Consider the following 57,671-nt stretch of genomic DNA (forward strand, 5'->3'; position numbering starts at 1 on the left):
TTTACAACACTATATGAACTCGAATATAAGTTAAATGATTATGTCCATTGGTTTAATAACTTAAGAATCCATGGATCATTGGAGTATCTAAGCCCTATTCAATATCGATTACAGTACTCCATATAAAAATTGTTTAAAAAAGGGTTGCCATTCCAGAACATTAGTATATTATTTTTTATTCATAAACTCTCTATAGTTAAAAGATCAAATTTGTGTTATAAAACGTTCTAGAAACTTTTGATAATATCCTTTGATATATTTGTAAAGTGTGGTACTATAACAAAGATTTGGAGTGGTAATGTGAGGCAGTTAGTGTTAAAAATAAATCAGCGTTTTTATTATGGTTGGGTGATTGTACTATTGAGTGCTCTGACCTTCTTTTTAAGTGCCCCAGGACAAACCTATTCCATTAGTGTTTTTATTGATGTATATAAAAGTGAATTTGCTTTTTCTTCTACAGTTATTTCAACAGCCTATAGTGTTGCGACGGTGATTAGTGGTTCAATGTTGGTGTTTATGGGACGGGCTATTGATCGATTTGGTATTAGACGAATGTTAATAGTTGTACCAATTATGCTTGGCATAACGACCTTTTTTAATAGTTATGTTTCAGGAATATATATGATATTTGTAGGGTTTATTTTTTTACGATACTTTGGACAAGGATCGATGACACTTATTCCAAGTACAGTAATTCCTCAGTGGTTTGAAAAAAGACGGGCGTTTGCGATTAGTTTAGCTACTATGGGGGGATTACTAGCGATGCTAGCGGTGCCTTCAATCAATTTATGGTTGATTTCTCAAATTGGCTGGCGTAATGCTTGGCGAGTGTGGTCATTAATTCTAACGGTAGGGTTTGTACCTCTTGTGTTTTTGTTCGCATCTAATCGACCAGAAGATATTGGGATGACTATCGAGAATGATGTTTCATTAGATGAAGAAGCGGTAGAAAAAGCGCTCCAAAAAATGAATCAAAAGAGTTTTTCTTTAAAACAAGCATTACGTGTTGAAGAGTTCTGGATTGTAGGGATGATTAGTATGATTCCAGCAATGTTTAGTACCGGTCTTGCCTTTCATTTCTTTTCGGTAATGGCATTACGGGATATTAATAGTGAAGCGGCTGCGGTGATTTTGGGATTACTAGCACTTCCTGCATTTATTATGCCATTTGTATCTCACATAGTTGTCGATCATTATCCTGTTAAATATATTTTATCTACAACATTAACGATGACAATATTGAGTATGCTTTTCTTAATATTTGGCGTAGTAAATGCAACATTTGCGGTTATTTTCATCTTGTTTTATGGTTTAGGGATTGCCATTCAGTCACTTTCAACCAATGTTTTATGGCCAAATTATTTTGGACGAAAACATCTTGGAAGTATACGTGGTGCGGCTACTGTTTTTATGGTTATAGGTAGTGCCTTAGGCCCATTGCCGTTTGGAATATCATATGATATCACTGGTAATTATAATGTAGCCATAGTCGGCATGATGATTTTTACTGCCGTTGCCTTAGTACTTTCTTTTACCATATCAAAGCCGGTTAAAAAACGTGTTTAGATAAAAAAAGGTGCCATTGGCACCTTTTTGCGTTTTATCTAGGGTATAAATCGCCCATTTCATCGGTTTCTAAACTCGCGCGACGATTGCGTTGTGATTTAATTAAACTTTGATAGTAGTCTGTGTTGTCTTTGACGTCTTCAACCATCTTATCAACATAATCAACAAATTCTTGTTCCGAGAGTTTATTATCTAGTTGTCTTGTGTCTAAGGCAAAAAGATTATCCCCTGTCATCGTTATATGATCATTATTAGGGATATAATGGAAGTATAAACTTTCATTCATTGTTGGGATAAAACGAATCGCTAAGTTCTCAGGATCTTTTTTGCGTTCAATTTCTTTGATATTAGTGGTTGCTCTAAAATACGTAATTGGGTACGTTTTAACTTCCCGCGGTACTGGAATGCCTTTATCTAGGTTTTGTAAATCTAATTCAAATACAAGTCTGTAATCAACACTTAAATCTTCATGTGTCTCCTTATGAAGCGCCATTAATTTTTTATGTGCTTTCTCATATTCTTCTTTAGAAAAAGTATCTAACACTTTAATGTGATCAGAAAGTTCTGTGTTAAGACGTTTGTTTTCATCATCAAAATGAACTTCTTGTAATATGATGTTTCCATCAACTTCATATGTATTTGATTCAGTTGTATGAAATGATGAATAGCCATGATCATCATGAACAAATTTCTGATGTGTGACGTTGCCATCTTCATAAAAGCGAACCAGTTCAAATCCATTTGAGTTATACTTAATACGTTCTGTATAAAGTGCTCGTGGTTTCATAATCTCCTCCTATTTATATTTTTCTTAATTAAATTATAGCACATCCTAAAAGCGTTTTCATTAGATATACTATTTTTTCATTAGCAGTCTTTATTCTACTGAACTATGTATAAAAAAAGATCTCAACAAAATGAGATCTTCAATATTATTGGGTATTTGCTTTGTCTTTTAAGGCCTTTATGAGTTTGTCTTTATAATTACCTTTATCTGACTTTCTCGAGTACATGTTTTCATCTGCTTCCGATAGCACTTGATCCATTGTTTTATCTGAGTTTTTATTTGTTCCGAGACCATATGAATATTGAATAATATCTAATATCGGCTTATCTTGATTTTGTTGGTCAAGTAACGTGATTAAATGCTTAACCGTTTTTATGTCACGATTAATTATGATAAGTAAGAACTCATCGCCACCTAATCGAATCGGAATGATGTCATCTTTATTGGATAAGTCAAGGAGTTGATTTGCAAAACGTTGTAATAGTTTATCGCCTGCTTCGTGTCCTAAGTAATCGTTAAACAGTTTTAATCCATCAAGATCAAAGAGAATAATATGGTAATGTTGATTACTGTTATCTAAGTCATCTCTTATCTCTTCTAAGTAATTGCGGTTGAATAATCGTGTCATTAAGTCATGTGTTTTAATATATTGAATGCCATGAATATATTTTTGATTAGCGGTATCATCGTAAAAGAGGTAAAATTTTCCTGAATACTTATAAAATGGTAAATGAATATCTTTTGAATGCATATTAAAGTATAGCTTATCATCGTTAAAATTAAGATCATCCAGTTCATTGGCATCTTCATATATAATCGCATAGTCTTGAATTGTCTTTAGTAAACTATCAAACCTTAACTCTTCATCAACTTTAATATCAAATAAACGTTTAAAGGCTTTTGAGGCATCTACCACAATATTCTTATCATTGACAATAACGTATTTCTCACGTAAATTATCTAGAATAAAGTGATTACGATCAACCCCTAAAATTAATTTTAAGTCACGCATGTAAAAGACATAATAAAGTAAAGAGATGAAGAAGATAAAAACGATATATGTTGGATCAAGTGTAAAGGTATAGACAAAAATATGTATGATATTCAATGAAATGCCAAGAATAATGCCAGTCACAATAAACAGAAACGGTACATAATCTTTATTAGAACGCAAGTTTTTGTATAAACTCTTAACAATAAAATACCCAGTGATTAATATCAATGTATATGACGCAGCAGTGTGGATATGGAAAAAGGCTCCATTAGTTGCCTGTCTGTAATCTATATATCTAAAGTCACTACTTGGCAAACTTTTAAGCATTAATTGATGATATTGATTAGTATAGGCTATGACTAGATCAATACTTAAGAAAGTCCACAATAAGACATGGATAACCATCGGAATCTTCTTTTTCATATATGTCACTATCGAATATAAAAAGATAATACATATTAAATAAACTAAAGGATATATTGATACGGTTAAATAATATAACAAGGTACCATTAACCAAAAAGTTACGTACAGCTAAAATAGCACTCCACAAAAAAAGTAGAAGTGATAAGTACTTAAAATATTTGTAACGAGGATCAACATTAAATAAATCATAATGGGTGAGTGGAACAAGTGCCATAATTGATAAGATGATAAAGATAATCCATATATAAAGAGTCATTTTCGTACCTCCTAAATAGTTGTTTCAAGTCGAATATATCATATCATAAATCGTTTTCAAACGCACGTTAAATGTTGATATTAACTTAAATACTTTAAGTATTACAACATAATATAAGTTAGTAACAATTGGGTATAAAGTAAGAACCTACTAATTGAATTTTATCTTTTCTAAAATAGAGTAATAGTCGCTAGTTTGTGGTAATTTTGTTTTACCGCTTGGCAAGTTTCTGAAAATATGATACACTATTATGGCAAATAGTGCTCCCGTAGCTCAGTTGGATAGAGCGCAACCCTCCGAAGGTTGAAGTCGCATGTTCGAATCATGTCGGGAGCGCCAAATGAAGAGTTTTCAAGGTGCAAATCTTGAACTCTTGACCATTAAAAAGTGCAATGCAAGTTGCCCTTTTTTTATAGACATTTTGACTGAAGATATGATATAATGACTTGTCAAACGGAGTGATATAACATGAAAAAATCAAACTATAAAATGTTATTAATAATCATTGGATATCTCTTTTTTTTACGGGGTATTTTGATGATAACAACGGGGATGAGCATCTTCCATTTGGGGGTTATATTTGATCTGGTCTTAGTGACATTTTGGATTGGGGCAATTGGCTTTTTTATCCGGTCTTTAACGGGACAAAAGATTTTTTACATTACAGTGATTTTAATCGCCACAGTATTTGTTATTAGTGACAGCATTTACTATGATTATTTTGATACGATTAGTGCAGTTAAAAGTTTAGATGGATTAAAGTGGCTAAAAGAAGGAACGACTTTGGAATACAATATTCAAATCCCCTTAGTGACTGTTTACGTGATTCCAGTTTTTATTGGGCTCATTGTGTACATAATCAAGAAAATGCAACAACCAGATCATTATCGATTAAATCACTTGGCCATTATTTCGATTATTTTTGTTATTCAGATTGGATTGTATTTATCATGGACAACAGGAGAATATGAGAATAGATTAGAGTATTATCAAAGTGATGCCTATTTGTTTGCGAGTATGCATGATAGGGTCTTATATAGTGAGAAATATGGGTATTACCATTATCACTTATTAGATATTACTAAGTTGAATCCAGATGTTGATGCGATTGATGTTATGGATGAAGCAGAGGACTATTTTGACAGTAGAGACCATCACCTGAATGAGTATAGTGACCAATACAATGGGTATAATCTTATTACGATTTTAGGCGAGTCACTCGATACACGTTTTATAGATCCTACTCTGACGCCAAATCTTTATAAGATGTATAGTGAAGGTATGCGGTTTGACAATTATTATACGCCTGTTTTCCAACAGGGGGCAACATGTAATAGTGAGTATATGAGTCTTGTTGGATTAAGTGCGATAAATACCAATGACTGGTCTAATAATATTTGTGACACGTATAGTACAAATGCTTTTCCATATAGTTTACCTAACCAGCTACAAACGATAGGATATGATACATATTATTTCCATAGTGGCCATGAATGGTTTTATAATAGAAGTACAATCATTCCTCATTATGGATTTGAAACAGTTAAATTTCAAGAAGATTTATACCGTGATGGTTACAATGATTTTAATGAACACTTCGATTCACAAATGACCTATTTCTTTGATGAATATGTGTCATATGATAATCCCTTTCATATCAACCTGTTAACTTATTCAGGGCATGGCGCATATAATCAAGAGGCGTTTAATATTCATTTAGATCAACTTAATCAGGCGTATCCAAACACAACATTCGATTCACAAGTTGAGAACTATATGTTAAAATTAATTGAGACAGACAAAATGATTGGTGACATCATGAATCTCTTAGAAAGTAAGGGTGAATTAGATAATACATTGTTTGCGGTGTTTCCTGACCATTATCCATACATGATGGAAGAAGAGACCTATCAATCGTTTTTAGACTTAGAAGAAGATAGTAAAGAAATTCATCATCAAACACTTCTGATATATGCGACTGGCATGCAAGGTGAAACCTTTGATGTGACTGGTAGTACAATTGATATTCCTCCTACTTTGCTCAATTTACTTGATAGTTCATTGAACTTTAATTACTTTATGGGACATGATTTGTTATCTGTAAATAACAATTATGTATTATTTAATGATTTAAGTATCACTGATGGTAAGAATGTGTTATATTTAGATGGTACCTATATTGGTGATATATCACAAAAAGATCATTTAGAAACAGTATTGGCTGAGAAAATAAAATTATTTGAAATTCAACAAGGGTTATTGAATATTGATTACTTTAAAACCTTAAATTAAATATTTTTCTCGCTTTTGCTTTACAAAAACAAGGCGTTATATTATAATAAATAACGCTGTAATGTTTCGGTAGCTCAGCTGGATAGAGCAACGGCCTTCTAAGCCGTCGGTCGGGGGTTCGAATCCCTCCCGGAATGCCAAAAAAATGTAATCAAGCGATTTTTCGCTTGATTTTTTTATAGGTATGATTTACTCTATTTTTATAAAGTGGGTAAAAAATGAAATAAATTACCTATTTTATGTTGACGTGAGTAATCATTACCTATATAATTGAAATATGGAAAGGATGATCCTGTATGTTTACATTAAAACAACTACCCCCAAAAGCAAATTTCAATAAGACAGAGATATTATATAAAACAATTGCTGCTCATAAGGCTTTAGCAGAATTGAAAGGATACTCAGATGTATTACCAAATAAGAATATATTAATCAATGCAGTAACAATTAATGAAGCAAAAGATAGTTCAGAAATTGAGAATATTATAACGACACATGATGAGTTGTATAAGGCACTTAGTACATCAAATGCAAGCATTGCTGCAAAAGAAGTGGTTAATTATCGGACTGCTTTATGGAATGGGTATGAGTTAATTAATGAGTATGGATTTTTATCAATCAACATGATTGTGAAAATCCAATCTATCGTGGAGCAAAGTGAAGCAGGAATTAGAAAGGTACCGGGTACTGTATTACGAAATGAGCGAACAAAAGAAACAGTATATACACCACCGGTTGGTTATGACGAAATTATCCGACTAATGACAAATTTGGAGGAGTATATTAATAATGATGAAGATCAAATTGATGATTTGATAAAATTAGCAGTGATTCATTATCAATTTGAGTCTATTCATCCATTTTACGATGGAAATGGAAGAACTGGGCGAATCATCAATGTCATTTATCTTACCTTGAAAGGGTTGCTGGATACACCTATATTGTACCTAAGTTCTTACATCAATAATAATAAAGCTGATTATTATCGTCATCTTCAGGAAGTTCGAGATACAGATTCGTGGGATGGTTGGGTATTATATATGTTAGAAGGTATAGCCGAAACAGCAACTAAAACGTTAAACATTATGAAGCGTATTAATCAACTTATAGAGGAAATGATTGAAGAAATTAAACAAGCTTTACCAAAAATTTACTCAAAAGAGTTAATTGATGTTATTTTTTATGAGTTTTATACGAAGATATCATTTGTGGAAAAAGGTGTGGGTGTCACTCGTAAAACAGCATCAAGTTATCTTTCTCAGTTAGAAGATAAAGGATTTTTGCGATCAGAAAAGATTGGGAGAGAACGAGTTTATGTAAATGAACGTTTATATGAAATGATTAAAAAAGCTAATTTCTAGGAAGAACGATAGCTAAGAAACCTTCTAAGCCGTCTGTTGGGGGTTTGAATCCCTCCCGGAATGCCATTAAAAAGCATAGGTTAGTCTTTAAAGGCTAACCTTTTTTATGTTTTGAGATTATATTAGAGAAAAGTCGTCGGTCGTGACTGTGTTAAGCAATTTAGAAAGAAAAAATGGGCTAAACTACGAACTCATTACTGATTTTATTCTTTTGTTTGATATTTTTCTTTTCTCCTTCAGACATATGCATATCATCGGATAAGGAAACTCTTTTTAATTTCCACCACACGCCAACTCTGTTAAACAGATTAATTGGTACTTGATGAGGGAATAGGTGGAACGAAAGAAGAGGACACATGGTGTACTAAACACAATAAGTAAGCCATAGTTGGTATTTCTTTATTGAAACTGCAGACTAAAAAGTTTGAAAATAAAATTATTATAGGTTATACTAATCTTGAGAGGAGATTATTATGAAAAAAATAATTGTTATGTTAGTGTTTCTATTTATTCTTACATTAGCATCATGTGATTTACCAGACGATAATAATGACTCTGATAATATTTTATTTGAGTTACCACCATTTGCTACATATTTCTTAGGTCTAAATGACGATTTAACTCAAGAGCAATTCAGTTCATTAGATGGTATTGAATCTGTCTATGAATTAGAAGGCGATGTAGTTATTACTATCAGTGAAGATTTCGAACTCAGAGCTTCTGGATCGCGTGGTGGATTTGCCGTTGGTGGGTTTTCTCCAGCAATACTAATTGGTGGCGATTCTGACGATGATAATGATCCGCTTTCAATAGAAGCGTTATTAGATTTTCCACAAATTAAAAACGCTAGAGAAGAAGATGGTAAAATTGTAATTACCATTGATTCGAGTGACGATTTTGAACTCAGAGCTTCTGGATCGCGTGGCGGATTTGCTGTTGGTGGATTTAGCCCAGCTATTGCGTTTACGGATTATACAGATGATGATATGTATGAAGAAGCGATTGCGAACCTTGATAAAGTACATCAAGTTTATACGAATCCTGATGGTCTAACGACATTATTGCTTGATACATCTTTAACTTATAGAACCATGTTAACTGCGTCAGGTAGTAGAGGTGGATTTGCTATGGGTGGATTTACTCCTGCTATCTTATGGACTGACGATGAGGATGATGATACGAGTGTTGATCTAGATTCTATGGTTTCCACAATGGCTATTAAAAGCGCGGAAATTAATGATAATAATCAGCTGAAGATAGTCGTTGAAGAAGGTTTTAACATTAAATTTTCTGCATCAGGTTCTCGTGGTGGATTTGCTGTGGGCGGATTTACTCCTGCTATTTTAATCACTGAAGATACAGATGATGATACATTAGACAGTGCTTTAATGTTTAGAAATCATGCTGCCATTGAGTCATATACAATACATAATGATGGGTCTTCATCTGTTGTATTAAATAAAAATAATCTAGATGCTTTTATAGATATATTCCATAAAGAATTAACATCATTTTTAAAAGAAATGCCCCGTGAATATTATGGCATGAAATATGACGACATCATATATGAACAAGATTTATCTGTAATTGAACTCATTGTTAATGAAGAATTTGTTGCTAAACATGACTTAAATAATGAGTATTACTCAAATATGTATAAGACATTAGAACACTACCAGTACTTATTCCATCTCTTTAGTGAAAATAATATGTCGTATGAATTTATTGTCCGATATGAAGACAAAACTTTTTATAGACATACATTGTATGAGTAAATCAACACCAAGATATCTTAGACATTTAATAAAACATTATGATATAGCAAAAAAAATAGTATGTGTAGTCGTGTAAGGATTTTGACGTAAATAAAATCTATTACATAAGAAACTATACTAACACCAATAGGGTTCTTTATTGTCAATATGAATGCCACCTTAGTGAAATGATAAGATGTTAATAAACACAAAAAACGTGATTATTAACATCTTTTTTGTATACAATATAGTATAAGGATTGATTTTTATTGTTTAATTAGTTTAAATCCTAATACTTAGTGGTTTTAGATTAAGTGAATTTTATATGTTCTTTGGTAAAACTATAACAATTACAGATAAGTATATTCTATAAATATATTAGATAATTTTAAATAAAGATTTGCTAATGTCTTTATTTATAATTCTTATTATTATATAATAATAGTAAGTGTAGAAAGGAATTGAGTTATGAAAAAATTAGTATTTAAGAATCGTATTGTCAACATTGTTGTAGGATCAATCTTTATATTGCTGGCGGCAGTCGGTTATTTTTCGGGATGGATTGAAGAGTTTTTACCAATCTTTATCGCAACAGTCATTTTGTTCATCGCCTTAAAACAATTTATCTTTTCATTTCGTGAGATATCAAATAAGAATGCCATTATCATACTATTGATTGAGATATTATTAGATTTTGGTATTGTAGCTGCGATGATTTATTATGGAACATACCTTAATCTATTGATTGGAGCGTTTATTTACTTAAGAGGGTTAGTATATCTTATTATTAATTTTGTCACAGACCGTGACATTGAATTTGGCGAATATATGTTGCATATCGTCTTTATTACTGTAGGAGCATTTTTCCTCTTTACATCAATAGATACCCAAACCGTCTTAATCTTAACATTAACAGGTATTTTAGCCATTATTGGAATCATTTATTTACAAGATGGCATTCGTAAGGTCTTAAAAAAACAACAAGCACAAAAAAAGACCAAACAAAAAACTGAAAAAGTCAAAGAGAAAAAAGAGAGTACAATAAGCCAAGAATTAAAAGAAACCTATAAGTCATCACCACAAAAAGAAAATAAGGATAAAAAACCTGCAACACCGAGTCAAACCCATAAAACAACAAAACCAGAAACTGAATTACCTGCTGGTAAGAAAGTGAAAGATACAACTGATAAAAAGGTTGACTCACCAGATAAAAAAACGGTGGCTGAAGAAACCATTAAAGTGAACAAAGGCCCAGATAAGTCTGCTTTGTTTGATAAAACAGTTGTTGAACTTAAAGAGATGGCAAGAGATAGAAATTTATCTGGCTATTCTCAATTAAAGAAATCAGAACTTGTTGACTTAATCGTAAAAAACGACAAATAATCGTTAAGGGATGTCCTAATGACATTCCTTTTTTCGTTAATTTGTGTTAATGTGTTTCAATATTAAAAAAATATGTTAAAATAAATTGAATGAAAGGAGAATCTATTATGGAATATGAATTTAGTCAAAAAGTATCACGAGATGATTACATCGCGTTTGTTACTAATCACATCAAGAAAAGCTTTTTAAAATTATCAAATATATTGCTATTTACAATCAGTATTGGGTATTTAGTAATTAGCCCATTCGTTTTAGGGGAACAAGATTTTACCTTTATGTATATAGGGTTAGGAATCGTTGCCTTATTAACTGCGATGGTGTTTTATGTTCGTAAGAACGCAGGGAAAACATATGATCGTAATCCTGATGCTTTTGATATGACGTATCGACTGGATGAAGAAAAACTAACGTATATTGTACCTGAAGGTGAGATTGAAAAGCCTTGGGAAGAATTTCATAGTCTTTATGAAACTGAAGATTATCTATATCTATATGTGAATAAAAACAGTGGACTTGTATTTGTTAAATCACAAGTTACCTCAGAACAATTAGCCTTCATCATCGGACATGGAAAAGTGAATATGAAGCCAAAACATATTAAATTATTGAAAAAATAGCACATTGTGCTATTTTTATTTTAAACAGGGTTAAGCTGTGTTAAAATGGACAGTGAAGTGGTGGTGAAAAAAATGCAAATAGAAATATTTGAAAGCAACGTAACAAAGGAAGATACAAAGGACTTACCACATCGTGTGGCATGTCGAGGTATCATAGAAAAAGAGGGTAAATATTTGGTTGTCGTATTAGAAAAATATGATATAACAACGTTTCCTGGTGGTGGCATTGAAGGTGAAGAGTCTTTAGAAGCGTGTGTCATCCGTGAAGTGATGGAAGAAACTGGGATACTTTGTGCACCGCAAAAAGAGACAATCAGAATTAAAGAGTATTTTGAAAATAGCGTCTGGACAAATATCTATTTTTTATGTGACTATATAAATGAAGAAAGCAAACCCAAATTGACACAGGAAGAACGTGATCTTGAGTTAACTACAAAATGGGTTACGAAAGAATGGCTTTTGGATAATTTTGAACATAATATGACCAAACATAAATTTGGTCCACAGATCCATAATCGTGAGTTTTTAGGATTGATTCATAGTTTATAAAGGGGGAAACCTATGAGTGAAATGACAATTACAAAGAGTAAGTTTATGGAATATATTCGATGTAATCGGTATGCGGCATTAAATAAAGCATATAAACGCAAGGATATGGATGACGCATCGATGGATAGGCTGTATGATTTAGTAGACTCTTTGGATGGAATGGAATTAGAAGATGTCCTTGATGTTAATGATATCGATACTGCTCATCTCGATGTGATGATGCCCTATTTCGATCAAGTCGAGGTCCTCGCAGCGCGAAAGGTTATGGCAGACTTTGGTGGTGAAACACGATATGGAACCACCTATGGAACACAGAAACTATTTTTACGGGAGCACAAAAACTTTAACTTGATGTGCTATACCGATATTTATAATCAGGTTGACGATCACGTTAATATTATTGAGGTTAAGGCAACAACCTCTAATAAGTATTTAAATATGTCCTATAAAGAAAACAAAGTCGAACACCACCTTTTTTATGTGGGTGATAATAATATTTTAAAACTCAGTGAAACTAGGGACAAAAGTTATTTATCAAGCAAAAAATATATGACAAAGCGTAACCGATTAAAAGAACGTTTTCGTGATGAAGGGGTATACACTTATGACCTTGCGTTTCAGCGATTTGTAATTGGTGACAGTATTCAGGAGGCAACATATTATTTGGGTGTTTTAAATCATGAGTATGTTTTTGATGGGACCTATATCGATGGCTCAGCCCACTATACAAATGATAGCATTCGGTTAATTGATGTGACGCCGTTAATTGAAGAAATGCAAGATGAAATTGAAGCTGCAATCGATACTGTAATCGATCGGATTATAGAAGACGATATAAACCGCGTACCACTTGGAAAACACTGCCAATTAAAGAAAATGCGCGAATGTATTTATAAAGACCTGTGTTATGATCAATTTCCTAAAACAAATAGTTTATTGATGTACATCGATAAACATCACGGATTTAAAGACCCCAGTGGAGAAAAACACGAATACTTTGATATGGTGAATGATGGCATGCGCTCAATGACCGATGTACCATCAGATTGGCTACATCGAAAGAATAATATTATCCAACAAAATGTTGCGACAACACACGAACCACATATTGATTATCAAAAAATAAGAGATGGCATTGAAACGATTAACTATCCGATATATCATTTGGACTTTGAAAGTTTTCCATGCCCACTCCCACGTTTTAAAGGGGAAACACCATATACCCAGAGTTTATTTCAGTTTAGTCTTCACATCGAAAAAGAACCAGGTGTTTGTGATAAAGAAGCTGATCACTATGAGTTTTTAGCAAAAGATCATAACGATAATCGTGAAGAGCTTGTCAAACAGTTATGTGCCCATATTAAAGATGATGGGGGTAGTGTGATGGTCTATAACCAAGCATTTGAAAAGACGCGGATTAAAGAATTAGCTGAATGGTTCCCCGAGTATAAAGAGCAATTATTAGGCATCAATGAACGATTGTTTGATTTGATGCATATTATCAAAACGAATAGTAAACTCTATCAATCGCTTGGATATGATGATGAACGGGCGAAGACTGTGAACTATTATCATGAAGACCTTAAAGGTAGCTATAGTATTAAAAAAGTATTACCGATTTTTAGCGAGTTAACGTATGCCGACATGATTGTTGGTAATGGGATGGAAGCGGTATATGCATATGCGAGTTATGATACAATGACAAAGACAGAAAAAGACCGAACAATTAACGCGTTAATCGAGTATTGTAAACAGGATACCTGGGCGATGGTTGAAATCTTAGACAATCTCAGAAAGATTTAGTAATTCGGTTTACAAATATGAGATGTATGTTATAATAAGTCAGTGTTTTTGAAATATTAGGAGGAATAACAAAATGGCCAAAATCGATGAATTAAGCGGAAGTAAAGTTCGCATTGAAATCGAAGTTAGCGCAGAACAATTAGACCACGGACTTGAACACGCATATGCGGAAATCAAGGATGATGTGGAAGTTAAAGGATTTCGTAAAGGCAATGTACCACAAAGTGTGTATGAAAAGAAATATGGTGTCGAATCACTATATGATAAAGCAATCAACCATGTCCTACAAGAAACATATGTTGATGCTGTCACAAGTAATGACATTGAAGTGGTTGCTCAACCGAAAATTGATTTAGACGTTACAACTGTTGAAAAAGGTAAAGGATTTACCTACGTTGCTGAGGTTGCTGTAAAACCTGAGGTAACATTAGGTGACTATAAAGGATTAACTTTTGAAAAACAAGATACAGAAGTAACTGATGAACAAGTTGATGAAGAAATCAACAAGTTATTACAACAAAATGCAGAACTTGTCTTAAAAGAAGATGGCGAAGTTGAAGAAGGCGACACAGCAATCTTTGATTTCGAAGGCTTTGTTGATGGTGAAGCATTTGAAGGTGGAAAAGCTGAAAACTACGAGTTAAAAATTGGTAGTGGACAATTCATTCCTGGTTTTGAAGAAGGAATGAAAGGTATGAAACCTGGTGAAGAACGTGATGTTAATGTCACATTCCCAGAAAACTATCAAGCAGAAAACTTAAAAGGTAAAGATGCTGTCTTTAAAGTTAAATTACATGAAATTAAAGAAACAGAAACACCTGAGTTAACAGAAGATTTCGTCAAAGAACTTGATCGTGAAGGAATTGACTCAGTAGAGGCCTTAAAAGCTGATACACGTCAGAAACTTGAAGATCAATTAGAAGAGAAAAATAAAAATGCACGAATTGATTTTGCGGTTGCAGAAGCAACAAATAATGCGACATTCGATTTACCAAAAGAAATGGTTGAAAATGAAAAGAATCGTTTAGTTGACAACGTGAAACAACAAGCAAAACAATACAACTTAGAATTAGAGCAATACTTACAATTTAGTGGTATTAGCAAAGAAGACTTCGACAAAAACATGATGAAAGATGCAGAAAAATCTGTATCATACAACTTAGTTGTTGAAGCGATTGGTAATGCTGAAGGTATCAAAGCATCTGATGAAGAAGTTGAAACAAAATACGAAGAACTAGCAAATCAATATAATATGGGTGTTGAGCAAATTAAAGCGGCCGTAAATGATGACGCTGTAAAACACGAAGTTGTTTACAGAAAAACAATTGATTTCTTAGTCGAAAACTTAGATATTCAAGAATAACGGTACAAGGCATTACCTCTGGTAGTGCCTTTTCCTTAACGAGGTGTTAAGATGATTAAGATGGTAGTGGCTGATTTAGATGGTACATTGTTAAAGTCCGACCTAAGTATTAGTAACCAAACAATTGAAGCTATCAATCAATTAAGAGACAAGGGGATTATTTTTACCATAGCGACGGGGCGTCCTGAACAATTAGTTAAAGAAGTCGTTGATAATTTAAATATCGACATTCCTGTCATCATGTATAATGGCAGTGTTGTGGGTCATCCGTTTCAAGAAGAAAGATTATTTGAAAAAGGACTCGATCAAAAAACGGTTAAAGAAATTATTACCTATTGTGAACAAGAACAGATTACATATATGCCATATCACCGCGACATGATTTTATCACATCCAAACTCGCGGCTTTCATTTTATCAAAAACGCAATCAAAAATTACCTAAAAAACAACGTGCCGTATTTAAAGATATTACGTCAGTTGAAGCAATTGAAAAATATATATTTCATAAAATATTATTAATCGAATATGATCACAAACGCTATGATGAGATTACTGAAAAAATGCAAACATATGATGGTATTTCAGTAGTCGCAAGCAATGTGGGGTTTATTGATATTAATCCCTTAGGCGTTAGTAAAGGTGATGGACTAAAGCGATTAGCTGATTATTTTAATGTGTCGCTTGACGACATTGTCGTGTTTGGTGACCAAGATAATGATGTGTCAATATTAGCGGCTGCCGGCATTGGTGTGGCAATGGAAAATGCTTCTAAAAAGGCCAAGAAAGCGGCGGACGAGATAACCGATTCAAATGATGAAGACGGTGTTGCACGTTGGATTATTCAGCATATTTTAAAAAAGTAATTGACAACGATATCTTCTTCCTTTACAAATCACCGTTTTGTTTTTATAATTAAGATAACGGTATAAACAATATGAAAGGGCGAGATTATGAAGAAACTAACGGGTATAGGCGCGAGTGATGGGATTGCCATCGAAAAGGTTTTTGTCTTAGAAGATATAGATGTGACCGCAGAAAAGCAATCCATTACAGATCCTGATGCAGAAAAGCAACGATTAAAAGATGCCTTGAGTCTTGCGGAAAGTGAACTAGAAGCGATTCGCGACAAAACCAAAAAGGAACTTGATGATGAACATGCGATGATTTTTGATGCCCATATTCAAATTGTTAATGATCCTGAAATGGCGAATCAAGTTGAATCAAAAATTGATAATGACTTGGTAAATGCAGAATATGCGTATCAAGAAGTAGCAAATGCTTTTGCAGAAATGTTTAAAGCGATGGATAATGATTACATGAAAGAAAGAGCGGCAGATGTCGTTGATGTCAGTCGTCGTGTTATTGCGCATTTAATGGATATCACATTAAATGATCCATCAACAATCGATGAAGAAGTCATAGTTGTTGCCAATGATTTAACACCAAGTGATACAGCTCAATTAAATAAACAATATGTAAAAGGGTTTATCACAAATATTGGTGGTCGCACGTCGCATAGTGCTATCATGGCAAGAAGTTTAGAAATCCCTGCGATTGTAGGGACGAAAAATATCACTGAACAAGTACAGGATGGAGACATGGTTATCTTAGATGGCCTTGATGGCAAAGTGATTATCAGCCCATCTGAAAGTGATATAAAAACGTATCAAGCCAAAGCCAAAGAGTATGCTGAAAAGGTTAAAATTTGGGAACAATATACTGATAAAAAAAGTATCACAGAAGATAAACATCATGTTGAAATCGCAGCTAATATAGGCTCTCCTGATGATATAACGAGTGTGTTAAATAGTGGGGCAGAAGGGATAGGCCTTTATCGTACTGAGTTTTTATATATGAATAGTGATGAATTACCTACTGAAGAAGAACAATTTGTCGCTTATAAAAAAGTCTTAGAAGCTATGGGAGATAAAAAAGTTGTAATTCGCACATTAGATATTGGTGGCGATAAACAACTGGATTATTTAAAATTAGATGATGAGCTAAATCCGTTTTTAGGTCACCGTGCATTGCGCTTGTGTTTAGCTGAAAAAGCATTATTTAAAACGCAATTACGGGCCCTTTTAAGAGCAAGTAAATACGGAAACTTACATATTATGTTCCCGATGGTTGCAACCCTTGATGAGTTGCGACAAGCAAAAGCTGTTTTAGAAGAAGCAAAAACTGAATCCTTAGCTGATAACAATGAAGTTGGAGAACCAAAAGTTGGTATTATGGTTGAAATTCCATCAGTTGCGATTTTGGCTGATAAATTTGCTAAAGAAGTTGATTTCTTTAGCATCGGAACGAATGACTTAATTCAGTATTCATTTGCTGCTGGCAGAATGAATGAAAAAGTAAGTTACTTGTATCAACCGTATAATCCATCACTATTACGTTTAATTAAAATGGTGATTGATGCTTCACATGACGCTGGTATTTGGACAGGTATGTGTGGTGAAATGGCGGGAGACGCTGTGGCGGCACCGATTTTATTAGGTCTAGGATTAGATGAGTTTTCAATGAGTGCATCGAGTGTATTAAGAACTCGTCATTTATTTAGCCAACTGAATTATGAAAAGATGCAACAAGAAGCCACAAAAGTACTCGATTTTGCAACGAATCAGGAAGTAAAAACATATTTTGAAAAAATAATAAAGGAGAACACACAATGAGAAGAGAATACAAAATAGTGGATGAAGCCGGACTACATGCTCGCCCAGCGAGTTTGTTAGTTAAAGAAGCAGCAAAGTTTGAGAATGACATCCTTATTGCGTTTAAAGAAAAGAAATTAACGTTAAAATCCATTATGGCAGTCATGAGTTTAGGGGTTCCTAAAAACTCGGTTATTGCGATTGAAGTTGAGGGTGAAGATGCTGAAGAGGTATTTAATGCCCTTGAAAAAGTATTGGTAGAACAAGCGTTGATTTAACCAGTAGACATACTGGTTTTTTCTTTGCATCTTTTTATATCGTATTACTTTATAAATAAGCAAAGATATACTATAATACATAAGAAATCAAAGATGCGTTAAAATGTTTATTCGTTGAAAAAAAGAGACATTAAACGTATAATTATAATGTAAGTAGTACACAAAAAAGAGGTGAGATTATGTACGAAAGAAATGTTTACACCGAAGGCCAATTGCCAAGTATTGCGATACGGGGAGTCGCACCGTTTCCACATACTGATATGCGTATTGAAGTCGGCCGTGCAGTTAGTAAAAATGCATTAACAGAAGCCGAAAACAATCACGATGGGTATGTTCTTTTACTTGTGCAAGAAGATCCCACTCACGACACACCAACAAAAGACAATGTTTTAGAATATGGTGTCGTTGCTAAAATTGGAATTAAAATCAAATTACCTAATAAAAATTATAAAGTTAAATTCGACCCAATTATTCGTGCGAAAGTTGATGAGATTACACAAGTCAATCCATTCTTCATGTGTACATTCAAAACAATGCCAACAAAACAAGATGATATTGATCATGAGTTAGCGCTTGTTAGAATGTTAACCAAACAAATCCTTGACAATAGTAAACAGGTATTAAATAATCCTAAACAAGCTATTGAAGCTATTCAAAAAGGCGTATCAAGCGATAAATTATGTGATTTGGTCGCAAGTAACTTAAAGGTAAGTGAAAGTCAAAAGTTCAAATATTTGAAGACAGATTCGTTAAATAAACGCTTAACGTATTTATTAGAAGATGTCGAAAAAGAAAAATACATGACAGATATTGAGAATCAAATCAATATGACTGTCAAGAAAAACATTGATGAAAACCAAAAAGAGTATTATCTTCGTGAAAAGATGAAGGCCATCCAAGAAGAACTTGGAGACAAGGTGAAAAAAGAAAGCGACATCGAAGAACTAAAAGAGCAAATTTTAGCCAAAAAAATGCCTGAACATATTGAAGAAAAGGCGCTTTATGAATTACAACGCTATCAAAGCATACCAACATCTAGTGGAGAATCTGGTGTTATAAGAACATATTTAGATTTCTTACTTGATTTACCATGGCATGAAGAAAGTGTTGATGAAACGGATATCCATAAGGCAGAAGATGCCCTCGATAAAACCCACTTTGGTCTTGAAAAAGTCAAAGAACGGATCATTGAGTATTTGGCTGTAAAAATTTTAACAGGAAAAAATCCACAAACGATCCTATGTTTAGTTGGGCCACCAGGTGTTGGGAAAACATCTCTAGCCCAAAGTATTGCCAAAGCCTTAGGGCGTAAGTTTGTTAAACAATCCCTAGGTGGGGTTAAAGATGAATCAGAAATTCGTGGACACCGTAGAACGTACTTAGGGGCATTACCTGGGCGTATCTTACAAGGAATGAAAAAAGCTAAAGTCGTAAACCCTGTCTTCTTATTAGATGAGGTTGACAAATTAGGATCAGACTATAAAGGGGACCCGAGTGCGGCATTATTAGAGGTATTAGATCCTGAACAAAATGCGAATTTTAGTGATCATTACTTAGAAGACGAATACGACTTAAGTCATGTTCTCTTTATTGCAACGGCGAACTACTTAGGTAATATTCCTGCGCCATTACGTGATCGTATGGAAATTATTGAACTCTCTAGTTATACTGAATTAGAAAAAGTCAATATAGCCAAAATTCACTTAGTCGAGAAACAACTGAGTAATCATGGCTTAGATAAAGACAAATTTGAAATCACTGATGATGCGATCTTAGAAATGATTCAAAGTTATACAAGAGAAGCTGGCGTGAGACAACTTGATCGAATATTTGGATCACTTGTCCGTAAAGCTATTAAGATTATCTTAGGCGATAAAAAAGACAAAGTTGTCATTGAAAAAGATGATTTACAAGAGTTCTTAGGAAAACCTAAGTTTAAAAACTCAAAAGCAGAGAAAGATGATCAAGTCGGTGTTGTGACTGGGCTTGCTTATACCCAATTTGGTGGTGACACATTACCAGTTGAGGTAACTTACTACAAAGGTAAAGGCAACTTAGTGTTAACCGGTAAACTGGGTGATGTAATGAAAGAAAGTGCCCAAGCTGCGCTAAGTTATGTAAAATCTAACGCAGAAAGACTTGGCATTGATATGGAACTTTTTAAAGATAATGATATTCATATTCATGTACCTGAAGGAGCCGTACCAAAAGATGGACCAAGTGCGGGGGTAACCATTACTACAGCGATTGTCAGTGTCTTGACAAATAAAAAAGTTGATCACTTCATTGGCATGACCGGTGAAATCACATTACGAGGTCGTGTTTTACCAATTGGTGGTTTAAAAGAAAAATCAATTGCGGCACATCGCAGCGGATTAAAAACAATTATGATTCCATTAGACAATAAAAAAGACTTAGAAGACATTCCAGATGATGTCAGAAAAGACTTAGAAATTGTCCCTGTCGAAATGATTGATGAAATCATTACGCGTGCATTAAAATAATATCTAAACACCCAAGTCATTTGGGTGTTTTTTTATGACATTCTAAGTGGGATTGTGTATTTAGAAAAGGACTAAATTGTGGTAAAATAATATAGAAAGAGGAGGAAGATATATGAAAACATGGAATTTGAATGACTTGTATGAATCATTTGATTCAGAAGCATTCCAACAAGATTTAGCAACCATTGAAGTCGAGATAAAGGCAATGAATGAATTTGCTAAAGCGGCCTTTGATTCGCCAGATGAGGCAAAGGAGAAACTCTTAACTTATATCAAACAACAAGAGAGTTTACAAACATACTTCCGTAAGGCATTTGCGTTTTGTTCACTCTCAATCAGTGTCGATGCGAGTAACACAGAAGCACGTAAGTACATGAATACTTTACAAGAACACTCAAGTAACACGACATACGCATCAACACGCTTCACTAAATGGTTACCAACGGTAAAAGACTTAGATACTATTATTGAGACGACCGATGAGCTAAAAGATGCAAAGTATTATTTAGAACGTATCTTAACCCAAGCAAAACATGTATTAAGCGATAAGGAAGAAGCCATTATTGCAAAGATGCGCAATACAGGATCATCAGCATGGTCACAGTTACAAGGGGAGTTAACATCGACTTTAAAAGTCCCTTATGATGGAAAAGAGATCACGTTAAGTGAAGTGAGAAACTTATCCAGTGACAAAGATCAAACCGTAAGAAAGAATGCTTACCTAGCTGAACAAAAAGCTTATCCTAAAATTGAACGTTCTGTTGCTTATGCGATGAATGGTGTAAAAGGGGAAGTTAATACATTATCAAAATTAAGAGGATATAACAGTCCATTAGCCCAAGCTGTTGAGCAATCACGGATGAAACAAGAAACATTAGATGCGTTGATTGCCGCAATGAAAGAATATTTACCGGTATTCCAGACTTATTTAAAACGCAAAGGGGCGTTACTCGGTCATGATGACAAGATACCATATTATGATTTATTCGCACCTCTAGGTAAAAGTTCACGCACCTTTACCGAAGAAGAAGCAATGACTTATATCTTTAAAAATTTTAAAACATTTAGTGATGACTTAGAAGGATTGGCTAGACGTGCTTGGAATGAGGAATGGATTGATTTCACCCCACGCGATGGAAAACGCGGTGGCGCATTTTGTTCAAACTTACATCCGATCAAACAATCACGTATTCTGACAAACTTCACCGGTAGCTTTAGTAATGTCATAACGTTAGCCCATGAACTTGGACATGCTTACCATGGAGATCAAATCTTTAAAGAACGCCCAATCAACTCAAGTTATACAATGCCTGTCGCAGAAACAGCATCAACATTCTGTGAAACGATTGTTAAGAATGCCGCGTTAGAAGATGCGGAAAAAGAGGAAAAAATCTTCATTTTAGAACAATCAATTATGGGATCAACCCAAGTTATTGTCGATATTTATTCACGGTTTTTATTCGAATCAAAAGTCTTTGAAACACGGCAAGAAACCCCATTAAATAGCGACATGTTAAAAACAATGATGCTAGACGCTCAAAAAGCTGCCTATGGCGATGCTTTGGATGAGGACTTTATGCATCCATATGCTTGGTTAAATAAACCACATTATTATATTGGCGGATTATCATTCTATAACTTCCCTTATGCATTCGGATTATTATTTGCAAAAGGCATTTATGCCGCATATAAAGAACAAGGCGATGCCTTTGTTGATAAAATTAACATGTTATTACAAAAAACAGGACAAAAATCTGTCGAAGATGTCGCACGTTTAGTTGGTCTTGATGTGACAGATAAAGATTTCTGGAAAACCAGTTTAGATGTCATTAAAGATGAAATAGATTTATTTTTAGAATTAACAAAATAAGGCCTTGGCCTTATTTTTTTTTGCTTTTTACACAAAAATATGAAAAAAAATGGAAAAGTAACGAAAAAGTTTGACAAACTTTGGAAAAGTGATAAAATTAAATTAGATATGAAAGCGTTTCAGGAGTGATTATATGCAAAAAAGTAAACGAATGAAAGCTATTAAAAATTATCTTCAACAACATAAAGATGTTCAAATTAGTGAATTGACAGATATTATTGAAGCGAGTGAATCAACGATTAGACGAGATATAAAAGAGTTGGCTAAAGAAGGATTTTTGGTTGAACTTTACGGAAGTATTGTTTTAAATCAACAAAACGATCCTGATACTTTATTAAACCGACGTCTTGGCGAACAGGTAGCTGAGAAGTCAGTTATTGGTGAAAAAGCAGCCCAAAAAATTAAAAATAATGATTTTATCTATATTGATGCTGGATCAACTACCTATTATATGTTGCGGTTTATTCAAGCGCACAATATCACGATTGTTACGAACGGATTAAATATTGCCATTGAAGCGTCACGATTAAATTTCAGTGTTTATATGGTTGGTGGCGAAGTTAAATATATTACAACAGCTATAGTTGGTGAACAAGCAATACAATCAATTCAAAAATACCATTTTGATAAGTGTTTTATGGGTGTTAATGGTTATAATGATGAGAGCTATACGACACCAGAAATTCGAGAAGGTAGTCTCAAACACGAAGTGATAAAGCATAGTAATGTGACATATGTTCTAGCAGATACTTCGAAATATAATAAACAAACAAATTACGCATTTGCATCACGTGATGAAGGACATCTTATTAATGAAGGTTAGGAGTGTTATTAATGATTTATACATGCACACTGAACCCGGCAATTGATTATCGAATTGAATGTGATACGTTTAATCTTGGTACATTAAATAGATCATCATTCAGTAAATTTACTGTTGGGGGTAAGGGCATCAATGTATCAATGGTGTTAAAAGAACTTGATACAAAAAGCGTTGCGATTGGGTACACCGGGGGATTTACAGGTACTTACATCAAAGAATATTTAATCGACGAATTAAATATTGAAAATCATTTTATCGATATTCCTTCGCCAACACGAATTAATGTTAAGTTACTTGTTGATGATGAAGAAACTGAAATCAATCAAAGTGGTCCCATTATCGGTACTGAAGAACTCAAACTTTTAACCGATTTTATTGATACGTTAAACACCGATGATATATTAGTCTGTGGAGGATCGCAAGGACGTTCCAAGCAAAATAGTTACTTAGAGATTGCCAAACAATGTCATCATAAAAACATTGATTTTATCATTGATTCGTCAGGTCAATCAATGTTAGATGTACTCGCTTATCATCCCCTTCTTGTGAAACCAAATATCTATGAATTAGAAGAATATTTTGATGTGACCTTGAATACCGAAGATAAAATAATTAGTTATGGCAAGAAATTAATTGATTTAGGTGCAAAGAATGTTATTGTGTCGCGTGGTGAAAAAGGCTCACTGTTTATTAATGACAACCATATTTATCGCGCCGATTTAATCATTGGTGATGTAAAAAACACTGTTGGTGCAGGTGATAGTATGGTGGCTGGATTTGTCAGTGCTTATACGCAAAGACAAAACGATAAACAAGCCTATCAATTAGCTGTTGCTAGTGCAACAGCAACTGCTTTTAGCTATAGTTTAGCGAAGAGAGAAGATATAGATAAGTATTTAAACCAGGTTGTGGTTAATGAGGTGAAAAGATGAAAATTGTAGATTTAATTACTAAAGACATCATTACACTTGAGTTATCATCTTCAACAAAACAAGATGTGATTCAAGAATTGGCAGAATTGTTAAAAAGCGATGACAGAATCAGTGATTTAGATAAGTTTGTTGAAGAAGTCAACAAACGTGAAGCCTTAGGAAGTACTGGTGTTGGCTATGGTGTCGCCATCCCCCATGCTAAAACCAAATACGTTAAACGTTCTAGTCTAGTGTTTGGTCGGACAAATGAAGGATTTGATTATGATAGCTTAGATGGCAAAGAGACTGATCTTTTCTTCATGATTGCTGTCCCAGAAGGGGGAGAAAATCTTCATTTAAGAACACTCGCAAAATTGTCACGCGGGTTAATGGATGAAACATTTAGAGAAGAATTACGTAACGCGAAAACAAAAGAAGCATTAATTCATACATTAAGTCAAATTGATAAGGAGGAAGCAAAATGAAATTAATTGTCGGTGTAACATCATGTCCAACAGGGATAGCACATACGTATATGGCTGCCGAAAGTATTGAAAAAGCAGCAAAAAAAGCTGGTGCAAAAGCAAAAGTTGAAACCAATGGTTCAATCGGTGTTGAAAACAAATTATCAGACAAAGACATTGAAGAAGCGGTAGCGGTGATTGTTGCCGCAGATGCACGTGTGAAAATGAAACGTTTTGATGGCAAACCGTTAATTGAAGTCAGTGTGTCAGAAGCAATAAAAAATAGTAAAAAACTTGTAGAAGACGCATTGGATGGCAAATTTAAAACTTACGAGCACAAATAAACAAAATATAAAGGAGGAGTTTCATGAAAAGTTCTAATATTTACAAGCACATTATGAGTGGTGTATCACAAATGATCCCATTCGTTGTGGCTGGGGGGATTATGATTGCCCTAGCATTCTTGCTCGATGCAGGAAACATTGGGGCAAGTGATTATGGTTGGGGAAACAGTGTCGCTGCATGGTTTGGTGACACAGGTAAAATTGCATTCGGATTTATGCTACCAATTTTGGCAGGATTTATCGCATATTCGATTGCAGATCGTCCAGGATTTGTTCCCGGTTTTGTTGGTGGAGCATTAGCTAGTAACGGTGGCAGTGGTTTCTTAGGCGCATTACTTATTGGATTTATTGCAGGATATATCGTTCTTGGATTAAAACAGTTATTTAAGGGATTACCAACGTCTTTCCGTGGTATTCAACCAGTATTGTTATTCCCATTATTTGGGACAATACTTGCCGCACTTGCGATGTTACTTGTCAACTTAATTGTCACACCTATCAATGAAGGACTTGTTGATTTCTTAACAGGACTTGAAGGTACGAGTGCTATATTAGTTGGCCTTGTTGCTGGTGGAATGATGGCCGTTGACATGGGTGGACCAATTAACAAAGCAGCATATGTCGTTGGTGTTGGAACACTAGCAGGTGGCGTATCAACCACATTAATGGCTGCTGTTATGGCTGGGGGAATGACCCCACCACTTGGTATCGCTTTAGCAACTGTTTTATTCAAAGGTAAATTTAATGAACAACAAATTGAAGCTGGAAAAACCAACTGGGTAATGGGATTTAGTTTCATTACTGAAGGTGCCATTCCGTTTGCAGCAGCAAATCCGAAAGCTGTATTACCATCAATTATTGCTGGTAGTGCTTTAGCTGGTGCATTAGTTGGATTGTTTGGTGTTGCATCACCAGCACCACATGGTGGATTATTTGTTGTACCTGTCATGAGTGGTTGGGTATGGTTTATTATTGCCCTTGCTGCAGGAACCGTATTAACAGCATTCTTACTCAAACTCTTATTACCTGATGCAGTTGAATTAGAAACAGAAGAAGAATAACAGTAAACGATAACTTCAAGTAAAAAGTGAAGCACCTTGCTTCACTTTTTTTTTGGAAAGTATTTTGTTCATCACAAAGATTTGTTATAATAGAAGATAGTGAACAGGAGTGAGACAATGATTGATTTTAGAAGTGATACCGTCACAAAGCCAACTGTAAAAATGCGACAAGCAATGGCCAACGCCATTGTTGGTGATGATGTCTATCAAGATGATCCAACAATTAACGAATTAGAACGTTTGGCTGCACAAATTACCGGTAAAGAAGCAGCATTATTTGTTACCAGTGGCACAATGGGCAACCAGTTGTCGATTATGACGCACACTAAACGTGGTGATGAAATTATTGTCGGTGCGCATTCACACATTAAAACCTATGAAGTTGGTGCAACTGCTGTGTTATCACAAGTTAGTTTTCAACTAATCGCAGAAGATAGAGGGATGTTACCGCTTGATCAAATCCAAGAGAGCATTCGAACGCAAGATGTCCATTATCCCGATACCTCGCTTATTTGTTTGGAAAATGCACATGGCAGTGGTGTTGTGTTACCGATTAGTTACATGAAAGATGTTTATACGCTTGCCAAAAAAAACAATCTAAAGGTTCATCTAGATGGCGCGCGACTCTTTAATGCAGCGACCGCGTTAGATGTTGATGTTAAACAAATTACACAATATGTTGATAGTGTCACCTTTTGTTTATCAAAAGGATTAGCCGCACCTGTTGGTAGCATCATATGTGGTGATAAAATATTTATCGAAAACGCACGTAAAGGTCGTAAATTATTAGGTGGAGGTATGCGCCAAGTCGGTGTCTTAGGAGCACCGGGTATTATTTCATTAAAAGAGATGCGCCACCGGTTACATATTGATCATGAACATGCCCGATTTTTGGCTAAAACACTAGATGACATGCCTGAATTCAGTGTTGACTATAAACGTTTAGACATTAATATGGTATTTGTGAAGAGCACACTTGATTTTCACAAACTCGCCACTTATTTAAAACAGAAAAACATCATTATTGGGGGTTATAAAGGGGACTATTTACGTATTGCACTGCATAATGATATCACCAAACAGGATGTAAAACTGTTGATTCAAGAAATTAAAAACTTCATAAAGGCGGATGCTAATGCTTAACCAAGCGATTTTTTTAACAGGTAGCTGTCCTATTGGTGTGTTGATACTGCATTCGCTGTATGAAACACCTTCGCAAATGTCTGATTTAGCAAAAAAACTAAACGCTGCCGGATATACCGTTCACGCACCTGTATTAACAGGCCATGATCAGTCCTTTGAAGACATTATTGAAACCGATATCTATCAATGGGATGAAGACGTTAAAAAGGCTTATCAATTTTTAAAAGATAATCACTTGAAGGTTGTTGTGATTGGCATGAGCATCGGTGGTAGTCTTGCCGTTAAATTGGCAGAAAACAGTGATTTGTTTGGACTCATTACAGTCAATGCGGCAATCATTGGTTTTCCAATCGCCTATGACATTCGTGATTTTGCACAAAAAAAGAACGATGTTACAGTTAAAGACTACGAGAAACACCGTCGAAAATATTTTGATTTTGTCATTGAACTTGGACAAACAGCTAACTTAAAGAAAATTACCGCACCACTATTTGTCGTTCAAGGAAAAAAAGATCAAAACCGGTATAAAACATCATCCGATATGTTAATGACACTAACAACAAGTACCATTAAAGAACGTAAAGACTATGAAAATAGCGAACACTTAGCTTTGTTGGGACCTGATAAATCCCAAATTGAAAAAGATATATTAGCCTTTATCAAACGCTTAGAAAGGCGGAACAATAATGCAAATTCATGATGTTGAATTTACGACCAGTGCCGTAACAAGTGAACACTACCCTGAGGACTTTTTACCAGAAATTGTCTTCGTTGGACGTAGTAACGTGGGAAAAAGTAGCTTAATCAATTCAATTTTAGGACGTAAAAACATTGCATATACTTCAAGTAAGCCAGGGAAAACACAAACAATTAATTTTTTTGAAATCAACAAGGCGTTTTATTTTGTTGATGTGCCGGGATATGGGTATGCCAAACGCAGTAAAAAAGATATCGCAGCGTTTACACAGATGATTGATGAATATTTATTAGAACGCGAACAATTACGTCTCGTGTTTCAGTTGGTTGATTTTCGTCATCCACCGACCAAAGCTGATCAAAATATGTTTCATTATTTAGCAACTTATAATATTCCAACAATTGTGATTGGTACTAAAATGGATAAAGTTCCCAAAACAAAACGCTTGAAGCAAGAAGAAGAATTGTTAAAGACACTAGGCATTAAAAAACATCAGTTCATTCCTTTTTCAGCATTAACCAAAGAAAATATCGAATGGATTTATGATGTGATTGAACAAGCAATTCAATAGACAACATAAAAAAACACCTTTAAAGTGCACTCAAAATCACTTTAAAGATGTTTATTTTAATGTAGCAATGATTAAATTTTGCTACGTTGTTTCCATATAAAAGGAAGAGGAGACCTTATTCAGGATTTTATAAATATCCTTTCTTAAATACCGTAACAGATACTTAAGTTGAACAATGCGAATAGTTTAAATTACTAAAATAATTTAGAATCTAAAACACTTTGCCTATTCTTGAGATACTTACTTATAACGCCTCTTCACACTTATATTTAAGCACTTTAAAGAAATAAAGTCAATAGCTTTTGTCATTCTTTTTATCCACATAGTTTTCCACAGTCCTCTGGTCAATTAGGTTGATGATATAGTGATGTCGTTAACTAGTTTGCTTAAAAACTGGTTATGGAAAACTTTTTAAAAAAAAGAAGATAAAAAGTTTTAAAAAAATATTTTTTTGTATTTTTACTGTTACTAAACTAAAATATCAATGGATCAATGATGTGAATAAGTTGTTCTTAAATAATTAACTGAAGCCTATAAAAAAATACCTCTAAAGTGTGCTCATAATCACTTTAGAGGTATTTATCTTATTGCAGCAATGCTTTAATTTTGCTGCACTCTTTCTATTAAAAAGGAAGAGGAGACCTTATTCAGGATTTTATAAATACTTTTGTTGAATACCATAAAGATACTCAATGTGAACAATACTAATTCTTTAAATCTCTAAATAAATTTAGAATCTTAAATACTCTTCTTATTCTCAAATATTTACTTATAACTCCTCTTCACACTTATATTAAAACACTGTAAAGAGATAAAGTCAATGATATTTACCATTCTTTTTATCCACATTGTTTTCCACAATGTATTGGTCAATTGTATGCATTAGATAACTGTGCGACATATGTCTGAAAAAATAAATTAGGTTGTGGAAAACTATTTTAACTTTATGGATAAAACATTTTAATGATATCGACATTGATTAAAATATGGTATAATAATGATAGTTTTAAAAAAGGAGAGAAATAAGAATGAAAGTATTAATGATTGGTGGAACAGGAATTATTTCAACCGCTGTTTGTGATGAAATGGTGAATCGGGGAATCAATCTTACTGTGATGAACCGTGGAACACATAATGATATATTAGATGACCGGATTAAGACCATTGTTTGTGATGTCAATGATGAGGATGCGGTAAATAAGGCGTTACAAGATAAAGATTATGACTCAATAATCGACTGGATCGCTTTTACTGAAGATGATATTGAGCGCGATATTCGCTTATTTAAAGGGAAAACAGATCAATTTATCTTTATTAGTAGTGCCTCAGCTTATCAAAAACCATTACCATATATTCCGATTACTGAAGACGTGCCACTTGATAACCCTTATTGGCAATACAGTAAAAATAAACAATTGTGTGAAGAACGGTTAATGAAAGCACATGATGAGACCTTTAACGTCACGATTATCCGTCCGTCGCATACATATAATGAGAAAATGATGATCATGCAGTTAAAGAGCCATCAAAAACCATTTGGTATCTTTAAACGCATTCAAGAGGATAAACCAATTATCTTACCTGATGAAGGACTTAACTTATGGACAATTACATATAATAAAGATTTTGCGAAAGGCTTTGTCGATGTCGTAGGCAATGAGAAGACATATGGTGAGATTTATCATTTAACTAGCAATACAGCTTATACATGGGAACGTATAATAGAAATGTATTATAAAGCATTTGATAAAACACCTAACTTAGTGTATGTACCAATGGATGCATTACTTAAGGTTTTTCCAGAGTTTGAAGGCGAACTAAAAGGCGATAAAGATAAAAGCACAACTTTTGATAATACGAAGATTCAAAGTGTTGCGCCACATTATAGTTCGGGTACACACTATTGGGAAATTGCCCCAAAAGTTGTTGAATATTACTTAGATCATCCCGAATTACAAACTTATGATGAGGCATTTGAAGAACAGTATGATGCACTTGTTGAGCGATTTCAAAAAAAGGATGAATAACTGAGTTAGACTGTTTACATCTTCTTTAAAGTGTGGTATTATATCGGTAAATACAAGGAATAGGAAGAGTAAAGTTAACTTATGGTGTAGAGAATTAGTGGTTGGTGAAAACTAATGCATAATTAACTTGAAGGTAGCCTTGGAGTAGTGATACTGAAAACCAGTAGGTATCAACGTGTCTCGCGTTAAGAGATTAAGTGCTAGTTATTAGAACTAAGGTGGTACCGCGGACTTTATGGTTCGTCCTTTTACAAGGACGGACTTTTTTTATAGACAAGGAGGTTTCAAAATGAAAGAGTTAGACAAAAAGTACAACCATCTGCAAGTTGAAGATGGAAAATACGATTTTTGGAAAGAAGGTGGGTATTTTAAGAGTGGTGATCTATCTAAAGAACCATTCACTATCGTGATTCCACCACCAAATGTCACTGGGAAATTACATCTTGGTCATGCATGGGATAATACAATGCAAGATTTAATTATCCGACGTAAACGTATGCAAGGCTATGATGCTTTATATTTACCAGGAATGGACCATGCTGGGATTGCGACACAGGCTAAAGTTGATGCGAAACTGAGAGAACAAGGTATCAGCCGTTACGATCTTGGTCGTGAAAAATTTTTAGATGTTGCATGGGAGTGGAAACGCGAATATGCAGATCATATTAGAGAGCAATGGGAAGCACTCGGAATTAGTGTTGATTATGATAAAGAACGGTTTACGCTTGATGAAGGATTAAATGATGCTGTAACTGAAGTATTCGTTACATTATATAATAAAGGCTTAATTTACCGTGGAGAACGGATTATTAACTGGGATGTTCAAGCGAATACAGCACTGTCCAATATTGAAGTGGAACATAAAGAAGTAAAAGGCGCTTTTTACTATTTTAAATATGTCTTAGAAGATGGCGATGACTTTTTAGAAATTGCCACAACACGTCCTGAAACAATGTACGGTGATACAGCTTTAATGGTACATCCAGATGATGATAGATTCAAAGACTATGTGGGTAAAAAAGCGTATATACCAGGGACAGATAGACTCATTCCAATTATCGAAGATGAGTATGTTGATCGTGAGTTTGGTACCGGCTGTGTTAAAGTTACCCCAGCACATGATCCGAATGACTTTGAAGTAGGTGTCCGTCATGACTTAGATAAAATTCTTTGTATGAATGAAGATGGCACCATGAATGCGTACGCAGGAAAATATCAAGGTATGGACCGCTTTGAATGCCGTAAAGCCTGTGTTAAAGACTTACAAGAAACTGGATTGTGCACAAAAATAGAAGAACTTGTTCACAATGTCGGACACTCAGAGCGTACAGGTGTTATTGTAGAACCACGCATGTCAAAACAATGGTTTGTTAAAATGAAGCCATTAAGTGAACAAGCTGTTGATCAATCAGAAGTTGAATTCGTACCTAAACGTTTTGAAAAAACATTCTTGCATTGGATGGATGGTACCCTTGATTGGTGTATATCACGTCAATTATGGTGGGGACACCGGATCCCAGCATGGTACCGCGATGGCGAAGTCTATGTTGGTAAAGATGCGCCTGAAGGTGAGGGATGGGAACAAGATACCGATGTATTAGATACATGGTTTAGTAGTGCATTATGGCCATTCAGTACCTTAGGTTGGCCAGAAAAGACCGATGACTTTAAACGATATTATCCGAATGATGTCATGGTTACAGGCTATGATATTATCTTCTTCTGGGTTGCGCGAATGATATTCCAAGCGTTAGAGTTTACCGGAGAATCCCCGTTTAAATACTGTTTAATTCATGGTTTGATTCGAGATCGGGATGGCCGTAAAATGAGTAAATCACTCGGTAATGGTGTTGATCCAATTGAAATTAAAGAACAATATGGTATGGATACCTTACGCTATTTCTTAACAACCAATTCTGCACCGGGTATGGATTTACGCTTTGAAATTGAAAAGGTTGAATCATCTTGGAATTTCATTAATAAACTCTGGAACATCTCACGATTTGTCTTAATGAATTTAGATGATCTAGCCTTTGATGAGATAGAGATTGATACCGATAAACTGACCATGGCTGACGAGTGGATTTTAACTCGATTAAATGAAACCATTAACAGCATGGATTATAATTATGAAAAATTCGAGTTTGGTGAAGCGGCTAGAGCCATTCATACGTTCAGTTGGGAAGAATTTGCGGCATGGTATGTTGAAATTGCTAAAATCGATCTCTTTGGAGATGATGAAGCACGTAAACAAACAGTCCGCTCAATCTTAGCATATGTTTTACTTGATATCATGAAGTTATTACATCCATTTATGCCGTTTGTGACAGAAGAAATTTATCAAAAGTTACCACACGATACTGACTCTATCATGGTCGCAAAATGGCCTGAAGCAATTGAAGAATTCACCAATAAATCATCGAAAAAGCATATCGAAATGATTCAAGAAATGATCAAACACGCACGTAATATTCGACAAAAATATGATGTTGCGCCATCAAAACCGATAGATGTCTATATTAAAACATCATCTGATATTCAAGCGGTACTTAAACAAAATAGTTCGATAATCAAACGATTTATCAATCCAGAAACGCTTGTCATTGATCAGGATATTACCTTAGATAAAGAGGTTGTTAGTATTGTTTTAACAGATGTTGAGTTGTTGTTACCACTGGGATCACTAGTTGATATTACAAAAGAAATTGAACGATTAGATAATGAGTTGAGCCGTTTAACCGGTGAAATAAAACGCTGTGAAGGGATGCTGTCAAATAAGAACTTTGTTGAAAAAGCACCTGAGTTTAAAGTCAATGAAGAACGTGAAAAACTAGCGGACTATAAAGAGCAATACAATACAGTTAAAGCACGTTTAGAGGAACTTAAAGACTAATGTTTCAAACGATTGATTCAGCAATTGCTTGGATTGAGTCAGTAAAAAAGTTCGGAAGCAAACTAGATTTATCTCGAATGGAACTTGCCTGTGAATTGCTTGGCCATCCTGAGAAAGATCTGAATGTCATTCATATTGCTGGCACTAACGGAAAAGGCTCAACGGTCGCCTTTCTAAATGCCATGTTGCGTGAGGCTGGATATCATGTGGGGACATTTACAAGCCCTTATATTGTGCGATTCAATGAGCGCATTACACTAGATGATACGCCAATACCAGATGATGAATTACTTTTCTACATTAATGAAATGCACGCATTGCATCATAAAGTTTTGAACGAATATAATCAAGTGATCACATTCTTTGAACTTGTCACTTTAATATCATTTTGTTATTTTCATGAGAACAAACCTGACTTTGTGATTTATGAAGTTGGTTTAGGTGGCAGGTTGGATGCGACAAATGTTGTTCAACCACTTGCTACAGCAATCACATCGATCAGCTATGATCATATGGGAGTTTTAGGAGACACCCTTGAATCCATTGCCCTGAACAAGTTGGGTATTGTAAAGGACAGTGTACCTCTCATATCAACCGTTGATCAACCTGAATTAAAACCGTTATTTGAACATGTCACCTCAGAACACAATGCCCCGTATTTTCCAGTTGATATAAAACGTATAGAAAAAGGTTTGTGCACTAACAAAAACTGTTTCCGTTTTGAAGGGATGACATATGAGATTCCTTTATTAGGCAGTCATCAACCTAATAATGCAGTATTAGCAATTGCGTTGATGCAACTGCTTAAAAAAGAAATGTATATTACATTTGATGATGAAATGATTCATAAGGGACTTAAAGCCGCAAAGTGGCCAGGACGTATGGAACAGTTTGGTAATACATTTTTAGATGGTGCCCACAATATAGGGGGAATAAAAGCTTTAAAAGAAACGGTGATGTCTTTATTCCATGATCGGACAATACATGTATTGTACACATCCATGGCCGATAAAGAATATTATGATATTATCCAGGTGATTGAACAATTTGCAGATACAATAACATTTACTCAGTTTGATTACCCGCGGTGTGAAAAAGCAAAAATTCTATTTGATGTTTCGACACACCCTAAACGTGATTATGTTGTTGATGCGCATCAAGCCTATGATGCGTTATTGCAAACCTATCCCGATGATATTATTATAATTACCGGAAGTTTATACTTTATTAGTTACATGCGACATTACTTAACAGACTAAGCATCCACTATGTGGGTGCTTTTTTTTGAGAAAAATAGACCCTATATCGATATGATATAGGTGAATGGAGTGATGAAATGTATATGATTAAAGAAATGCCACATCATGAACGTCCCCGTGAAAAGATGTTACATCAGGGCAAGGAACTCATGTCCAATGTTGAGTTAGTCGCAATTATTTTAAGAACTGGACATCAACACAAAAATGTATTAGAACTTGCTAAAGCTATTGTCTACCAAAAAGATAGTTTACAAGCAGTAGCCAATATGACTGTAGAAGAGTTATGTAATATCAAAGGCATTGGGACATCTAAAGCGATACAACTCAAGGCTGCGTTTGAATTAGGACGTAGAACCGCCCAGGAACAATCTAAACAAAAACTTATCTTAAGTTCTCCCGAATCTATTTTTTCTTATATTAAGCACGATGTAAAATCAAACACAAGAACATTTTATCGCTCTATTTTTTACAACAAAAGGCGCATTGATCAAACATGAGACATTGTTTATTGGCACATTAAACAGTGCAATAGTACACCCGCGAGCCTTATTTAAGAAAGCAGTTATGGCATCAGCCGCATCATTTGTTGTCTGTCATAACCACCCAAGTGGAGACCCAACACCTTCCAATAATGATTTAAAAATCACAAAACGTATTAAAGAAAATGCCAAGATGATGGATATTGTTTTTATGGATCATGTGATTATTGGTGAAGATAAGTATTTTTCTTTTAAAGAAAAAGGGCTTCTTTAGTGAATATGTCTTGCAATTTAAACAAAAGTTAGTATAATGAATATGGTGCGTTAAATGAGCACGATATAATCATTGACAAAAGGGTGATTATTTGGTATCATTTTTACGCTACACATAAGGCATACCGCACAGAAAAGGTATTAAAGCATAGCACCTTAATGGCGCGTCTTAAAAAATAATGAGGAGGTGCTTTTATGTACGCAATTATTGAAACAGGTGGAAAACAAGTGAAGGTATCAGAGGGATCAACAATCTATGTTGAGAAAATTGATGCTGATGTTGAAGAAACCGTAACGTTCGATAAAGTCTTACTTGTAGGTGGCGAAGATCTTAAGATCGGTAACCCTTACGTAGACGGTGTAACCGTTGAAGGTAAAGTCGAAAAACACGGTAAACAACGTAAAATCATTGTTTTCAAGATGAAACCTAAGAAAAAATATCGTCGTAAACAAGGACATAGACAACCATATACAAAACTTACAATTACAAAAATTAACGCGTAGATAGAATTTAAATTATTGGAGGTGACTACGATGTTATTAGAAATGAATATGTTAAAATGTATGGCTTCTAAAAAAGGGGTTGGGTCGACTAAGAATGGTCGTGACAGTGAGTCAAAACGCTTAGGAGCTAAAGTAGCTGATGGTCAATTCTGTAGTGCGGGTTCTATCATTTATCGTCAACGTGGAACAAAAGTTCATCCAGGTAACAATGTAGGGATCGGCGGAGACGATACCCTATATAGTAAAGTAGATGGCGTTGTAAAATACGAGCGAATTGGTAGAAATCGGAAACAAGCTTCCGTATATCCAGAATAAACCACATGGCAAATCACATTGTGATTTGCCATTTTCATTGTTTCTTAGTATACTTAAAGTATCTCATATAGAGGTGGCACTATGATTGAATTAGCCAACGAAAAAGACTTACATATCCTTGATGATATAGCTAAACGGGCTATTGTGGATATGCAAGCAAACAATATTCCACAATGGACTCTAGATTACCCACGGGAAAAAGACTTTAGGCAAGATATAGCGTTAAATCAACTCTATATTGTAAAGCGTAACCGTCAAATTGTGGGTTTTTCTGTGATTCGTAAAGAAAATGATAGGGCATATCAAACGATAGATACCTGGCATAAAGATAATAGTTTAGTCATACACCGTTTGGTGGTTGATCCCGACCATCAACATAAAGGTGTAGGCACTGAATTGTTTACCTATGCAAAGAAACAATGTTTATCAGGAGATTACGAGTCGATTAAAATTGATACCCACCCAGACAACTATAGAATGAAAGCTTTAATCCTTAAACAAGGCTTTGAAGCAAGAGGATATTTAGAAACAATCCACCGCGATGCCTATGAATGGGTAGTTCGTGAACACATTAAAGACAATGTGATGAAGCGTGTTGTGATCTTAGGTGCCAGTGGTACAGGGAAAACAACCCTATGTCGTATGATTGCCAATAAGTATAACCTAGATATGTTGCATCTTGATCAAATGTATTGGTTAAAAGATTGGCAGAATCTCAGTAAAGAAGCATTTAATCGTAAAATGAATCACTATTTAACTACTCATCATCGCTGGGCGATTGATGGAAATTACACGAACAATGCCCACTTTGATAAACGCCTGCAACTCGCATCAACCATCATCTTTTTAGATTATGGTACGCAGGCTGCCTTAAAAGGCATTCATGAACGGGCAGAAAAATATAAATATCGTACACGAAGTGATATGGCAGAAGGCTGTATCGAAGGAATCGATCAAATCTTTTTACAATATGTGGCCTTTTTTGATGACAAGGCCCGTAAAATCAAGGCATATATTAATCAATTTAAAGAAGATAAAAATGTCTTAATCTTTCAATCACGTCAAGAATTAATGACGTGGTTTAACCGTCACTAGGAGGTGACAATATGTTTGTAGATGTAGCAAAAATAAATGTTTCGTCAGGAAAAGGTGGCGATGGTATTGTTGCCTTTAGACGAGAAAAGTATGTCCCTAAAGGAGGACCTGCTGGTGGTGATGGTGGTAAAGGTGGTAGTGTGATTTTTGTTGGTAATGAAGGGATGTCCACACTCATCGACTTGAAATATAATAAAATTTTAAAAGCTGAAGACGGAGAAAACGGTAAACCAAAACGGATGCATGGTGCGGACGCTGAGGACTTAGTTGTTGACGTTCCACTAGGAACGACCATCTATAATGTTGAGACCAACACCGTCATTGGCGATATTACGCGTCATGAACAAGAAGTTGTTGTATGTAAAGGTGGACGTGGTGGACGTGGTAATGTCCAATTTACCACTAGTAAAAATACAGCACCAGAAATCGCTGAAAAAGGTGAACCTGGAGAAACCCTTGATATTCGTGTTGAACTAAAGGTTTTAGCGGATGTTGGACTAGTTGGATTACCAAGTGTTGGTAAATCAACTTTAATTAGTGTTGTGTCTAACTCAAAGCCAAAAGTTGCGGCGTATCACTTTACGACATTGCAACCTAATTTAGGTGTTGTTAAAGTAGACAATGATCGTTCATTTGTAATGGCGGACTTACCAGGGTTGATTGAAGGCGCTAGTTTAGGTCAAGGACTCGGTCATCAATTTTTACGTCATATTGAACGTACACGGGTGATTCTCCATTTAATTGACATGGGTGCTACAGAAGGTAGAGACCCTTATCAAGATTATGTCAAAATCAACGAGGAATTGAAAGCATATAAATACGACTTAATGTCGCGCCCACAAATTATTGTGGCAAATAAAATGGATGTGCCAGGCGCAGAGGATAACTTAGAGTTATTTAAAGCAGAACTTGAAGGGGATATTCCGATTATCCCAATAAGTGCCGTAACAAGAGACAATGTTCAACAATTACTGTATAAAACGGCTGATTTACTTGAAACAGCACCAACCTTGCATGACATGCAATCTGATCGTGAGGAAGATGTTGTTGAATATACTTTTGAGAAGAAAGAAAAACCATTTGAGATCAATCTTGGTGATGATGGCATCTATGAAGTCACAGGAACAACCTTAAAACGTATCTTTGAAATGACTGATTTCACGAAAGACCAGGGTGTTAAACGTTTTGCTCGCCAGTTACGACAACTAGGTGTTGATCACGCATTGCGTGAACGTGGCGTTAAACACGGTGACACAGTACGTATCTTTGATTTTGAATTTGAGTTTATAGATTAATGCAAACACCGATAGTTAGCAATACTAACTATCGGTGTTTTTATTGTATACTACCGTGTTTGTGGTATAATAATATAAGGAGATGATATAACATGTATGCATATTTAAATGGCACAGTTACAGACATTTTACCGAACTCCGTGGTCATTGATGTCGGTGGTGTGGGATATGATGTATTAACCCCAAATCCATATGAATATAATAAAAATGAAACAACGACGATCTATGTTTATCAACATGTTCGTGAAGATGCGATTTTGTTATATGGGTTTAAAGATAAGGATGCGAAAGCTCTATTCATTAAATTACTAGGAGTAAAAGGAATCGGGCCGAAAAGTGCCGTTGCGATTCTAGCGAGTGGTAACACCAATGACGTTGTTCACGCGATTGAAGTTGGGAATGCGAAGTTTCTTACAAAATTTCCTGGTATAGGACCAAAAGCAAGCCAACAAATCATTTTAGATTTGAAAGGTAAACTAGCGCTTGATGAAACCAGCATATCATCTGAATCCATCACTGAAGTTGAAGCGGCATTAAAATCATTAGGATATCGTGCTCGCGAAATTCAAAAAGCGATTAAAGATTTAGATGGATCAAAGCCAACAGATACATTAATCAAAGAAGCATTAGGGAAAATGTTAAAAAAATAATATTAGAAAAGCGGAAATGCGATGCATTTCCGCTTTTTATATACTTATAAACTGAATAATTGACAAATATCATCATGATCATAATCGTTGCTGATAGCAAGCATTAACAAGATACGCGCTTTTTGTCCATTTAAGCTTCCGCCTAAAATACAGCCCCGATTCACTAAATCTTTTCCACCACCAGGATAAGCATAACTATCAAGTACCCGCCCTGAGACACAGCGCGATACAATGACGACAAAGATACCACTGTTAATTGCGCGATCAACCGCATCAATCATAATCGGTGGTAAGTTACCGCGACCTAAAGCTTCAATAACTATCCCACGTGCTTCTTGTTCAATTAAATAATCAATTATATCTCCAGTCATTCCAGCATAGGCTTTAATAAGATAAACATCATCAACAAGTCTGTTTTCTAAACGATAGTCTTTAAAATGTGTGATTTCACGGTAATAGATGACTTCACCTTGATCAATGATCCCAAGTGGACCAAACTCGATTGATTTAAATGTATCAAGACTCATTGTATGGGTCTTAGTGACTTCAATGGCACTGTTTATGGTATCATTCAAGACAACAAGTGTTCCTTTTCCCATACTTAGAGGTGAAAAACATACCCGGATACTTGAAAATAAATTAGTGACACCATCATATCCAAGCTCACTTGCGTTTTTCATTGAACCAGTAACAACCACAGGTTTATTCGACCGAATAGTACAATGCAGATAAAAAGCCGTTTCCTCAAGTGTATCGGTTCCATGAACAATAACCACACCAGCAATATCATCTCGATCAGCATATGATTGGACAAGTCGCGATAAACGCTGCATATCTTTTGGTGTAATCGCAGGCGATTGCTTACGTGAAAACTCTTCAACAAATAAATGATTAAACTCTTCAATCCCAGATAATGTATTTGTGATTTCTTCAGGTGTCAATGTTGGAATAGCACCGTGCAATTTATCATCGACAGTCATTCCAATAGTTCCCCCTGTATAAATTAATGCCACATTTTGCATAAAACTCACCTCAAAATTAAACTAACTATATAATATCATATTTTGATAAAAAGAAGTAGGTGAAATTAAAAAAAGAAAAAGTGTCATTTAGTTAACATAATACTTTATTAAAAGCGATTTATAGATCAATGGTCATGACCACAATATATCTCAGAAATTACATTGATCAATCTTTCCATTTTTATAGCTAAATTTGCTTGAAGTTTATCGTTAATGTATAACCGAGAATTATTTTAATTTCGAGAGAGGTAAATTTCAAAAAAGAGAGGTTTCTCATATATAGAAATGTATGATAATTATGAAGACTTATAACACCTTTATTATAACGTTATATATTAGTTAACATAATATATATTATAAGAAGTCAAATAAAAATAAACAAACTTGTTCTTTTTCTTGAAAACCTTATCATATTACCACAATAATTATAAAAACGAATTACTTTTCTAGCTTATACTACTGGTTAACATATTCATATTTTTAAAATGACCATATTAAATATTATCAAAACCACTACTTCTTTTGGGGAGGATTTCGATATTTTAAATTTGCGATAATTCAGTATTTTTTGAGTCTAATGAGTATTCACTGGGGTAGAAACTAAAAATTCCTTAGAACGCAAATTTGATAGCATATAGCGTTTCTGCAATATACTGTTAAAACCATCAAAAAACCTGTCCAAATGAACAGGTCATAGATGCTTAATATCATTTAGTTTTAAAGCCTTATAATCTTCTTCTGCTTTTTGCATGTAGGTGTCATATAGTAATTTAGGAGCATGACAATCACTAGATAAAATTGTTGGTGCGCCAATTTCTTTTACGATCTTAAAGAATTCGAGTCTTGGATAAGGCTTTTTTTGGCCTTCTGATGTTTTTATTTGCTTTTTGCGGTAACCATTGGCATTATACTCAAGAGCAACACGATGAGTTTTCGCAGCTTCTGCAATTTGATAAGCTACTGCCTTTGCGGTGTCATCAAACTCTTTATAACCATGTAAGTAAACATCAGGATGCGCTATTATGTCAAAGAATCCAGTTTTAATCGCCTTTACAACGATATTTCCGTATTGTTTGATTTCTTGTTTTGTTGTTAAGGCAAATGCGGATTGCCGAGTAGAGACATCATCACCATAATAAATATAATGTTGTCCTAAAATGATAAAATCCAGGTCTTCTTTAAATGATTCGTATATTGTATGATCAATGGGAAAATATTCAATCTCTAAACCCTTTAGGATGGTTATTTTATCCTTATAAATCGCCTGGTTTTGTTCTATTTCTGCTAAATATCGATAATATTGATCGGTTGTCATACGTCTTGGGTCATGCATCCAGTCCATCGGCGCATGATCGCTCATGCCGAGCAGTGTAAAGCCGTGTTTAAGCGCTTTTTTAACGTAATCTTTAGTTGTACCTGTCGCATGTTTACAATATTTATGATGGGTATGATAGTTGTATTTCATGTTATCTTGCCTCACTAGAGAATTTTAATTATAGTCACGATGTAATTAATGACCCCAAATAAAACAAAAAATGTATAAAATATTCAATAAACGCGGTCATTATTACACGTTTTTACAGTTCTTATCGTGTCCATTATTGTAACATGTATTGATCATTAATACAAAGCATAAACTTCTCCTAATTGATTGTAGATTAGCCCTTCCTGTGGTAAAATAGACACGGTGATTAGATGAATAATAAACGACCGCTTGCCTACCGGGCAAGACCTCATAACTTTGATCATATCGTTGGGCAGGACCATATTGTTGGGAAAACAGGTGTGATCAGTCGCATGCTTGCGCAAGATAGCGTATTTAGTCTTATTTTATATGGCCCACCAGGTGTTGGAAAAACAACGATCGCAGAAGCTATTGGTGAAAAATATGGATTAAATACCTTTAAATTTAACGCTTCAACCGATAAAAAGGCGCAGTTACGGGACATTATTGAACAAAGTAAGCGATATGGGGCTTTGGTAATAATTGATGAAATCCATCGAATGAACAAAGATATTCAGGATTATTTACTCCCGCATGTCGAATCGGGGAATATTACGATGATTGGTTTAACAACGAATAATCCTTATCATTCTGTGAACCCCGCGATAAGGTCGCGTGTTCACGTTTTAAAATTAAAGGAGATAAAGACTGACGATATTATAAAACGCCTTAAACAGGTGGAAATAGACTTTAAAAATGAACTAACAGGGACGTTAGAGAGTTCTGTCTATCAATATATAGCTCAGGCTGCTAATGGAGAAATACGCACAGCATTAAATATGCTTGAACTACTTCATATGAGTTTTCCTGAACAAACTATATCGCTAGATATAGCTAAAAACACTTTATTACAGCCATCATTATCGCTAGATAAGGATGAAGACAATTATTATAATATCTTGAGTGCCTTTCAAAAATCTATACGTGGTAGTGATGTGGATGCCGCACTTCATTATTTGGCTAGGCTTATTATGATGGAAGATTTAGATTCAATATTACGCCGTATGAGTGTTATTGCTTTTGAAGATATTGGCTTAGCGAACCCGAATATTGTCTCTAGAATGCATGCGACAGCTTACACGTGTGAACGATTAGGCTTTCCCGAAGCGCGAATTCCGCTCGGATTTATGGTAATTGATCTTGCATTAAGCCCGAAATCTAATAGCGCTGAAGCATCTATTGATCGAGCACTTGCTGATATTGAGGCTGGTAAAACCTATAAAATACCGAATCATATCATTAATGTCAGTAATTTTGAGGACAAAGCTGCGTATAAGTATCCGCATGACTATGAAGATGCGATTGTTTCCCAACAATACTTACCGAATGAATTAATTGGGAAATCCTATTATAAAGCCAAGGAAACAGGCAAATATGAACGCGCATTAAAGGCAAGGCAAGATTGGTTAAACAAAATATTAAAAAAGAAACTGTAGGCAAACAGTTTCTTTTTTTGTAGTTAACACTATCAATTTCTAAATATCAGGGGAATCCTATCCTTAGGCCGGTTTTTAATTAATCATCATAATCTGTTATGTAAATTAGAAACCAAGCATTTATAAAACTACATGTATGTGAACCGCTCTACTGAAAATCACATTGGATGTTAATTGACTTATTTATCTTAGTAGGGACGGTTAATTCAGCTAATTTGTGTTCATAGTAATCATATAAGGCATTTCGAACAGTAATTGTGGTTGGATAGCGAAAAATTTTAATATGACTGGTTGTTAAAAGATTAAATGCATAGTGTCCAATGTCTGGAGCAAGTAAAACATCAATATCTTCTTCTAACAGTTGCTTTGTAATAACCTTTGCCCGTTTAATAGTCACTTTAGCTGAATTGTTTGTGATAAATGTATACTGTAGTTTACTATGATCATAGATACATAAATATGGGCTTTTTCCCAAACTTGTTGCCGCAAAATCATGCATAGTTTTGGTTGAAGCTGGAATGGCGATGCGCATGATTATTCGTGATGATGGTGCCCATGGTGATGGTGATGGTCATGATGTCCGCATGACTTTTGACTTGACACCAACGTCCCTCCAAGATATTCTTCTAAATTGGTTGTAATGTCGCCTTGGGCACCTAGAATAACATCAATATTATTGTGTTTAAATAAGGTAATGGCACGCTGCCCCATATTACCAGTAATAATGACATCAACATTTTGATCACGCAAGAATGTCGGGATGACACCTGGTTGATGTGGAGGCGGTGTGATATAGTTGGTCTCTTCAAGAGTGTGCTTGTTAACGGTAAACAAAGCAAATTCCTTTGAATGACCAAAATGACCTCCGACAGTTTGACGGTCTTCGGTTGGAAAAGCGATGATTTTATGTGTTTTGTGTTCTGTTCCCATATTATTCTCTCCTTTTAATTGTATATGATGGGTTGTATTATCTATCTGGAAGGCTTCGTTATGCAAGATAGCTTCTAAGAGCTTTTTACGGCCATCAGATAATAAACGTTGAATGGTTGCTCGTGAGACATGCATGGACTTTGCAGCATCAATTTGACTCATTTGCTCGATATCGCATAGTCGCATGGCTTCAAATTCATCGAGTGTAATGTGTTGTGTGGGTAATTTAGATTGTTGAGAACTGACAGGTTGATAATCTCGTGTTGCGCTTAAACGACGGGCAAAACGTTTTTTTCGGTATCGCATAAAAACCTCCTTAATGTGCATATGCACATAAATATCATATCTTATGCATACATATTTGTCAATGGGTAATGAACATTTTCATTGTACTTTGTGTATAAAATGTTTATAATGATGTTAAGATAATTTTGGAGTGATTATATGAGTCGTTTAGAAAAGCAAAGTTATTTTGCCTACCTTTGGCATGGGGTTTTTTTAGCATTAACCATGAGTATGTTAGACTTGAATACAGTGTTTCCTACTTTGGTGGATACCTTAACGAGTCAACCCATTGTATTTGGGATCTTATACTCAATGATGTTAGGGGTACCATTGGTCTTTAATATTGTTTTTAGTCATCATTTACGTAAGATTATATATAAAAAGAAATTCCTTATTATGGGTATGTATTTACGTGGGATTGCGTTTTTAGGAATGGCCATTATGACGTATTACTTTGCTTTAAGTAATCCATCATTAACGATTGCTAGTTATTTTATATTTGTGTTTATGTTTTCAATTAGTGCGGGATTTGCCGGCATTAGTTATTCGGATATTTTGGGAAAAACAATTCAACGTGAGAATCGAACGACGTTATATAGTATAAAACAGTTACTTAGCGCGGTTGCAGGTATTATAGGGGGATTAATTATCACGCGGATATTCAACCTTGGCATAGCGTTCCCAATGAATTATACTATCAGCTTGATGATTGGGTTTATCGGCTTATTTATTGCATCTATAGGTTTTTGGATATTAAAAGAACCACCCTCTATAATCGGAGAAACAACGACCACATTTGGTGATTATATTAAAGAAATTCCCACGGTATTAAAAACTGATCTGTCTTTTAAACGGTATATAGTAGTAGAAAATTTAAGTAGTTTTAGTATTATGATATTACCGTTTTATATTATATATGCAAAAAATGTCTTCAATTTAGAGAATCGTTATATTGGTATCTATTTGCTAATTCAGATCATTGGTACTGTCGTTTCAAATATTATATGGGGCTTGATTGCCAAAAAGACAAGCGCAAAGCGTGTTGTCCTGGTCTGTATATTGTTAGGCGGCACCAATCCACTTATCGCTCTCATATTGGGGATGACTAGCCCTATATTATATGGAATTATATTCTTTATATTAGGCTTTACCATCAGTGGTCGTAAAGTTGGGTTCGAACCGTTCTTATTAGATTTATCGCCTGATGCTAAGCGTGTCCAGTATTTAGGAATTCGTGGCAGTCTAAATGTGTTGGTGGTATTACTTCCTTTAGCTGGGGCTTTATTCATCGATTATATTGGATACACAGTTACATTCAGTATTGTTTTTGCTGTGATGATGCTTGCAGCAATCTTACTAACGGGTATTGATAAACAAGTCATTGAAGACTGTCAATGATAAATTCTCGAGTTTTTCTTTTATCTTCGTATAGAACTTAATATAATAATAATGAAAGTTGGTGGTTGAATGAAATCATTATGGCAAACGATAAAAGCAAAGTATTACTTTATTCCAGCGCTTTATGTACTGAGTGCTTTGCTTTTAATTACGATTGCACATATCTTAGAAAATGAGCAATTAATCCCTCGTGTATTGACAACGAGTGTCAGTTATGGAGATGCATTATTACCAATGATGATTGGTTCTATTGTTACACTGATGACAATTACGTTTTCATTGATGATGGTTGTATTAACTATGTATGGAGCTCAGTTTTCGCCAAGAACCTTGCAAGACTTCTTGTCGAGTAAGCAAAGTCAACATGTGTTAGGCTTTCTTATTGGAACCTCTATTTATGCGGTCATTAATTTTTATTTAATTCATGATTTTCAAGCCAGGGTCATTACCCCTATGATCGCAACGGTACTCTTTATATTAAGTATTCTTCTCTTTGCCTATTTTATTTATTATGTATCAAAAAATGTGCAAATTACATCCTACGTAAGACGGTTAGTTAAAACCATCGATCATACCGTAGAAAAGCGCCATCAAGAGGTGCTAGATAACCCCGATATACTTTATCAAAAAGAAGTTACGTTAGAAAAAATCCTTGATGAGAAACCAAATTTGTATAAGGCGCAGAAAAGTGGCTATGTTATTGGCTATCAACTCCAAGAGTTAAAAGCACTCGCAGAAGAATATAAGTGTGTATTAATTACTAAAAAACAAGTAGGACAATATGTTTTAGAGGAAGATGCCTTAATTGCGATTCATCAAATTGACTCAGTAGATGAAGAATTACACAATAGAATTGCCGATTGTATTAGTATTAGTAGCGAAGCTAAAATTGATTCGACCTTTGATTCTGGAACAAAGAAATTAGTAGAAATAGCTGTTAAAGCGCTCTCTCCAGGGATTAACGATCCTGAGACAAGTCGCTTTTGTATTTCAAACTTAGGGTTTATTTTACAAAAATTATCAACGATTTTAGCGCATACAGTATACCAAGTGAATGGTGAGATACGGCTTGTTAGCCGGCAAGTATATTTTACAAAGGTGTTGTATGATCATTTTGCTGAAATCAAGTTATATGGCTTTAATAACTTCTCAATTATCACTGAAACCGTCAAATCATTAACACGGATTGCACAAAATACTGATTATGAACAAAACCAAGAAATATGGAAGTTTGTCCATTATTTACTTGATGATGTTGACTTAACGACATTGCATGAATACGATCTATCTCCGATTCATAATGCTGTTGATCGTTTGGCAGAGCATTTAGAAGTTGAGAACGATTTATCCGATGAAAAAACAGCGTGAGCATAAGCCCACGCTGTTTTATATACGGTTATAATTGTGTATCGATCAGTACAGGAATTAATATTGGTCGACGTTTGGTTTTGTTGTATAAAAAGTTCCCTATTTCGTCTCTAACATGTTTTTTGTAGTCACGCCAGTTGATATAGCCGCCCTTGAATTCTTTCTCACTAATGCGTTTAAACGCTTCTTTAACGTCATCAATTAAATCTTCGTTTTCTTTCATGTAGACAAAGCCACGAGAGACAACTTCTGGTTCACTGACTAAAACTTTCTTTCTAGCATCAACGTTCGCGATTAAGAGCATCACACCATCTTGCGCTAACATTTCACGATCGCGTAAGACAACATCGCTCAGATCACCTTCTAAGATACCATCAACTAAGAAATCATCTGTTTTGTAGCGTTCACTGGTATCTTTGATTTTACCATTGATGAATGTTGCGACTTCACCATTTTCTAAGGTGATGATGTTATTGTCGCTATAGCCCATCTGCATCATGATGTCTTTAACCGCGTATTGATGTCTATATTCACCAATAATCGGTACGATATAACGGGGTTCTAACATGTTGACTAATAATTGAATATCATTAGCACTGGCATGTGCTTTTGGTAAGATACTTTTATCTATCTTAATCATGTTCACATCATTACGATAAAGTATATCTAAGGTCCTAGCAGCTATGTTTTCAGTTCCAGGGATGGGTGGCGTTAATGAAATAATGGTATCGGCTTGGTTAATATGAATCAACCGATCTATTTTTTTCACCATACGCTGTAGCATATAAAATGGTTCATGACGTTCCCCAGCAACTAATACGACACCGTTTTTAAGTTCGTTTTTATTGTGATCATCAATGAAACGCAGGCGTTTTAACTTATCTTTTGGAATGGGTAAATAACCTAAGTTCACGGCGATATCAACAATACGTTGTGTTTTTCTTCCAATAATCGCAATATCCTTATCGTATTTTAAGGCAATATCAATCACCTTTTGAATACGTGATAAATCAGTTGAGAACGCGCTCACAATTATACGGCTTTCAGCCTCCATAAAAGCTTGATTCAAGGCATAATCCAACTGTGTATTGTCGGGGTTGCTGTTCATTTGATCAGCGCCTAATGATTCGGTGAGTAAGGCTAAGATGTTTCTTCCTGCTATTTGCGATAATTTGGCATAGTCAGTTTTATAATGCATACTCACGCTTTGATTAAATGAATAATCTGCGGCGTAAACAATCGTCCCATCAGGGGTATTGATTGCAATCCCGAGCGTTTCTGGGATACTATGGGTTACTCGGAAGAAATCAACTGTGATATCATCAAAACGCATTGTTTTTGATCCATCAACTGTGAACATATTTAAGTCATCCACAGAGATATCATCATCTTTTAAACTATCTTTCAGAATTTCTAATGTAAAACTCGATCCATAAATCGGTGGGTTCACGATCTTGAGTAGTTTGTTGACAGCACCAATATGGTCTTCATGTCCATGACTCAAAAATAATCCTGCGATGCGATCTTTATGTTGTTCAATATAGCTTAAATCAGGTATAATACAATCAACCCCGAATAGTTCTTGAGTCGGGTATTTAAGTCCAGCGTCTAATATAAAAAGTTTGTTATTAATATCGATAAGATACATGTTTTTTCCGTCTTCGCCTAGGCCTCCTAGCGCGAAGAATTTAATTTTTGACATATTTATCCTCCTATTCTTTATTATTATAACACAGTCATTTCAAATAGTATATTACCAGGCGAATTTTTTCATAAAAGAGCGTTTCTTAAAGTCATATCTATGTTACACTAGTATATATAAGGTGAGGTGACACAATGGTAAACTACCCAAATAAAAAACAGTCATTTAAACGCAAAAAGGTCAGTTATTCTAATCGAGGAATGTCCTTTGAAGCATTGATTAATGAAGCGAATGAGTATTATTTAACGCATGATATTGCAGTCATTCATAAAAAGCCGATTCCGATTCAAGTTGTGAAGGTTCATTATCCATCACGTGAAGGAGCTGTGATTAAAGAAGCCTATTATAAAGTGCCATCCACCACCGATTATAATGGGATATATCAAGGGTTTTATATTGATTTTGAGGCAAAAGAGACGCGCAATAAGACATCGTTTCCTTTAAAAAATATTCATCACCATCAAATCACGCATATGCAAAAGGTTGCTAAGCATGGTGGCATTGCCTTCATACTAATCTATTTTAAACGGCATGACACAATGCATTTACTTGATATTGCGCAACTAACGTATTATGTCAATCGGGCTAAGAAAGGCCGAAAGTCGATTACGTATGAAGAAATTTGTCAAAACGGTTATCCCCTTGATGAAGGGTATGCCCCTAGAATTGCGTATTTAAATGTAGTTGATCAATTGATTGCACACAAAAAGTCGGATTAACCGACTTTTTTTATGAGGTTATTCAATGGTGCTACCCGGGGCGATTTTTTTATCTGTAAAGGTTGCCCCAGAAGACACGCGGCAGTTGCGTGTAATGACTGTTGCTTTTGGCACTGTGACATTCGTACCAATCGCATTGACGCCACTACTGAGTAAATCAGGGCGTTTTTTATTTGGTGTATAGTCATCGCCTTCACCAATAATGACAAATTCTTCAATTTTACAGCGTTTATCAATGATGGCGTTTTCGATATAAGCATTTGGTAAAATTTCGGTGTCATTTAAAATGACGCTATTAATGACTGTTGCGCCTGGATGGATTACAACACCGGGACTGATCACGCTTTGCTTCACTGTTCCGGCGATGATGCTTCCATTGGACAGTAAAGCTTGTTTAATGATCGCTTTTGATCCGACTTTTACACTTGGCATGTCTTCACTTCTGGTATAAATTTTCCAATTAGGATCATACATGTCTAAAGGAATTTTATCAACGGTTGATGTCAATTCAACATTTGCACTTAAGTAGGCATCATATGTCCCTACATCCTTCCAATAGTCATTAAAGATATGGGTGTATAAGGTTTCTGTTTTTAATAAATGGGGAATAATATGTTTACCAAAGTCTAAATCCGCTTCTTTGACGGTTTCTAAGGCATTGAGTAAGACATCTGTATTAAAGACGTAAATGCCCATTGAGGCTAAGTTACTATCGGGGTTGTCGGGTTTCTCTGCAAATTTGGTTATTTTGCCGTCATCGTTTGCCGTTAAAATACCGAATCGATGGGCGTCATCCCAATCTACAGGCTGAACAGCAATTGTACAAGCCGCATCTTTTTCTTTGTGTAATGCGATCATTTTGCGATAATCCATCTTATAGACATGATCGCCTGATAAAATTAAGACATATTCAGGGTTTTTACGTTTAATAAACTCAATGTTTTGTAATACCGCATCGGCAGTCCCGCTATACCAATCTTTGTGGGGTTGTAATAAACTAAGTGATGAATCTCTTCGGTCAAGGTCCCACGGTTTTCCCATACCAATATGTTCATTTAGGGATAACGGTAAATATTGGGTTAGAATAGCGATGTTAAAGATACCTGAGTTTGTACAGTTACTGAGTGTAAAGTCGATAATACGAAATTTACCGGCAAAGGGTACGGCAGGTTTTACCCGTTTTTCCGACAAGACATCTAAGCGACTACCCCGGCCTCCGGCAAGGATCATAGCTAATGTTTCCATTTTATTCCTCCTTAAGTTGTGTGTATAAGGTTATATATTTTTGGGCACTAACTTCCCAACTAAAGTCCTGGTTCATAGCGCGTCTAATGAGTTGTTTCCATAGTGTTTGATCGCCATAAACTTCTAATGCATTATTAATCGCAAACAACATATCACCAGCATCATAGTTTTCAAAGCCAAAGCCCGTGCCTTCATGGGTATATTTGTTATAAATTTCAATAGTATCCCTTAGGCCACCTGTTTTACGGACAATTGGAATCGTACCGTAAGCTAAACTAATAAGCTGTGATAAGCCACATGGTTCGAATCGACTTGGCATTAGAAACATGTCTGCCCCCGCATAAATTTTACGGGCAACCTCATCACTATAGCCAACATAAACACCAACATTATCTGGGTAAGCATCTCGTAATTCTTCAAATAGGTGTTCTAAGTATTGATCACCTGATCCGATTAAAACAAACTGGGCATCTTCTTTTTTGATAATCCCTTCAATAACATCCGCGACTAAATCAAATCCTTTCGCTTCAGTTAAACGTGATACCATACCGATAATCGGCCGATGATTATGCGCAAGTGAGAAATACTCTCGTAACGCTTTTTTATTTTCTCGTTTGCCTTTCAGATAATTATACAAACTATATGAATAGGTTAAGGTTGGATCATTTTTAGGATGAAACGTTGTATAATCAATGCCGTTGACAATACCATACAAGTCATCTTTTCTCGGTTTTAAAACATTTTGCATACCATAGCCAAAGTAATCATATAAGATTTCATCAGCGTAGGTTTCTGAGACAGTGGTGATGATATCAGCGGTACTAATCCCGGTTTTTAAGAAATTAATCATATTATCGAATTCTAACAAATCGCTATATTCAAGGTTTAAATAAGGCATTAATTCTTTACTGAACACCCCTTGATAGGCTATGTTATGTATAGTCATAATCGTCTTAATATTTTGATATTTAGGGGTTTTGTTATATTTAGAGGATAAAATATAAGGAATTAATCCTGATTGCCAATCATTACAATGAATAATATCAGGATAATACTCTAACGCATTTAACATCTTAACAACGGCATTGTTAAAAAATCCATAACGCTCACCATCATCGTAGTGTCCGTATAATGTATCACGATAGCCAAAATAATACTCATTATCAACAAAATAATATGTCACGTTATCGTGTTCAATGAATTCAATCCCTGCATATTCTTCTTTTTTACCTACTTTCACACGAAAATGTGTCAGGGGTTTAAAGCTATCTTTAAAGCGTTTTTTGGTCACCCCATGTTTGGGTAAAACCACGCGCGCATCAACACCTAAACTTACCAGCTCTTTAGGAAGTGATCCTAATACATCCGCAAGGCCACCTGTTTTACTAAATGGCACAGCTTCACTCCCGACAAATAATATTTTCATATAAAAACCTCCATTCACTTCTTTATTATACCGTAGATTAGTTTGAGATAAAAGGGTTAAAGAATAAAATAAATAAGGCATACAAAAAGTGATACCTGTTGGTACCACTTTTTTGGTTGCCGAGTGTTTTATTCCATTTGTTTTAATGGAAAGTAAACGACCACACCAACTAACAGAGTTAAGATAAGTGCTGGCAATAGATAAGTCGCATTGTAAACAATTGAATATACCCACACATTTTGATCCCCTGCATACTCACTAAATAGTAAGACACCAGCTAGGACATGACTCAAGAATCTTAAGCAATATCCAACCACAATTGCTAAGGCAAATGTAACAATGTTATCACCAGTAAAGCGCTTGATAAATCCAACAAGACCAATAACGCCAAAGGCAATTGTGTAATCAAGGAAGAATGATCCCCAATGATACAATACCCCATCAAGCATTAAGTTTAGTAAGCCGTAAACGACTCCTCCAATTACACCAGCCAGTGGTCCATTGCGCCACGCAATAACAATTAATGGCAAGACACTAATTGATACACGCCCTCCTTGTGGCATATTTGGTAAGAAACTAAATGCAAATTCAAGAACAAAGGCCATGGCCACTAAAATAGCCACTTCGACAAGTACTCGTGTGTTGTTCATGATAACCTCCTTTAAAAAAAGATTTGTCCCATAAACCTAAGACAAATCTTAATATGTAGAGTTATCTTAGGTTTATGGTAGTGTTGTATTTACTTATGTGTAATACCATTACCCTAAGATAAAAGAAAAATCTTAGGATAATTGCCTAAGATTATAATTTTTCAACTATGTATCCTTTTTTGGCATTATCCAATAAGTGCGGTCGGTGTTTGCAACACCCTCTCAGCCAGTTCACTAGCTCCCGATTAAATTACACATATATTATAGCATATTTGTGCCATTGTGCAAGGATAATATATAAATACTTCAACCCCGTTGCAAAACAATCCTTATGTTGATTGACAAGACGCCAAGCTAAGCGCAAAGATGAATAACAAGAGATACCAAACAATTGTACTTATAGGGGATGTAAAAAAGATTATAAGACTTTGTTTGATCCGTGCAGAATGATTACGTTTTTTGACAACAAAGTAAAAAGCGATGATCCGTACAAGGCTAATTGCCCATAACGCTAACGATACAAAAACCCCAGCGTAACTTAATGGTAAAAAGATTGATGCGACTTCCGGATATCAATTACATCTTTTAATAGATAAAATACCCCAAATAATAGAATACCAATGAATAGATTGATAATATGGACTATAAACAGATACTGTTCATGTGTATTAAAACGTGTTGTGTCTTCATTCATGATATCACCTCATACTGTCAGTATACTAATATTTTGATATTCAAACTAATTATATGCACTAAAAAAAGCCTACATAAGTAGGCTTAGGTTATAATTTCAAAAATAATATCACGTTTAGAGACCGGTGTATCGATTATGGTGAATGCGTCTTCGACATCTGTTAAGATTTCATCAATCGCATCTAGATTATTATATATTTTTGCGATAACATCACCTTGAGACACTGAATCACCAACTTTTTTTGTTAAAACAATCCCAACATCTGGATCGATATCATCATCTTTTGTTTTACGTCCTGCGCCAAGTTTCATAGCCGATAAGCCAATCGTTAAGGCATTAATCTTTTCAATGTATCCATCTTTTTTGGCGGTTATTTCAACGATTTCTTTAACATTAATGAAATCTTCTAAGGCAGGTAATTTACCACCTTGTGCCTCAATAAATGCATGTTGTTTTTTTAAGGCATCTAAGTTGTCAATCTTTTGATTAATGAGTGTTTTTGCATCGTCTAATGAATCGGTTAAACCAGCCGCTTTAATCATATGACTTCCTATTGCTTTACATAATTTCGTTAAATCGTCAGGACCTTTACCTTGTAATGTCTCGATCGCTTCAACAACTTCTAGTTTGTTTCCAACGGCATACCCTAGCGGTTGCGACATATCCGTGATGAAGGCGACCACTTTACGGTCTAAGTTAGTCCCGATTTTAACCATTAACTGTGAGAGTTCTTTGGCATCATCTAAGGATTTCATAAACGCGCCTTCTCCAACTTTAACATCAAGGACGATCACATCACTACCACTGGCTAATTTTTTACTCATAATACTGGATGCGATTAATGGAATACTTGGCACGGTCGCAGTGACATCTCTTAATGCATACAAAAGTTTATCTGCTGGGGTTAAATTAGCGGTTTGTCCAGCAACAGCAATGCCGATATCATTTACTTGATGAATGAAATCATCGATATCAATATTGATACTTAGTCCAGGAATACTCTCTAATTTATCTAAAGTTCCCCCCGTATGACCGAGTCCACGACCACTTAATTTAGCTACTTTTGCGCCTGTACTCGCAACAAGTGGACCTAATACTAAGGTTGTTTTATCGCCTACACCACCGGTAGAATGTTTATCGACTTTTCGGCCACTAATTTGTGACAGATCAATTTGGTCACCACTATTTAAAATCTCTAACGTTAATGTGGTACTTTCTCGATCGGTCATTCCTTTAAAATATATTGCCATACATAAAGCACTGACTTGGTAGTCAGGTATCTCTTTATGGGTATATCCTTGAATAAAAAACGCGATTTCTTCATCACTTAAGGCGTGACCATCCCGTTTCTTTTCAATAATGTCTACCATTCTCATCTAAATCACCTCTTATTTGTATGTGTATTATAACATATTTGTATCTGGTTAGTAAGTTTTATACACTGTCATGAGACAGTGTGTTCAAATGTGTTAAGTTGCCCTTGGATAATGCCTTTTACATGCTCACTTAATTCAATACTGTTCATATCTTTATAGTCTTCATATTTCATTAACGGATGAATATGCACATAGACATGAAATGGTCTTATTGGAAAATGCTTAAAGACTTTACAAACATTATATTGCGTTATGATTAACAAGTCTGCCTTGGGTTTCATGGCGAGTTTAAACGCCCCCGGTTTAAAGTCAATCATTTTATTACTACGGGAACGTCTTCCTTCGGGGAAAATCGCCATAGGAATTCCGGATTTGACGTTTTTAATCCCTTGTATAATACTTCTTGCGGCACTCCGGTTTGCTTCTTTTGCGATAAAGACATTGCCTAAAATTTTAATCCAACGTCCAAATATAGGCCATGATTTTAAAGCTTCTTTGGCAATAAAATCAAGAGGCATATGCTCAAAAATCGGTTTAATGATGATAATATCATAGTTTTCTTGATGATTTCCAACAAGAACAAATGGATGATCAGGAATATGTTCTTTACCACTCACATAGACTTTGATTCTGAAAATGTGAAGTCCAAACCGCAGTAATGCACGCGCAAACGCATGATTGAAATGATCGTCCTTTGGCTTATTTTGTCTGATAAACGATAGAAGCCATGTCATGATTAGGACAGAGATAAAAGCTATAATAAAGGCTAGGATAATAATGACTAATGTCATAATGATATCTGAGTAGTGCGTAAATTGATAGGTGTCAGTTAATATCATTATAAGCGCAGTATAGGCTAAAACAAAACTATAATAGATAAAGGTGACCATGTCGATCAGATCCTTTCATATACCGTAAATCTTAAGTCACCAGATTGCTGTTCTTGAATCTTTTTGAATTGACTATAATCAATTGCTGGGAATCGTACATCACCTTCAAAGAATTTGTCGATATGGGTAATATATAACCGATCAGCTAAATCTAATGTTAAGTCATAAATCGTTTTTCCACCGATAATAAATAACTCTTCATTACGGTCAACTTGACTTAGATAGGTTATGACATCATCAGTCACTTCGATGCCTGGATATTCAAATCCTGTTTTACTGGCTACAATATTTTTTCTTCCAGGTAAAGGCTTCTTAGTGTAAGACAATATGGATTCAAAGGTCTTTTCACCCATTAAAATGGTGTGACCCATAGTTGTTTTCTTAAAGTAAGCTAAGTCTTCTTTATAATGCCATGGCAATAAGTTGCCTTTTCCAATGACATTATTTTTTGCCATAGCGACAATTATTGAAATCATTAGACACTCACCTTCGCTTTAATCCGCGGATGCGGGTTGTATCCTTCAAGTGTAAAGTCAGCATATGTAAATGCTTCGATAGAGGTTACATCTGGATTAATATGCATGGTAGGTAATGGTCTTGGTTCTCTTGCTAATTGCGTATGGACTTGTTTTAAGTGATCTAAATAAATATGGGTATCACCTAATGTATGGACAAACTCACCAAGTTCAAGATTTGTCACCTGTGCAATCATCATCGTTAATAAGGCATAACTTGCAATATTAAAAGGCACCCCTAAAAAGACATCAGCGCTCCGTTGATAAAGTTGACAACTGAGTTTCCCATCGTTGACATAAAATTGAAACATCATATGACAGGGTGGTAATGCCATTTTATCAATGAGTGGTGGATGCCAAGCATTGACAATCATACGGCGACTATCAGGATTGTTTTTAATGGTATGAATGACCTGTTTTAATTGATCGACAACTTCACCATTAGGCCCTTCATATGCGCGCCATTGACGACCATATACAGGGCCTAAATTTCCGTGTTTCTTGGCAAATTCATCATCTGTTTTTATTTTATCAACAAACTCAGTCATTGTCTCTCCTTGAAAATCAGCATGTTTTGTATAATTTTGGTAAGGCCACTCATTCCATATCCGAACATTGTTATCCACTAAGTATTTTATATTCGTATTGCCTTGTATAAACCAAAGCAATTCATGAATGATAGATTTTAAATGCACTTTTTTAGTTGTTAACAGCGGGAAACCGTCACTTAAATCAAATCGCATTTGATATCCAAAGGTACTTAAGGTTCCTGTTCCAGTGCGATCTTCTTTTTTACTGCCATTGTCTAAGACATAATGTAATAAGTCTAAGTATTGTCTCATTTCGGTTCTTCCTCTCGATCATTAGTAATGTATTTTACCAGTTGTTTTAATAAAACAGCAATCGCAAAAATAGCCGGTATGGTGGGGGTAAATGGTCCTGCCCATAATAATACATAAGCACTTCCAAATCCAATTAAGGCGGCAGAGCCCCTTAATATACCTAATAAAACACTCACCCATGCCGGGATATAAAAGATAATTGCTGCAAACAATATATAAACAAACATATCTTTAACGAATATGTTCTCCTTTAGCCATTTTTTCATAAAATCACCAGTTTTTTTTGCTAATCATATTATATCAAAATTATATCATTATTGAAATAACAATCATAAAAAAACACTATTTTTACATAGTGTTTTTTTATACCTTACGTGTTTTTGGTTTGAGTATTAATAAATGTGATTTTCT

At 35.0% G+C, this 57,671-nt stretch carries 54 protein-coding genes, 2 tRNA genes and 1 other annotated feature (1 of these 57 running past the window's edge); of the genes, 39 read left to right on the forward strand and 17 right to left on the reverse strand.

Going from position 1 to position 57,671, the window contains the following annotated elements:
• Both UMR38_00005 and UMR38_00010 read left to right on the forward strand, forming a co-directional pair.
• The coding region (locus UMR38_00005; protein MEC9484240.1) for an IS3 family transposase at nt 1-126 on the forward strand (126 nt) is incomplete at its 5' end.
• 234 nt (nt 127-360) lie between these two features.
• Complete coding sequence (locus UMR38_00010; GenBank protein MEC9484241.1) at nt 361-1,566, forward strand: MFS transporter; 1,206 nt, start codon at nt 361-363, stop codon at nt 1,564-1,566.
• Between the two features lie 34 nt (nt 1,567-1,600).
• Here the strand turns inward: UMR38_00010 and UMR38_00015 are convergent, their stop codons facing one another.
• Nucleotides 1,601-2,353: a hypothetical protein gene (locus tag UMR38_00015; protein MEC9484242.1), complete on the reverse strand. Its 753-nt coding sequence runs from the start codon at nt 2,351-2,353 to the stop codon at nt 1,601-1,603.
• A gap of 145 nt (nt 2,354-2,498) precedes the next feature.
• A complete protein-coding gene (locus UMR38_00020; GenBank protein MEC9484243.1) occupies nt 2,499-4,028 on the reverse strand; it encodes a diguanylate cyclase in 1,530 nt (509 codons plus the stop codon).
• Nucleotides 4,029-4,290: 262 nt separating this feature from the next.
• Here UMR38_00020 and UMR38_00025 point away from each other — a divergent pair.
• The 33 genes from UMR38_00025 to ruvA all read left to right on the forward strand — a co-directional run bounded on the left by UMR38_00025 (nt 4,291) and on the right by ruvA (nt 39,258).
• Nucleotides 4,291-4,367: transfer RNA gene (locus tag UMR38_00025), tRNA-Arg, on the forward strand.
• Between the two features lie 129 nt (nt 4,368-4,496).
• On the forward strand, nt 4,497-6,320 hold the full coding sequence (locus tag UMR38_00030) for a sulfatase-like hydrolase/transferase (protein MEC9484244.1): 1,824 nt from the start codon (nt 4,497-4,499) through the stop codon (nt 6,318-6,320).
• A 63-nt stretch (nt 6,321-6,383) separates the two neighbouring features.
• Nucleotides 6,384-6,460, forward strand: a tRNA-Arg gene (locus tag UMR38_00035).
• A 156-nt stretch (nt 6,461-6,616) separates the two neighbouring features.
• A complete protein-coding gene (locus tag UMR38_00040) occupies nt 6,617-7,681 on the forward strand; it encodes a Fic/DOC family N-terminal domain-containing protein (GenBank protein MEC9484245.1) in 1,065 nt (354 codons plus the stop codon).
• 473 nt (nt 7,682-8,154) lie between these two features.
• On the forward strand, nt 8,155-9,456 hold the full coding sequence (locus UMR38_00045; GenBank protein MEC9484246.1) for a hypothetical protein: 1,302 nt from the start codon (nt 8,155-8,157) through the stop codon (nt 9,454-9,456).
• Between the two features lie 447 nt (nt 9,457-9,903).
• Nucleotides 9,904-10,818, forward strand: a complete 915-nt coding sequence (locus UMR38_00050) for a Rho termination factor N-terminal domain-containing protein (protein ID MEC9484247.1) — start codon at nt 9,904-9,906, stop codon at nt 10,816-10,818.
• Between the two features lie 107 nt (nt 10,819-10,925).
• A complete protein-coding gene (locus UMR38_00055) occupies nt 10,926-11,435 on the forward strand; it encodes a YcxB family protein (protein ID MEC9484248.1) in 510 nt (169 codons plus the stop codon).
• A gap of 72 nt (nt 11,436-11,507) precedes the next feature.
• Nucleotides 11,508-11,984 carry an NUDIX hydrolase gene (locus tag UMR38_00060; protein ID MEC9484249.1) on the forward strand — a complete coding sequence of 159 codons (477 nt, stop codon included), beginning with the start codon at nt 11,508-11,510 and terminating at the stop codon, nt 11,982-11,984.
• Between the two features lie 12 nt (nt 11,985-11,996).
• Nucleotides 11,997-13,787, forward strand: a complete 1,791-nt coding sequence (locus UMR38_00065) for a DUF2779 domain-containing protein (GenBank protein ID MEC9484250.1) — start codon at nt 11,997-11,999, stop codon at nt 13,785-13,787.
• 73 nt (nt 13,788-13,860) lie between these two features.
• Complete coding sequence (gene tig / locus UMR38_00070; protein ID MEC9484251.1) at nt 13,861-15,150, forward strand: trigger factor; 1,290 nt, start codon at nt 13,861-13,863, stop codon at nt 15,148-15,150.
• 51 nt (nt 15,151-15,201) lie between these two features.
• A complete protein-coding gene (locus tag UMR38_00075) occupies nt 15,202-16,014 on the forward strand; it encodes a Cof-type HAD-IIB family hydrolase (GenBank protein ID MEC9484252.1) in 813 nt (270 codons plus the stop codon).
• Between the two features lie 87 nt (nt 16,015-16,101).
• Nucleotides 16,102-17,823: a phosphoenolpyruvate--protein phosphotransferase gene (ptsP, locus tag UMR38_00080; protein MEC9484253.1), complete on the forward strand. Its 1,722-nt coding sequence runs from the start codon at nt 16,102-16,104 to the stop codon at nt 17,821-17,823.
• A complete protein-coding gene (locus UMR38_00085; protein ID MEC9484254.1) occupies nt 17,820-18,080 on the forward strand; it encodes an HPr family phosphocarrier protein in 261 nt (86 codons plus the stop codon). Before ptsP ends, UMR38_00085 begins: the two co-directional genes overlap by 4 nt.
• A gap of 179 nt (nt 18,081-18,259) precedes the next feature.
• Complete coding sequence (gene lon / locus UMR38_00090) at nt 18,260-20,584, forward strand: endopeptidase La (protein MEC9484255.1); 2,325 nt, start codon at nt 18,260-18,262, stop codon at nt 20,582-20,584.
• A 112-nt stretch (nt 20,585-20,696) separates the two neighbouring features.
• Nucleotides 20,697-22,454 (forward strand): M3 family oligoendopeptidase, encoded by a 1,758-nt coding sequence (locus UMR38_00095; GenBank protein ID MEC9484256.1) that lies wholly within the window; start codon nt 20,697-20,699, stop codon nt 22,452-22,454.
• 133 nt (nt 22,455-22,587) lie between these two features.
• Complete coding sequence (locus UMR38_00100; GenBank protein MEC9484257.1) at nt 22,588-23,277, forward strand: DeoR/GlpR family DNA-binding transcription regulator; 690 nt, start codon at nt 22,588-22,590, stop codon at nt 23,275-23,277.
• Between the two features lie 11 nt (nt 23,278-23,288).
• Nucleotides 23,289-24,209, forward strand: a complete 921-nt coding sequence (gene pfkB, locus UMR38_00105; protein MEC9484258.1) for a 1-phosphofructokinase — start codon at nt 23,289-23,291, stop codon at nt 24,207-24,209.
• Nucleotides 24,206-24,673: a fructose PTS transporter subunit IIA gene (locus tag UMR38_00110; GenBank protein ID MEC9484259.1), complete on the forward strand. Its 468-nt coding sequence runs from the start codon at nt 24,206-24,208 to the stop codon at nt 24,671-24,673. The genes pfkB and UMR38_00110 overlap by 4 nt, the downstream gene beginning before the upstream one ends.
• A complete protein-coding gene (locus UMR38_00115; GenBank protein ID MEC9484260.1) occupies nt 24,670-24,996 on the forward strand; it encodes a PTS fructose transporter subunit IIB in 327 nt (108 codons plus the stop codon). The genes UMR38_00110 and UMR38_00115 overlap by 4 nt, the downstream gene beginning before the upstream one ends.
• 23 nt (nt 24,997-25,019) lie before the next feature.
• Nucleotides 25,020-26,057: a fructose-specific PTS transporter subunit EIIC gene (locus UMR38_00120; GenBank protein MEC9484261.1), complete on the forward strand. Its 1,038-nt coding sequence runs from the start codon at nt 25,020-25,022 to the stop codon at nt 26,055-26,057.
• Nucleotides 26,058-26,174: 117 nt separating this feature from the next.
• Nucleotides 26,175-27,200 carry a low-specificity L-threonine aldolase gene (gene ltaE / locus UMR38_00125; GenBank protein MEC9484262.1) on the forward strand — a complete coding sequence of 342 codons (1,026 nt, stop codon included), beginning with the start codon at nt 26,175-26,177 and terminating at the stop codon, nt 27,198-27,200.
• On the forward strand, nt 27,193-27,900 hold the full coding sequence (locus tag UMR38_00130; protein MEC9484263.1) for an alpha/beta fold hydrolase: 708 nt from the start codon (nt 27,193-27,195) through the stop codon (nt 27,898-27,900). Before ltaE ends, UMR38_00130 begins: the two co-directional genes overlap by 8 nt.
• Complete coding sequence (yihA, locus tag UMR38_00135) at nt 27,887-28,468, forward strand: ribosome biogenesis GTP-binding protein YihA/YsxC (protein MEC9484264.1); 582 nt, start codon at nt 27,887-27,889, stop codon at nt 28,466-28,468. The genes UMR38_00130 and yihA overlap by 14 nt, the downstream gene beginning before the upstream one ends.
• 1,028 nt (nt 28,469-29,496) lie before the next feature.
• Nucleotides 29,497-30,495 carry an NAD-dependent epimerase/dehydratase family protein gene (locus UMR38_00140; GenBank protein ID MEC9484265.1) on the forward strand — a complete coding sequence of 333 codons (999 nt, stop codon included), beginning with the start codon at nt 29,497-29,499 and terminating at the stop codon, nt 30,493-30,495.
• Nucleotides 30,496-30,541: 46 nt separating this feature from the next.
• Nucleotides 30,542-30,746, forward strand: a binding site (T-box leader).
• A gap of 38 nt (nt 30,747-30,784) precedes the next feature.
• Nucleotides 30,785-33,388 carry a valine--tRNA ligase gene (locus UMR38_00145; GenBank protein ID MEC9484266.1) on the forward strand — a complete coding sequence of 868 codons (2,604 nt, stop codon included), beginning with the start codon at nt 30,785-30,787 and terminating at the stop codon, nt 33,386-33,388.
• On the forward strand, nt 33,388-34,647 hold the full coding sequence (locus UMR38_00150; protein MEC9484267.1) for a folylpolyglutamate synthase/dihydrofolate synthase family protein: 1,260 nt from the start codon (nt 33,388-33,390) through the stop codon (nt 34,645-34,647). The genes UMR38_00145 and UMR38_00150 overlap by 1 nt, the downstream gene beginning before the upstream one ends.
• 77 nt (nt 34,648-34,724) lie before the next feature.
• On the forward strand, nt 34,725-35,144 hold the full coding sequence (locus tag UMR38_00155) for a UPF0758 domain-containing protein (GenBank protein ID MEC9484268.1): 420 nt from the start codon (nt 34,725-34,727) through the stop codon (nt 35,142-35,144).
• Nucleotides 35,131-35,400 (forward strand): JAB domain-containing protein, encoded by a 270-nt coding sequence (locus UMR38_00160; protein MEC9484269.1) that lies wholly within the window; start codon nt 35,131-35,133, stop codon nt 35,398-35,400. The genes UMR38_00155 and UMR38_00160 overlap by 14 nt, the downstream gene beginning before the upstream one ends.
• A gap of 194 nt (nt 35,401-35,594) precedes the next feature.
• A complete protein-coding gene (gene rplU / locus UMR38_00165) occupies nt 35,595-35,903 on the forward strand; it encodes a 50S ribosomal protein L21 (protein MEC9484270.1) in 309 nt (102 codons plus the stop codon).
• 60 nt (nt 35,904-35,963) lie between these two features.
• Nucleotides 35,964-36,218 carry a 50S ribosomal protein L27 gene (rpmA, locus tag UMR38_00170; protein ID MEC9484271.1) on the forward strand — a complete coding sequence of 85 codons (255 nt, stop codon included), beginning with the start codon at nt 35,964-35,966 and terminating at the stop codon, nt 36,216-36,218.
• 81 nt (nt 36,219-36,299) lie between these two features.
• Nucleotides 36,300-37,313, forward strand: a complete 1,014-nt coding sequence (locus UMR38_00175) for a GNAT family N-acetyltransferase (protein ID MEC9484272.1) — start codon at nt 36,300-36,302, stop codon at nt 37,311-37,313.
• A gap of 11 nt (nt 37,314-37,324) precedes the next feature.
• The gene (obgE, locus tag UMR38_00180) at nt 37,325-38,608 is read left to right on the forward strand and encodes a GTPase ObgE (GenBank protein ID MEC9484273.1); all 1,284 of its coding nucleotides are present in this window, start codon (nt 37,325-37,327) and stop codon (nt 38,606-38,608) included.
• A gap of 92 nt (nt 38,609-38,700) precedes the next feature.
• The gene (ruvA, locus tag UMR38_00185) at nt 38,701-39,258 is read left to right on the forward strand and encodes a Holliday junction branch migration protein RuvA (protein ID MEC9484274.1); all 558 of its coding nucleotides are present in this window, start codon (nt 38,701-38,703) and stop codon (nt 39,256-39,258) included.
• Between the two features lie 44 nt (nt 39,259-39,302).
• Here the strand turns inward: ruvA and UMR38_00190 are convergent, their stop codons facing one another.
• Together UMR38_00190 and UMR38_00195 are read right to left on the reverse strand one after the other, a co-directional pair.
• A complete protein-coding gene (locus UMR38_00190) occupies nt 39,303-40,280 on the reverse strand; it encodes an asparaginase (GenBank protein MEC9484275.1) in 978 nt (325 codons plus the stop codon).
• A 691-nt stretch (nt 40,281-40,971) separates the two neighbouring features.
• On the reverse strand, nt 40,972-41,745 hold the full coding sequence (locus tag UMR38_00195) for a histidinol-phosphatase (GenBank protein MEC9484276.1): 774 nt from the start codon (nt 41,743-41,745) through the stop codon (nt 40,972-40,974).
• Between the two features lie 230 nt (nt 41,746-41,975).
• Between UMR38_00195 and UMR38_00200 the strand changes: the two genes are divergently transcribed.
• Nucleotides 41,976-43,220 carry a replication-associated recombination protein A gene (locus tag UMR38_00200; GenBank protein ID MEC9484277.1) on the forward strand — a complete coding sequence of 415 codons (1,245 nt, stop codon included), beginning with the start codon at nt 41,976-41,978 and terminating at the stop codon, nt 43,218-43,220.
• A gap of 148 nt (nt 43,221-43,368) precedes the next feature.
• On the opposite strand, the gene UMR38_00205 is transcribed toward UMR38_00200, so the two are convergent.
• Nucleotides 43,369-43,752 carry a NifB/NifX family molybdenum-iron cluster-binding protein gene (locus tag UMR38_00205; GenBank protein MEC9484278.1) on the reverse strand — a complete coding sequence of 128 codons (384 nt, stop codon included), beginning with the start codon at nt 43,750-43,752 and terminating at the stop codon, nt 43,369-43,371.
• Between the two features lie 2 nt (nt 43,753-43,754).
• Complete coding sequence (locus tag UMR38_00210) at nt 43,755-44,456, reverse strand: NifB/NifX family molybdenum-iron cluster-binding protein (GenBank protein MEC9484279.1); 702 nt, start codon at nt 44,454-44,456, stop codon at nt 43,755-43,757.
• 138 nt (nt 44,457-44,594) lie between these two features.
• Between UMR38_00210 and UMR38_00215 the strand changes: the two genes are divergently transcribed.
• On the forward strand, nt 44,595-45,833 hold the full coding sequence (locus tag UMR38_00215; GenBank protein MEC9484280.1) for an MFS transporter: 1,239 nt from the start codon (nt 44,595-44,597) through the stop codon (nt 45,831-45,833).
• 69 nt (nt 45,834-45,902) lie between these two features.
• Nucleotides 45,903-47,201 (forward strand): DUF2254 family protein, encoded by a 1,299-nt coding sequence (locus UMR38_00220; GenBank protein MEC9484281.1) that lies wholly within the window; start codon nt 45,903-45,905, stop codon nt 47,199-47,201.
• A 28-nt stretch (nt 47,202-47,229) separates the two neighbouring features.
• On the opposite strand, the gene UMR38_00225 is transcribed toward UMR38_00220, so the two are convergent.
• Nucleotides 47,230-48,903 carry a ribonuclease J gene (locus UMR38_00225; GenBank protein MEC9484282.1) on the reverse strand — a complete coding sequence of 558 codons (1,674 nt, stop codon included), beginning with the start codon at nt 48,901-48,903 and terminating at the stop codon, nt 47,230-47,232.
• A gap of 134 nt (nt 48,904-49,037) precedes the next feature.
• Here UMR38_00225 and recU point away from each other — a divergent pair, with 134 nt between their 5' ends.
• Nucleotides 49,038-49,622 (forward strand): Holliday junction resolvase RecU, encoded by a 585-nt coding sequence (gene recU, locus UMR38_00230; GenBank protein ID MEC9484283.1) that lies wholly within the window; start codon nt 49,038-49,040, stop codon nt 49,620-49,622.
• An 18-nt stretch (nt 49,623-49,640) separates the two neighbouring features.
• On the opposite strand, the gene UMR38_00235 is transcribed toward recU, so the two are convergent.
• The 10 genes from UMR38_00235 to ssb form a co-directional block, all read right to left on the reverse strand.
• The gene (locus UMR38_00235; GenBank protein MEC9484284.1) at nt 49,641-50,867 is read right to left on the reverse strand and encodes a sugar phosphate nucleotidyltransferase; all 1,227 of its coding nucleotides are present in this window, start codon (nt 50,865-50,867) and stop codon (nt 49,641-49,643) included.
• 1 nt (nt 50,868) lies between these two features.
• Entirely contained in the window at nt 50,869-52,293 is a 1,425-nt protein-coding gene (gene glgA / locus UMR38_00240) for a glycogen synthase GlgA (GenBank protein ID MEC9484285.1), read from the reverse strand.
• A gap of 128 nt (nt 52,294-52,421) precedes the next feature.
• Entirely contained in the window at nt 52,422-52,943 is a 522-nt protein-coding gene (locus UMR38_00245; protein ID MEC9484286.1) for an ECF transporter S component, read from the reverse strand.
• 538 nt (nt 52,944-53,481) lie between these two features.
• On the reverse strand, nt 53,482-53,637 hold the full coding sequence (locus UMR38_00250) for a hypothetical protein (GenBank protein MEC9484287.1): 156 nt from the start codon (nt 53,635-53,637) through the stop codon (nt 53,482-53,484).
• 83 nt (nt 53,638-53,720) lie between these two features.
• On the reverse strand, nt 53,721-55,013 hold the full coding sequence (locus tag UMR38_00255; protein ID MEC9484288.1) for a pyrimidine-nucleoside phosphorylase: 1,293 nt from the start codon (nt 55,011-55,013) through the stop codon (nt 53,721-53,723).
• A 68-nt stretch (nt 55,014-55,081) separates the two neighbouring features.
• Nucleotides 55,082-55,903, reverse strand: a complete 822-nt coding sequence (locus UMR38_00260; GenBank protein MEC9484289.1) for a lysophospholipid acyltransferase family protein — start codon at nt 55,901-55,903, stop codon at nt 55,082-55,084.
• A gap of 5 nt (nt 55,904-55,908) precedes the next feature.
• Entirely contained in the window at nt 55,909-56,379 is a 471-nt protein-coding gene (locus UMR38_00265) for a dihydrofolate reductase (GenBank protein ID MEC9484290.1), read from the reverse strand.
• Nucleotides 56,379-57,260, reverse strand: a complete 882-nt coding sequence (gene thyA / locus UMR38_00270) for a thymidylate synthase (protein MEC9484291.1) — start codon at nt 57,258-57,260, stop codon at nt 56,379-56,381. Before thyA ends, UMR38_00265 begins: the two co-directional genes overlap by 1 nt.
• Nucleotides 57,257-57,526: a hypothetical protein gene (locus UMR38_00275; GenBank protein MEC9484292.1), complete on the reverse strand. Its 270-nt coding sequence runs from the start codon at nt 57,524-57,526 to the stop codon at nt 57,257-57,259. Before UMR38_00275 ends, thyA begins: the two co-directional genes overlap by 4 nt.
• A 104-nt stretch (nt 57,527-57,630) precedes the next feature.
• Nucleotides 57,631-57,671: the final stretch of a single-stranded DNA-binding protein gene (ssb, locus tag UMR38_00280; GenBank protein MEC9484293.1), read on the reverse strand. Its footprint extends 295 nt past the window's final position; 41 of the gene's 336 nt are visible here — the last part of the coding sequence; the start codon falls outside the window, past its right edge; the stop codon is at nt 57,631-57,633.

The sequence above is a fragment of the Candidatus Izemoplasma sp. genome, assembly GCA_036172455.1.
In the GTDB taxonomy this organism is placed as follows: domain Bacteria; phylum Bacillota_I; class Bacilli_A; order Izemoplasmatales; family Izemoplasmataceae; genus JAIPGF01.

Excerpts from the sequence above, each read along its gene's own strand:
- UMR38_00255 (MEC9484288.1), bottom strand. The coding sequence starts at position 55,013 with ATGAGAATGGTAGACATTATTGAAAAGAAACGGGATGGTCACGCCTTA.
- UMR38_00145 (MEC9484266.1), top strand. The coding sequence starts at position 30,785 with ATGAAAGAGTTAGACAAAAAGTACAACCATCTGCAAGTTGAAGATGGA.
- rpmA (MEC9484271.1), top strand. The coding sequence starts at position 35,964 with ATGGCTTCTAAAAAAGGGGTTGGGTCGACTAAGAATGGTCGTGACAGT.
- UMR38_00190 (MEC9484275.1), bottom strand. The coding sequence starts at position 40,280 with ATGCAAAATGTGGCATTAATTTATACAGGGGGAACTATTGGAATGACT.
- UMR38_00225 (MEC9484282.1), bottom strand. The coding sequence starts at position 48,903 with ATGTCAAAAATTAAATTCTTCGCGCTAGGAGGCCTAGGCGAAGACGGA.
- UMR38_00110 (MEC9484259.1), top strand. The coding sequence starts at position 24,206 with ATGAAAATTGTAGATTTAATTACTAAAGACATCATTACACTTGAGTTA.
- UMR38_00040 (MEC9484245.1), top strand. The coding sequence starts at position 6,617 with ATGTTTACATTAAAACAACTACCCCCAAAAGCAAATTTCAATAAGACA.
- UMR38_00075 (MEC9484252.1), top strand. The coding sequence starts at position 15,202 with ATGATTAAGATGGTAGTGGCTGATTTAGATGGTACATTGTTAAAGTCC.
- UMR38_00100 (MEC9484257.1), top strand. The coding sequence starts at position 22,588 with ATGCAAAAAAGTAAACGAATGAAAGCTATTAAAAATTATCTTCAACAA.
- UMR38_00045 (MEC9484246.1), top strand. The coding sequence starts at position 8,155 with ATGAAAAAAATAATTGTTATGTTAGTGTTTCTATTTATTCTTACATTA.
- UMR38_00050 (MEC9484247.1), top strand. The coding sequence starts at position 9,904 with ATGAAAAAATTAGTATTTAAGAATCGTATTGTCAACATTGTTGTAGGA.
- UMR38_00215 (MEC9484280.1), top strand. The coding sequence starts at position 44,595 with ATGAGTCGTTTAGAAAAGCAAAGTTATTTTGCCTACCTTTGGCATGGG.
- UMR38_00140 (MEC9484265.1), top strand. The coding sequence starts at position 29,497 with ATGAAAGTATTAATGATTGGTGGAACAGGAATTATTTCAACCGCTGTT.
- UMR38_00130 (MEC9484263.1), top strand. The coding sequence starts at position 27,193 with ATGCTTAACCAAGCGATTTTTTTAACAGGTAGCTGTCCTATTGGTGTG.
- ltaE (MEC9484262.1), top strand. The coding sequence starts at position 26,175 with ATGATTGATTTTAGAAGTGATACCGTCACAAAGCCAACTGTAAAAATG.
- UMR38_00065 (MEC9484250.1), top strand. The coding sequence starts at position 11,997 with ATGAGTGAAATGACAATTACAAAGAGTAAGTTTATGGAATATATTCGA.
- UMR38_00260 (MEC9484289.1), bottom strand. The coding sequence starts at position 55,903 with ATGGTCACCTTTATCTATTATAGTTTTGTTTTAGCCTATACTGCGCTT.
- recU (MEC9484283.1), top strand. The coding sequence starts at position 49,038 with ATGGTAAACTACCCAAATAAAAAACAGTCATTTAAACGCAAAAAGGTC.
- rplU (MEC9484270.1), top strand. The coding sequence starts at position 35,595 with ATGTACGCAATTATTGAAACAGGTGGAAAACAAGTGAAGGTATCAGAG.
- thyA (MEC9484291.1), bottom strand. The coding sequence starts at position 57,260 with ATGAGACAATACTTAGACTTATTACATTATGTCTTAGACAATGGCAGT.
- glgA (MEC9484285.1), bottom strand. The coding sequence starts at position 52,293 with ATGAAAATATTATTTGTCGGGAGTGAAGCTGTGCCATTTAGTAAAACA.
- UMR38_00195 (MEC9484276.1), bottom strand. The coding sequence starts at position 41,745 with ATGAAATACAACTATCATACCCATCATAAATATTGTAAACATGCGACA.
- UMR38_00095 (MEC9484256.1), top strand. The coding sequence starts at position 20,697 with ATGAAAACATGGAATTTGAATGACTTGTATGAATCATTTGATTCAGAA.
- UMR38_00060 (MEC9484249.1), top strand. The coding sequence starts at position 11,508 with ATGCAAATAGAAATATTTGAAAGCAACGTAACAAAGGAAGATACAAAG.
- UMR38_00245 (MEC9484286.1), bottom strand. The coding sequence starts at position 52,943 with ATGAACAACACACGAGTACTTGTCGAAGTGGCTATTTTAGTGGCCATG.
- yihA (MEC9484264.1), top strand. The coding sequence starts at position 27,887 with ATGCAAATTCATGATGTTGAATTTACGACCAGTGCCGTAACAAGTGAA.
- lon (MEC9484255.1), top strand. The coding sequence starts at position 18,260 with ATGTACGAAAGAAATGTTTACACCGAAGGCCAATTGCCAAGTATTGCG.
- obgE (MEC9484273.1), top strand. The coding sequence starts at position 37,325 with ATGTTTGTAGATGTAGCAAAAATAAATGTTTCGTCAGGAAAAGGTGGC.
- UMR38_00150 (MEC9484267.1), top strand. The coding sequence starts at position 33,388 with ATGTTTCAAACGATTGATTCAGCAATTGCTTGGATTGAGTCAGTAAAA.
- UMR38_00085 (MEC9484254.1), top strand. The coding sequence starts at position 17,820 with ATGAGAAGAGAATACAAAATAGTGGATGAAGCCGGACTACATGCTCGC.
- UMR38_00250 (MEC9484287.1), bottom strand. The coding sequence starts at position 53,637 with ATGAATGAAGACACAACACGTTTTAATACACATGAACAGTATCTGTTT.
- UMR38_00030 (MEC9484244.1), top strand. The coding sequence starts at position 4,497 with ATGAAAAAATCAAACTATAAAATGTTATTAATAATCATTGGATATCTC.
- UMR38_00200 (MEC9484277.1), top strand. The coding sequence starts at position 41,976 with ATGAATAATAAACGACCGCTTGCCTACCGGGCAAGACCTCATAACTTT.
- UMR38_00015 (MEC9484242.1), bottom strand. The coding sequence starts at position 2,353 with ATGAAACCACGAGCACTTTATACAGAACGTATTAAGTATAACTCAAAT.
- UMR38_00115 (MEC9484260.1), top strand. The coding sequence starts at position 24,670 with ATGAAATTAATTGTCGGTGTAACATCATGTCCAACAGGGATAGCACAT.
- ptsP (MEC9484253.1), top strand. The coding sequence starts at position 16,102 with ATGAAGAAACTAACGGGTATAGGCGCGAGTGATGGGATTGCCATCGAA.
- UMR38_00020 (MEC9484243.1), bottom strand. The coding sequence starts at position 4,028 with ATGACTCTTTATATATGGATTATCTTTATCATCTTATCAATTATGGCA.
- tig (MEC9484251.1), top strand. The coding sequence starts at position 13,861 with ATGGCCAAAATCGATGAATTAAGCGGAAGTAAAGTTCGCATTGAAATC.
- UMR38_00220 (MEC9484281.1), top strand. The coding sequence starts at position 45,903 with ATGAAATCATTATGGCAAACGATAAAAGCAAAGTATTACTTTATTCCA.
- UMR38_00175 (MEC9484272.1), top strand. The coding sequence starts at position 36,300 with ATGATTGAATTAGCCAACGAAAAAGACTTACATATCCTTGATGATATA.
- UMR38_00055 (MEC9484248.1), top strand. The coding sequence starts at position 10,926 with ATGGAATATGAATTTAGTCAAAAAGTATCACGAGATGATTACATCGCG.
- UMR38_00275 (MEC9484292.1), bottom strand. The coding sequence starts at position 57,526 with ATGAAAAAATGGCTAAAGGAGAACATATTCGTTAAAGATATGTTTGTT.
- UMR38_00265 (MEC9484290.1), bottom strand. The coding sequence starts at position 56,379 with ATGATTTCAATAATTGTCGCTATGGCAAAAAATAATGTCATTGGAAAA.
- UMR38_00205 (MEC9484278.1), bottom strand. The coding sequence starts at position 43,752 with ATGCGCATCGCCATTCCAGCTTCAACCAAAACTATGCATGATTTTGCG.
- UMR38_00120 (MEC9484261.1), top strand. The coding sequence starts at position 25,020 with ATGAAAAGTTCTAATATTTACAAGCACATTATGAGTGGTGTATCACAA.
- UMR38_00235 (MEC9484284.1), bottom strand. The coding sequence starts at position 50,867 with ATGGAAACATTAGCTATGATCCTTGCCGGAGGCCGGGGTAGTCGCTTA.
- UMR38_00210 (MEC9484279.1), bottom strand. The coding sequence starts at position 44,456 with ATGCGATACCGAAAAAAACGTTTTGCCCGTCGTTTAAGCGCAACACGA.
- UMR38_00155 (MEC9484268.1), top strand. The coding sequence starts at position 34,725 with ATGTATATGATTAAAGAAATGCCACATCATGAACGTCCCCGTGAAAAG.
- pfkB (MEC9484258.1), top strand. The coding sequence starts at position 23,289 with ATGATTTATACATGCACACTGAACCCGGCAATTGATTATCGAATTGAA.
- ruvA (MEC9484274.1), top strand. The coding sequence starts at position 38,701 with ATGTATGCATATTTAAATGGCACAGTTACAGACATTTTACCGAACTCC.